Below are 56,475 nucleotides of genomic sequence, written 5' to 3' on the forward strand. Positions count from 1 at the left end.
TCGGACGGTGCCGCCGTGGTGCTCGATGATCTTCTTGACCAGGGCCAGGCCTACTCCGGTGCCGGCGTACACATCCCGGCCGTGCAGCCGCTGGAAGATCACGAAGACCTTGTCGGAGAATTCCTCCGGGATGCCGATGCCGTTGTCGGCCACACTCAGCAGCCATTCGCGGTCGTGGATGCCGGTCCCGGGCGCGCATTCGATGACGACGCGGGGCGCACGGTCCTTGTGCCGGAACTTGATTGCGTTGCCGATCAAGTTCTGCCACAGCATCGTCAGCAGCATGGGATCGCCGAGGATCTGTGGCAGCGGCTGCGCCGGGCGCACGATTTGGGCGTCCGTTTCCTCAACTGCGACAGCCAGATTGGCCAGGCCGGCATCGAGCGTCGCGTCGAGCTGCACCTCGGTTTCGGTGGTGCCCAGCCGGCCGACCCGCGAGAAGGTGAGCAGGTCGTTGATCAGCGCCTGCATGCGTTTGGCGCCGTCGACCGCGAACCCGATGTACTCGATGCCACGCTCGTCGAGCTTGTCGCCGTAGCGCTTTTCGAGCAGCTGGCAAAAGGACGCCACCTTGCGCAGCGGCTCCTGCAGGTCATGGGAGGCCACATAGGCGAACTGCTCGAGCTCGGTGTTGGATCGCCGTAGTTCGGCGGCCTGTTCGTCCAGCTGCGCCTGCGCACTCTGCGACACCGCGAGTTCGGAGACGATGCGCTTGCGCATGTCCTCCACGTCGATCGCCATCTTCCGAATGTCCCTGGGCCGGCGCGGGGGTGAAATCGTCTCGTCGAAATTGCCCTCGGTGATCCGCCGGCAGGCCGCGGCCAGCGCCGCGATCGGCCGGGTGACCGCGGCGCGACTGAGCAGCCCCAGCACCAGGGCCGCCCCGATGACGATCAGCACCGTGGTGCCCAGCACCCAATCGCGCCAGCCGTTGATCTCGTTGAGCTCGTTGGTGGCCGCCGCGGAGGCCGCCGCCAGATGGGTGTTCTGCGTATCGAAAAGCTCACGTAGACGGTCGAATTTGACCTTGCCCATGTCGGCCGTGCGGGGGCTGAGGTAGGTGGGCGTCTTGGGAGCCACGTTGGCGATCAGTGGTTCGGCATAGTTTGTCCGCCAGTCGGCGGCGGCGGATTCCACCGCGTCCAGATCGGCTATCAGCTCCGGGCGGCCGCCGACCAGACGCCGAATCTCGTCGGCCGCAGCCTGTTCGGCGCGCTGCCCGTCGTAATACGGCGCGAGGAACTGCCGGTCGGCGGCCATCAGGTAGCCGCGCATGCCGGTCTCCTGGTCACGCAGAGCCGCCTGCAGGCGTGCCGCCGCGACGCGCGCCGGCTGAATGTTCTGCGCCATCTGGCGCGACACCTCGTCGGTGCGATGCAGCAACACGGCGCCGACCAACGCCCCGACGAGCACCGTCACGCCCATGACCCACAGCACCAACGCCAGCCATCCCCGCACGGTGAGCTCCGTGAACCGAAGCGGACGCGACGCGATCACGTGGTAGTCCTTTCGATGCGCAGTACGGCGATGTCATCGGTCAGGCCGCCGCGTGGCTGGGCGAGCGTCTGGGCACCGTTGATGAGCGCGTCGACGAACGCGGGGCCGGGCTGATCCGCGTGCGCGCGGGCCAGGGCGAGCAGGCCGTCCTCGCCGAGGCGTTCCGTGCCCTGTCCCGAATATCCCTCGAAGAGCCCGTCGGTCAGCAAGAGCAGGGCGTGCCCGGTCGGTAAGTCCAGCTCCTCGGACGGCCAATCGCCGGCATGCAGGCCCAGTGCCGGGCCACCCGCCGGCTCATGCCATCGGACGGTTCCCCCGGCCTGTACCAGGATCGGCGGATGCCCGGCACGGATGACGCTGACCCGCGGGGTGTCGGGCGAGATCTCGAGGCTGAGCACCGTCGCGAAGATTCCCGTTTGGGTTCGTTCCGAATACAAGACCCGTTCGAGCTGGCGCATCCGTTCGACGCCGTGCACACCGGCGAAGGTGAGCGCCCGAAACGCGATCCGCAACGCCGCGCCCAGCGCCGCCTCGTGCGGACCGTGCCCGGCGACGTCGCCGATCAGGACGTGCACGACCCGGTCGGCCGTTTGGACGACGTCGTAGAAGTCTCCGCACAGCAATGCGTCTTCGCGGCTCGGCCGGTAGCGGGCGACGATGTCGACGCCCGGGTTGTCCAGCAGCAGCGGTGAGGGCAGCAGGCCCCGTTCCAGCAGCGCGTTCTCCCGGGCCCGCAGCTGCGTCGCGTGCAGATCCGCCGCGATGAGTTCGGCGCGCTTGCGCTCGATGGCGTACAGCAGCGCCCGGCGCAACATCTCCGGCTCGACCCGGCCCTTGACCAAGTAGTCCTGGGCGCCGGCTGCCACCGCCGAAGCCCCGAAGTACTCGTCGTTCAGCCCGGTCAGCACCACGATCGGCACCGTGGCGTCGAGGTTGGCGATGCGGTTGAGCGCGTCGATCCCGCTGGCGTCGGGTAGGTGCAGATCCAGCAGCACGCAGTCGGGCCGGGCGGATTCCAGCTCGCGTTCCGCGTGCGCCATCGACTTCGCCCACACCACCCGGGTGTCGGTGACCGCGTCGGTGATCAGGTCTTCCACCAGGACCGCGTCGGCGCGGTCGTCCTCGACCAGCAGCAACGACAGTGACTGCCAACTAGCCGTCGGGGTCACCGGAGCGCGCACAGGCATCAAATCCCAGCCATCTGTGGACCGGCATCGAAAGGCACGTTCTGCACTGCAGACCCCTTTGCCGCGATAGCCCTTTGCTCTGTGATGACAGTGGTCGGACGTAAGTCGGTGACTGTTTACCGATCGTCGGTGTGGACTTCACGCACCGAGTGCAGATCCTAAGCGGTGCGGCTCGACTCTTCGCAACAGCATCGCCGAAAAGCCGTCAGCGCAGCAGCGCTCGCGACATCACCACGCGCTGAATCTGATTGGTGCCCTCGTAAATCTGCGTGATCTTGGCGTCACGCATCATCCGCTCGACAGGGAAGTCGGTGGTGTAGCCGGCGCCGCCGAACAGTTGCACGGCTGCCTCCGTCACGTCCATGGCGGTGTCGGAGGCGAAGCACTTTGCGGCCGCGGAGATGAATCCGAGGTTCGGCTCGCCGCGTTCGGCGCGAGCCGCGGCGGTGTAGACCATCAGCCGGGCCGCTTCGACCTTCATCGCCATGTCGGCCAGCTCGAACTGCACACCCTGAAAGTCCGAGATCGACCTGCCGAACTGCTTGCGCTCCTTGGTGTAGGCGACGGCGGCGTCCACCGCGCCCTGCGCGAGGCCGACGGCCTGCGCGCCGACGGTGGGGCGGGTGTGGTCGAGGGTCTGCAGTGCGGTTTTGAACCCGGTGCCGGGTTCGCCGATGATCCGGTCGCCCGGAATGCGGCAGTTCTCGAAATACAACTCCGTGGTCGGTGAGCCCTTGATGCCCATCTTCTTTTCCTTCGGGCCGAAGGAGAAGCCCTCGTCGTCTTTGTGCACCATGAACGCCGAGATGCCGTTGGCGCCCTTGTCGGGATCGGTCACCGCCATCACGGTGTACCAGGTCGACTTGCCGCCGTTGGTGATCCAGCATTTGGTGCCGTTGAGGATCCAGTCATCCCCGTCGGCCTTGGCCTTGGTCCGCATCGACGCCGCGTCACTACCCGCTTCGCGCTCGCTCAAGGCGTAGGAGGCCATCGCCCCGTCCTTGGCCAGGGCTGGCAGCACCTGCTTTTTCAGCTCCTCCGAGCCCTGCAGGATCAGGCCCATGGTGCCCAGCTTGTTGACGGCCGGAATCAGCGAGGCGGAGCCGTCGACGCGGGCCACCTCTTCGATCACGATGCATGCGGCGACCGAATCCGCGCCCTGACCGCCGTATTCCTCGGGGATGTGGACCGCGTTGAAGCCCGACGCGTTCAGCGCGTCCAGGGCCTCCTGCGGGAAGCGCGAATTCTCGTCTACGTCGGCGGCGTGCGGAGCGATCTCCTTCTCCGCCAGCGCGCGAATCGCCGCCCGCAGCTCAACGTGTTCCTCGGGCAATTGGAACAAATCAAAGTTGGGGTCTCCGGCCCACTGAGCCATGTCGGCCTCCTTGCACTCTGCCAAATCCGCCCGACCTGTCCGCGGGCCGCTAGCCGGCCCACTTCGTCGCCAGGCTACTGGCCAGTAACCCTACCCTGACGCTGCTGCAGCGCCTCATCCTTGGCCCGCACGCTGTCCGCCAGCTGCTCCTGAAAGGCGACGATCCGCGCCCGCAGCGCCGGGTCGGAGGAGCCGAGGATGCGCACGGCGAGCAGGCCCGCGTTGCGGGCGCCCCCGATGGACACCGTGGCCACCGGTACCCCCGCGGGCATCTGCACGATCGACAGCAACGAGTCCAGCCCATCGAGGCGCGCCAGCGGCACCGGCACGCCGATGACCGGCAGCGGCGTCGCGGACGCGACCATTCCGGGCAGGTGCGCGGCTCCCCCGGCCCCCGCGATGATCACCTCGATGCCCCGCCCGGCCGCCTCACGCGCGTAATCGAACATCACCTGCGGGGTGCGGTGCGCGGAGACGACCCGGACCTCGGCCGGCACGTCGAACTCGGCCAGCGCCGCGGCGGCGTCGGCCATCACCGACCAGTCACTGTCGCTGCCCATGATCACCCCGACGCGAGGCGCTCTAGTCATGGTCATCTATGCCGCTTCTCCCGCCTTTTCCGATCGCACTGCCCTGTTGATCGTCGCCGGCATGTGGATCCCATCCGTCCGTCCACCGCCCATGTGACAACCAGTGTGCCGCCAGCTCGGCGCGTTCCCGCAGCTTCCCCACGCTTTCCTGGTCCGCCGGCCCGGAGCCGACGAAGTTGATGTGGCCGACCTTGCGGCCGGGACGTTCTTGTTTGCCGTAGAGGTGGACGCGCGCGTCGGGCATCCGCGCGAACAGGTGATGCAGCCGCTCGTCGACGCTCATCTCCGGGGTTTCGGCCGCGCCCAGCACGTTGGCCATCACGGTCACCGGTGCGATGGCGTCGGTATCGCCGAGCGGGTAGTCCAGCACCGCGCGCAGGTGCTGCTCGAATTGACTGGTGCGCGAGCCGTCCATGGTCCAGTGCCCGGAGTTGTGTGGCCGCATCGCCAGTTCGTTGACCAGCAGTTCGCCGTCGACCGTCTCGAAGAGCTCGACGGCGAGCACCCCCACCACGCCGAGCTCGGCCGCCAGCCGCAACGCCAGCTGCTGCGCGGCGGCGGCCCGTTCGGCGGGCAGCTCGGGCGCGGGCGCGATCACCTGCACGCAGATCCCATCTCGCTGCACGGTCTCGACGACCGGCCACGCCGCGCCCTGGCCGAACGGTGACCGGGCCACCAGGGCCGACAGTTCGCGGCGCAGGTTCACTTGCTCCTCGGCCATCAGCGGCACATCGTCGGCCAGGAAGGCGGCCGCGATCTCCCGGGCGTGCGACGGGTCGCGCGCCATCCGCACCCCGCGCCCGTCGTAGCCGCCGCGGATCGCCTTCACCACCACCGGGCCAGCTATGCGTCGCGCGAAGGCGTCGAGTTCGTCGACGCCCCGGATCTCGGCGTAGCGGGGCACCGGAACGCCGAGGGCCTCGAGCCGGCGGCGCATGACGAGCTTGTCCTGCGCGTGCAGCAGGGCCTGCGGCGGCGGCGCCACGTTGACACCCTCGGCGACCAGTTTCTCCAGCAGGTCGTTCGGCACGTGTTCGTGGTCGAACGTCAGCACGTCGGCGCCCGCGGCCACCCCGCGCAGGTCGTCGAGATCGGTGTGCGAGCCGAGCACGACGTCGGGCGCGACCAGCGCGGCCGGCTCGTCGGCGGCGGTGGCCAGTACCCGCAGCGTCTGCCCCAGCGCGATCGCCGCTTGGTGGGTCATCCGGGCGAGCTGGCCGCCACCGACCATTGCGACCACGGGGACGGCGCGCGGGACGGCGCGGGCAGGTGCGACGGGGGCTGCGCCCGGTACGCGTGGAGTCGACACGGCCATCATGGTGTCACGGCGAAACTCTCCGGCGCCAAAAGCGTGTTGACCGGGGCCGACGCCGAATTGTTATGTAGGATTTTGCGTCGAATTTGTGTCCGTCCGTAGACTGACGTGTTGTGTCCTTCGCCGAAGCCACGATCGCGCGTCTACCTAGGGTTATGCAGCCCTATTTGCAACGCCATCACGAACTGATCAAATTCGCCATCGTCGGCGGAACCACATTCGTCATCGACTCGGCGATTTTCTATACGCTGAAGCTGACAATTCTCGAACCCAAACCGGTGACCGCAAAGGTGATTGCGGGCATTGTCGCGGTCATCGCGTCTTATGTGCTGAACCGGGAGTGGAGCTTCCGCAATCGCGGCGGCCGCGAGCGCCACCACGAGGCGCTGCTGTTCTTCGCGTTCAGCGGCGTCGGGGTGCTGCTCTCCATGGCGCCGCTGTGGTTCTCCAGCTACGTGTTGCAGCTGCGCGAGCCGACGGTGTCGCTGGCGGTGGAAAACGTCGCCGACTTCATCTCGGCGTACATCATCGGGAACCTGCTGCAGATGGCGTTCCGGTTCTGGGCGTTCCGGCGCTGGGTGTTTCCCGACCAGTTCGCGCGCGACCCCGAGAAGGCGCTGGAGTCCGCGCTTACCGCCGGCGGTATCGCCGAGGTCTTCGAGGACGAGATCGAGGGCGGCAACGTCACGCTGCTGCGCTCTTGGCGCAACCGCGCCGGCCGCCTGGGTCAGCTGGGCGATTCCTCGGAACCCAGGGTGTCGAAGACTTCGTGATACAGCAGCGCGTGTACCTCGCGCAGCCGCGGAATGTCGTAGAACTCCAACGGATCCTGTGATGCCGATTCGATGATCAGCGTCCCGGTGCGGAACATCCGCTCGGTGATCCGGTCGCGAAACTCCACGCTGTTGATCCGGGCCAGCGGGATGTCGATGCCGGTGCGCGTCAGCACCCCGTGACGAAACATCACCCGCCGGTTGGTCACCACGAAATGGGTCGTCAGCCAACTCAGGAACGGCCACAGCGTCAGCCAGCCCACGATCACCAGCCAGATCCCCCAGATGACGCCGTAGATGATGTTCTTGGCGAGCTGTTCCCAATGCGTCGAGTTGAGGTATCCGGAGCCGAATGCGGCCAGCCCGGTCACTCCGATGAGAACCAGCACCGGCCAGATCAGCCGCTTCCAGTGCGGGTGGCGGTGCACGATGACATGTTCGCCGGCGGCCAGAACGTTATCCGGGTAGCCCATGCCCGCCGACATTAGCTGTGCAACGCGACATTTTGCGCCCGACGAGCGCAATGGTGGCGACCCGTCCCCCGCAAGCGGGAGGTGCCCCCAGCGCCTCGGCCACGCCGCGCTTGCGATCGCCACTAGCGCAAATGCACCACGTCGCCGGCCGCGACGACGACGGTCTGCCCGCCCCTTTCCAGGCAGAGCCTGCCCTGGTCGTCGATTGCGCTCGCGGTGCCGTCGACCTGCTTGCCGCCGGGCAGGTGCGCGCGGACCCGGTTGCCGATGGTCAGGCTGCGCGCCCGGTAGTCGGCGGCCAGCGCCCAGTCGGCCCCGCGCGCCGCGCGCCAGGCCACGATCCGCCGGCCCAGCTCTCGCAGCAGGGCCGACACCAGCTCGGTGCGGTCCGGCGCGGCGACGCCCAGGTCGAGCAGCGACGTCGCGCCGGGGCCGTCGATCTCGTCGGCGGACTGAGTCACGTTGAGCCCCAAGCCGATAACGACGACGGGCTTCGCGACCTCGGCGAGGATTCCGGCCAGCTTGCCCGGCGCATCCGGCGGGCCGGCCAGCACGTCGTTGGGCCATTTGAGACCCGCCTGCACCCCGGTGCCCGACAGCAACGGGGTCACCGTGTCCACCACCGCCACCCCGGTCGCCAGCGGCAGCCAGCCCCATCCGGTGGTCGGGACGTCGACGACGCTGACCCCTACCGACATCGTGATCTGGGCCCGCGGCGTGGCCGACCAGCCGCGGCCGTGCCGGCCCCGCCCCGCGGTCTGGTGCTCGGCGATCAGCACCGCACCGGCGACGTCGTCGCCCGAGGCCGCGCGCGCCAGCAGGTCGGCGTTGGTGGAGCCGGTCTGCTCGACGACCTCGAGCCTGCGCCAGCCCAGCCCGGTGCCGATCAACTCGGCGCGCAATGCGCTCTCGTCCAACGGTGCTCGAAGCTGATCTCGTTCTGTCACCGCACCCAGCCTAGAACTCAGGGCCGACGGTCGCGCATGTCCAGCACGGCCAAATGACTGAACAGCATGCTGGTTCCGATCGGGTTGCCGCCGCCGGGATACGCGGTGCCGCTGGGCGCGGCCATGGTGTTGCCCGCCGCGTACAGGCCGGGGATCGGATTGCCGGACGTGTCGAGCACCCGCGCCGCGCTGTCGGTGCGCAGGCCGCCCTTGGTACCCAGATCGGAGATGCCGAACGCGGCGGCGTGATACGGCGGCGAGTCGATGGGCACCAGCGGCGACGCTCCCGCACAGAACGCGCGGTCGAAGGCCTCGTCGCCGCGGCCGAAGTCCTCGTCGACGCCTGCGGCGGCAAAGGCGTTGAACCGGGCCACGGTTGCCGCCAGCCGCTCACCCGGAACGCCGATCTTGGCGGCCAGCTCCTCCAGCGTGTCCGCGGTGTGCCACAGGCCGGCGGCGACGTACTTCTCGGTCTCGACGATGGACACGTTGGCCGCCTTCACCGGCGGCACCTCGCCCTCCTTGTCGTCGTAGATCATCCAGTACGGCAACGTGATCGAGCCGTCGCGCAGCTGCGCGATGATCTCGCGGCCCGCGCGGTCATACGCCCGGGATTCGTTGACGAACCGGTCGCCGTCCTGGTTGACGAAGATGCCGCCGGTGAACCACAGCGCGAACGCCGACCGGCCGTCGGGGTGGGTCATGCCGGGCGACCACCAGGCCTGGTCGAGCAGGTCGGTGTCGGCGCCCGCGGCGATGCCGGCCTGCAGCGCCTGCCCGCGACTTCCCGGCCCGCCCATGGTGTCTCGCGACGTTCCCGGCACGTTGTAGCGCCGGCGCAGCTCCTCGTTGGCTTCGAAGCCGCCGGCGGCCAGCAGCACTCCGCGGCCGGCGCGGATGGCGCTACGCTGCCCGGCGGTCTCGACGATCGCGCCGGTGACCCGACCGTCGGACAGCACCAGCTCCACCAGGGCGGTGTCACGGCGCAGCGACGCCGTCGGGTACTGCCCGATGGCCTTGAGGAATCGCGCGATCAGGGCGCGGCCGCCCAGGTAGTAGTCCGACGGGGGCTGGGCGCCGAGCCGGTCGGTGTCCAGCGGACCGCGGATCGCCTCGCGCAGTTCCGGCGCGGCGTCCACCTTCAGCGGCTTGGCCGCGATGTGGCGTTGGCCGTCCAGCCGCGCCTTGGGCGCCTTGCCGAAATAGTCGGGCCACGGCAGTGGCACGAACTTCAGGTTCGGGTCGGCCTCCAGGTACTCGATCAGCGGCGCGCCGCCGCGGACATAGGTTTCCTGCAGCTCGCGCGGGGTCCGGTCGCCGACCACGGCGCGGTAGTAGGTGAGCGCGTCCTCGAGGGTGTCGTCGTCCATGCCGGCGCGGACCAGCACGGGATTGCACGGGAACCAGACGCCGCCCCCGCCGGAGTAGGCGGTGGTGCCACCGAATTTCGACGTCGCCTCGACCAGCAGCACGTCGAGGCCTTCGCGCGCCGCGGTGTACGCACCGGTCACGCCGCCGCCGCCCGAGCCCGCGACCAGCACGTCGCATTCGGCCGCCCAATCGACCATCGCTACTCCTGCGCCGCCGTCAACACGTTCTGGATCGCGGGCGCCAGCCGCGCGACCAGCGTGTCGCTGTCCGCTTCAGCGAGGATCCGAACTCCCACGATTCGTCGTCCGACGACGATACCGACCAACATCGACGAGGCCAGACCGGCGCGCAGCGCCGCTTCGTCGGGGTCGCCCGGTCGCGAGCGAACGCCGTCGAGCAGGCGGGCCTGAATGAACTCGCGCAGCTGCTCGTTAGCCCCGGCTGTTGCCCCACCTTCCGCCAGGGCTCCGCGCAGCATCGCCAGCAGTGGCTCCGAGTCCCTCGGGTCGCCCTCCCACACGTCGAGGAAGGCGCGCACTACTCGCTCCCCGAGGTGTTCGTCGGGACCTTCGAACGCGGATCCCAAGCGCGCCAATGCTTCCGGCGTGATCGACATGACCGCCCCGAACAGCTCGTCCTTCGACTTGAAGAACTGCATCACCAGCGACGCATCGACCCCGGCGTCCGCGGCGACCCGCCTGATCGTGGTGCCGGCATAGCCGTCTGCGGCGAACCTGGCGCGAGCCGCGTCCAGGATGGCCTGGCGGGTCGTGCTCGCCCCCGGCCGGCGGCCGCGGCGCCCGGCGGCAACTGGCTTGGCGGTCATGGCGTCGGGTGAACCGGCAACTGCAGATACGAGGCGCGCGCTCCCCCGGTGTGCACGACGTGCTGCCCGCTGTTGCACGGCTCGTACTCGCGCAGTCCGGGCATCCAGGTGCCGAACAGGTTCCGCGCGCTGATGACCAGCCGCAGCTGCTGGCCGGGGTAGCAGACGAGACCCATTGGCAGCAGCTCGATTTCGACCTCGACCGCCTGGCCCGGCTTCAGCTTCTGCACCCGGTCGAAGCTGTGCACGGGAACTTCATCCGTCGAGTTCGCCTCGTCGCGATGTCGCGTCGACACCCGCAAGCGGCCGTCGGAGCCCTTGTACCGCAGGATCGACGCGCCCCGTTCGGTGAGGTCGTGGACTCGCGCGCTCTGATTGGGAACGGTGAACTGCTGCAGCGGCGTCCCCTGCTCATTCAGCTTCTGAACGAAGACGAAGAGGTCCATATCGTCGGCGCCCTTGGCCTCCACCCATAGCCGCGCCTTCGGATAGCCGACCAGGGTGGTCTTTTCGCCGAAGCGGACGATGAAAGAGACCAGAGCCGGGTTAGTTTCCGTGTCGTACTCCGTCGTCGCCTCCTCCGCGGGTGCCTCCGTGCGCAGGGTGCGCGAGCGGCCGTCGAGGTAGTACTTCGTGGAAATGACGCCCCGCGGCGGGAACTGGTCCGCAGGCAGATTGACTTCGTCGCCACCTTCGAGATCGAGAAGGGCGTACCGGACGCGAGGGGTCTGCTCCCAGCCGTTGTCGGCGCCCTTGAGGAAGTGGTCGAAGAACCGCCGCAGATCCTCCCGGTTCGTCTCGTCGTAGTAGTCGGGCCATTCCTGACTGTTGTGGATACGCAGCCACTTCTGTTGCGACCCGAGGCGACGCCAGGCGCGGAACGTGCCCGCCGTGTGCAGCGAATTGGAGTAGCTGGCCACGACATACGCCGGCGCGGTGATCCGGTCGAAGCGCGGAATCTTATTCCGCCACAGGTCATTCATGAGCGGGTAGCGCTCGGCCTCGGCGAGGATGTCTTCCTTGCGGCTCTTACCCCAGTAACTGTTGTCCCGGAGTTGCCGGGCGAACCCGGTGTCGGGCATGCCGCCGCGCATCACGAGATCGCGGTAGACGTCGCTGACGCCTTCCCACGGATTGATCGCCGCGAGGTGCGGCGGTTGCTCGGCGGCGGCGAACCACTGGGCGACGGCGAGGTAGGAGGTGCCACTCATCGCGACCTTCCCGGTGCACCAGTCCTGGACGGCCAGCCACTCGATCAGGTCGTAACAGTCCCGGCCCTCCTGGCGATCCCACAGGACGCTGTCGCCGTCGCAGTCGGAGACCCCCCGAACATCCGGATTACAGATCGCGTAGCCCTGCGCGCACCAGTAAGCCGGGTCGGGGCCTTCGAACTTGTGCAACCCCGACACGATGTCGTTGGCCAAGCCGACCAGCCCGAAGACCCCCATCGCGGCCGGCGCGCTGCCCTCGCCCTTGCCGTACGGGCTCCACGCCACGATGACCGGCACCTTTTCGTCACCCGTCGGTCGCAGGATGTCGACGTAAGTGGTCACGCCGTCGCGCATGGTGACCGCCACGTCCTTTTGCAGCACGATGTCGACCGGCAACTCCCGGAACTGGGGCGCGAGCCGAAAACCGGCCGGCAACATGCGGGTGCTGGGAGCGAACCCGCTCAGCACGCCGTACCTGTCGCCCGGTTCCAGCGGATGAGACGGCATGAACAGCATCTGGTCCTGGGAGTCGTCGGAAGCCACGCCTGCACCCTATGGTCGCGACGGGCAAAACTCAACAGCTGTTTATATTCGCGAATCGCCGACGACTACTTAAGGGCTGCTTAAGGGAGACCGACAGGGCTGCCGATAACATCGCTCCCATGACGAGCGTTACCGACCACACTGCGGAACCGGCCGCCGAGCACAGCATCGACATCCACACCACCGCGGGCAAGCTGGCCGAGCTGCACAAGCGGCGTGAAGAGTCACTGCACCCGGTTGGCGAAGAGGCCGTCGAGAAGGTGCACGCCAAGGGCAAGCTGACCGCCCGCGAACGCATCCTCGCGCTACTCGACGAGGACTCGTTCGTGGAGCTCGACGCGCTGGCCCGGCACCGCAGCAAGAACTTCGGCCTGGAGCACAACCGCCCGCTCGGCGACGGGGTGATCACCGGCTACGGCACCGTCGACGGCCGCGATGTGTGCATCTTCAGCCAGGACGCCACGGTGTTCGGCGGCAGCCTCGGCGAGGTGTACGGCGAGAAGATCGTCAAGATCCAGGACCTGGCGATCAAGACCGGTCGTCCGCTGATCGGCATCAACGACGGCGCCGGCGCGCGGATCCAGGAGGGCGTCGTGTCGCTCGGCCTGTACAGCCGCATCTTCCGCAACAACATCCTGGCGTCCGGCGTCATCCCGCAGATCTCCCTGATCATGGGGGCGGCCGCCGGTGGGCACGTCTACTCGCCCGCCCTGACCGACTTCGTGGTCATGGTCGACCAGACCAGCCAGATGTTCATCACCGGGCCCGACGTCATCAAGACCGTCACCGGTGAGGACGTCACCATGGAGGAGCTGGGCGGCGCCCACACGCACATGGCCAAGTCGGGCACCCTGCACTACGTCGCCTCCGGCGAGCAGGACGCCTTCGACTGGGTCCGCGACCTGCTGAGCTACCTGCCGCCCAACAACGCCACCGACGCGCCGCGCTACGCCGAGCCGCATCCCCCGGGCGCCATCGAGGACAACCTCACCGAGGAGGACCTCGAGCTCGACACGCTGATCCCGGACTCGCCCAACCAGCCCTACGACATGCACGAGGTGATCACCCGCATCCTCGACGACGACGAGTTCCTCGAGATCCAGGGCGGCTACGCGCAGAACATCGTCGTCGGCTTCGGCCGCATCGAGGGCCGCCCGGTCGGGATCGTGGCCAACCAGCCGACGCAGTTCGCCGGCTGCCTGGACATCAACGCCTCGGAGAAGGCCGCGCGGTTCGTGCGGACCTGCGACTGCTTCAACATCCCGATCATCATGCTGGTGGACGTGCCGGGCTTCCTCCCGGGCACCGGCCAGGAGTACAACGGCATCATCCGGCGCGGCGCCAAGCTGCTGTTCGCCTACGGCGAGGCCACGGTCCCGAAGATCACCGTCATCACCCGCAAGGCCTACGGCGGCGCCTACTGCGTGATGGGGTCCAAGGACATGGGCTGCGACGTCAACCTGGCGTGGCCGTCGGCGCAGATCGCGGTGATGGGCGCCTCCGGTGCGGTCGGGTTCGTCTACCGCAAGCAACTGAGCGAGGCCGCCAAGGAGGGCAAGGACGTCGACGCGCTGCGGCTGCAACTGCAGCAGGAGTACGAGGACACCTTGGTCAACCCGTATGTCGCCGCCGAGCGGGGCTATGTCGACGCGGTGATCCCGCCGTCGCACACCCGCGGTTACATCGGCACGGCGCTGCGCCTGCTGGAACGCAAGATCTCGCACCTGCCCCCCAAGAAGCACGGGAACATCCCCCTATGACCGAGACTCAGACCGAGGCCACGCCCGAGGCGCACGAGCCGCACATCCAGATCCTCAAGGGTGAGCCCACCGCCGAGGAGGTGGCCGCGCTCGTCGCGGTGCTGGGCTGTGCCGGCGGTGCGCCGGATCCCGAGCAGCCCGAGCGGACCCGCTGGGGTCTGCCGGTCGACCGGTTGCGCTTCGCGATGACCAACTTTCAGCGGCTCACGTTCCAGCAAATGACCCACATGAGGCATTGACCCGCCTGGTGCTGGCTTCGGCGTCGGCCGGCCGGCTCAAGGTGCTGCGCCAGGCCGGCGTCGATCCGGTGGTCGTGGTCTCGGGCGTCGACGAGGATGCCGTCGCCGCCGCGCTGGGCCCGGACGCGCCGCCGCGCGACGTGGTGTGCGCGCTTGCCCGGGCCAAGGCCGAACGGGTGGCGGGCGAGCTCGACGCCCGAGTCGCGGCCGATTGCGTTGTCATCGGCTGTGATTCGATGCTGTCCATCGACGGCCGGCTGTGCGGGAAGCCCGGTTCGGCCGAGGCCGCCGCGACCCAGTGGCGCGTGATGAGCGGCCGCTCCGGCGAACTGCACACCGGGCACTGCCTGCTGCGGCTGCGCGACGGCGCCATCACCCACCGCGAAGTCGAATCACGATGCACCACAGTGCATTTCGCCGCCCCAACGGACGCGGACCTGCGCGCGTACGTCGCCCACGGCGAGCCGTGGCACGTGGCCGGCGGCTTCACCCTGGACGGCCTGGGCGGCTGGTTCGTCGACGGCATCGACGGCGACCCGTCCAACGTGATCGGCGTCAGCCTGCCGCTGCTGCGGTCGCTGCTGGGGCGGGCTGGGCTGTCGGTGTCCGCGCTGTGGACGGCACCGCCGAGCCGCTGAATCCGCAGGGCCGCTCGCGCTTTCGCCGCCGAAGTACACGTCGGGCCCGAACCCTAGGGTCAAGCCATGACCACGTGGACCGAGTTCACCGCCCAAGCGCCGCGCATCGCCGGCATCTTCACCCGTCGCCATCGAGCCAGCGGCAACCTGTGCATGCTGGCCACCCTGCGCTCCGACGGCTTCCCGCGGATCAGCCCGATGGAGCCGCGGATCTTCGAGGACGAGTTGTGGCTGCCGGGGATGCCGGCCACCACCAAGTTCCTCGATCTGGCGCGCGACCCGAGGTTTTGTCTGCACACCGCGACGGTCGACACCGAGGTGACCGACGGGGACGCAAAGTTGTGGGGGCTGGCGCGCGTCGTTCCCTACGGCGCGGTGCACCGGCGCTTCGCCGAGGCGCTGTTCTCCGAGACCGGATTGGACCTGCGCGATCAGCGATTCGACCTGCTCGGCGCCGATGTCACCGGGGCATCGGCGGTCGAGGTCCGCGACGGCCACATGGATGTCACCATCTGGAATCCCGGCGTGCCCGAGCGGGTGGTCCGCAAGCACTGACCTGCTGGCCGTTTCGGAAGCTGGCGGTAGGCTCGGCAGCGTGGCATTACCACCCGATCCGAGCCCGACATTGCAGGCCTACGCCCATCCCGAGCGACTCGTCACCGCCGACTGGCTGTCCGCCAACCAAGGCACCCCAGGCCTGGCGATCGTCGAATCCGACGAGGACGTCCTGCTCTACGACGTCGGTCATATCCCCGGGGCCGTGAAGGTCGACTGGCACACCGACCTCAACGACCCCCGGGTCCGCGACTACATCAACGGCGAGCAATTCGCGGAGCTGATGGACCGCAAGGGCATCGCCCGCGACGACACCGTGGTGATCTACGGCGACAAGAGCAACTGGTGGGCGGCCTATGCCCTGTGGGTGTTCACGCTGTTCGGCCACCCCGACGTGCGGCTGCTCAACGGCGGCCGCGACCTCTGGCTGGCCGAACGCCGCGAGACGACGCTGGACGTGCCCACCAAGACCTCCAGCGGCTATCCCGTCGTCACCCGCAACGACGCACCGATCCGCGCCTTCAAGGACGACGTGCTGGGCATCCTCGGCAGCGAGCCGCTGATCGATGTCCGCTCGCCCGACGAGTACACCGGCAAACGGACGCACATGCCCGAGTACCCCGAGGAAGGCGTGCTGCGCGGCGGCCACATCCCCACCGCCCGGTCGATTCCCTGGGCCAAGGCGGCCGACGAGAGCGGGCGGTTCCGCAGCCGCGAGGAGCTCGAGGAGCTGTACGGCTTCATCGAGCCCGACGACAAGACGGTCGTCTACTGCCGCATCGGCGAGCGCTCCAGCCACACCTGGTTCGTGCTGACGCATCTGCTCGGCAAGCCCGGGGTGCGCAACTACGACGGATCGTGGACGGAGTGGGGCAACACCGTCCGCACGCCGATCGTGGCGGGTGAAGAGCCGGGCACCGTCGAAGTCTGATGGCGCCCCGATGAGCATGCCCGCGCCGCTGGCAGAGGTGGTGTCCGACTTCGCCGAAGTCGAGGGCCAGGACAAGCTGGCGCTGCTGCTGGAGTTCGCCAACGAGCTCCCGGCGCTGCCGTCCGATCTCGAAGAGGCGGCCATGGAGCCGGTGCCCGAATGCCAGACCCCGCTGTTTTTGCACGTGGACGCCAGCGACCCCGAGCGGGTGCGGTTGCACTTCAGCGCGCCGGCCGAATCGCCGACCACGCGGGGGTTCGCGTCGATCCTGGCCGCCGGTCTCGACGAACAGCCGGCCGCCGACATTCTGGCGGTGCCCGAGGATTTTTACGCCGACCTCGGGCTGGCGGCGCTGATCAGCCCGCTTCGGCTGCGCGGCTTGTCGGCGATGCTCGCCCGCATCAAGCGCAGGCTGCGCGAGAGTGCTTAGAAACCCCACAAATCCGGACCGCCTCGTCGGGCCGAACGGCGCGGCGCTTAGACTTCCCGTGAACTCGTTGTAAGAAATTCTCTTAGAGAAGTCCGCAGAAATGCGTCTGCGGTGATGCCGAACAGGAGGCGCTGTGGCCACTCACGCCAGCTCGAGGATCTCCAAGGTGCTCGTCGCCAACCGCGGCGAAATCGCAGTCCGGGTGATCCGGGCGGCCCGCGACGCGGGCCTGTCCAGCGTGGCGGTGTACGCCGAGCCCGACGCCGACGCGCCGCACGTGCGTCTGGCCGACGAGGCGTTCGCATTGGGCGGCCAAACGTCCGCGGAGTCCTACCTGGACTTCGGCAAACTCCTTGACGCGGCGGCCAAGTCGGGCGCCAACGCCATCCACCCCGGCTACGGCTTCCTGTCGGAGAACGCCGACTTCGCCCAGGCGGTCCTGGACGCGAACCTGATCTGGATCGGGCCCAGCCCGCAGTCCATCCGCGATCTCGGTGACAAGGTCACCGCCCGCCACATCGCCGCGCGCGCGCAGGCCCCGCTGGTGCCCGGAACCCCCGACCCGGTGAAGGACGCCGACGAGGTGGTGGCTTTCGCCCAGGAATACGGCGTGCCGGTCGCGATCAAGGCGGCGTTCGGCGGCGGCGGCAAGGGCATGAAAGTGGCCCGCACCATCGAGGAGATCCCCGAGCTGTTCGAGTCGGCCACCCGTGAGGCCGTCGCGGCGTTCGGCCGCGGCGAGTGCTTCGTCGAGCGCTACCTGGACAAGCCGCGCCACGTCGAGGCGCAGGTGATCGCCGACCAGCACGGCAACGTGATCGTCGCCGGCACCCGCGACTGCTCGCTGCAGCGCCGCTTCCAGAAGCTGGTGGAGGAGGCCCCCGCTCCGTTCCTGACCGACGCGCAGCGCAAGGAGATCCACGAGTCGGCGAAGCGGATCTGCAAGGAGGCGCACTACTACGGCGCCGGGACCGTCGAATACCTGGTGGGCCAGGACGGCCTGATCTCCTTCCTGGAAGTCAACACCCGTCTGCAGGTCGAGCACCCGGTCACCGAGGAGACCGCCGGCATCGACCTGGTGCTGCAGCAGTTCAAGATCGCCAACGGCGAGAAGCTGGACCTCACCGAGGACCCCACGCCGCGCGGGCACGCCATCGAGTTCCGGATCAACGGCGAGGACGCCGGACGCGGGTTCCTGCCCGCGCCCGGCCCGGTCACGCGCTACGACATCCCGACCGGCCCCGGCGTCCGCCTCGACTCGGGCGTCGAGGCGGGCTCGGTCATCGGCGGTCAATTCGACTCGATGCTGTCCAAGCTGATCGTGTACGGCGCCACCCGCGAGGAGGCGCTCGCGCGCTCGCGCCGGGCGCTGGACGAGTTCCACGTCGAAGGCTTGGCCACGGTCATCCCGTTCCACCGCGCCGTGGTGTCCGACCCGGCTTTCATCGGTGACGGTGACGGCTTCTCGGTGCACACCCGCTGGATCGAGACCGAGTGGAACAACACGATCGAACCGTTCACCGGCGGCGAGCCGCTGGACGACGAGGACGCCCGGCCGCGCCAGAAGGTGGTCGTGGAGGTCGGCGGCCGCCGGCTCGAGGTGTCGCTGCCCGGGGATCTGGCGCTGTCCAGCGGCGGCGCGGCGGACCCGGCCGGCGTCATCCGCAAGAAGCCCAAGGCGCGCAAGCGCGGGGGGCACGCGGGTGCTGCCGCCTCCGGTGACGCGGTGACCGCCCCCATGCAGGGCACCGTGGTCAAGGTCGCGGTCGAGGAAGGCCAGGAGGTTGCCGCGGGCGACCTGGTGGTGGTGCTCGAGGCGATGAAGATGGAGAACCCGGTCACCGCGCACAAGGACGGTGTGATCACCGGACTCGCGGTCGAGGCCGGCGCCGCCATCACGCAGGGCACGGTGCTCGCCGAAATCAAGTAGCGCTGGCTGAGAGTTTTCCCAGACAACGTTGTCGCCCCTCGCTGTCGCGAGTAGGGTTCGGACAAGGTTGAGTTCACAGCCGCCCGGGATACGTCGGTGACGTGGGGGTAGGCCGAATTCCCATCTTCTCCGAACTCTTTGCATGTGGCTGACGTATCGATAGCAGGATCTCCCTGAATGGGATGGAGTCAGCGATGTCTGTGGCGCAATCTTGGCAACAAAGCCGCACAGCACAATTCACCGCCCGCTGGGGCCCGGCGGGAGCCCTGATCACCGTGGACGGCGAGCTCGACGCGGCCAACGCCGATCAGCTCGTCGCGTACGTGCAGCAGGGCACCAGCCGCTGCCGGCGAGTTATCCTGGATCTGCGCGGCCTCAAATTCATTGGTACCGCGGGCTTTTCGGCCCTGCACCGGATCAATGTGGCATGTTCGGGCGCTCAGGTGTCCTGGGCCATGGCGCCCAGCCCGGCGGTAGCCAGGCTGCTGCGGGTGTGCGACCCCGACGCGACGCTGCCGGTGACGACACAGCAGGCCGAGCCGCTGCTGGAACCGCTGTGGGTCGAAGACCAGTCCCCGCCGCTACTGCAACTGGTCACGGAGCCGCGTTAGCGACTTCGCCAGCAGCCGCGACACGTGCATCTGTGAGATGCCGACCCGCTCGGCGATCTGTGTCTGCGTCATCGACTCGAAGAATCGCAGCACCAACACCGTCCGTTCCCGCTCGGGCAGCGCCTCGAGCAGCGGACGCAACGATTCCTGATCCTCGATCCGGTCCAGGCCGGTGTCGACGTCACCGAGGGTGTCCGCGATCGCGCGGGCTTCCTCTTCCTCGCCGCCGCCACCGCTGTCGATGGACAGGGTGTTGTAGGAGCTGCCCGCCACCAGCCCCTCGACCACCTCTTCACGGTCCATGTCCAGCTCCGCGGCGAGTTCGGTCGCGGTGGGCGCCCGGCCCAGCCGCTGCGACAGGTCGGCGGTGGCGGTGCCGAGCCGCAGGTGCAGTTCCTTCAGCCGCCGCGGGACTTTCACCGACCAGCTGTTGTCCCGGAAGTGGCGGCGGACCTCCCCCATGATCGTGGGCACCGCGAAGGAGACGAAGTCCGAGCCGGCGTCGACGTCGAATCGGACCACCGCGTTGACCAGCCCGACGCGCGCCACCTGAACCAGGTCGTCCCGCGGTTCGCCGCGGCCTTCGAAGCGGCGCGCGATGTGGTCGGCGAGCGGCAGGCAGCGCTCGACGATCTTGTCCCGTTGACGCTGAATTTCCATCGAGTCGGGCGCGACAGCGGCCAACTCACGGAACATGTCCGGAACATCGGCGTATTCGTTCGGACGAGAAACCGAACCGCCGGCAGCTCGCGCTGTCACCTGCTGGAGGCCGCCCGTCGCGCCGTCAGTGTGATGCCGAAAACACTGCCGGTTTCATCGGGTTCGCGGCCGTCGTGGAAAGTCTGGACGTCGTCGGCGAGCGACGTCAGCACGTGCCAACTGAAGCTTCCGGGCGCCACCACGTCGTGAGTGTCGCATGCCGCCGAAGCTTCCACTACCAATTGGTCGTCCTGGGGGTCGACCACGACGATCAGGGTCGCGTCGGGAGTGGCCGAACGAATCAACCGGGTGCACACTTCGTCGACCGCGAGCCGAAGGTCCGCCACCGCATCGAAATCCAGGTCCTCGAAGGTGCCGATGGCACCGACCAGGGTGCGCAGCATCGCCAGGTTCTCCAGTCGCGCAGCAACGTGAAGTTCGACGGCGCGATGGCCGCGCGGACGCTTGTTAGCGTGCAATCCAGCATCGTTCATATGGTCTCCCGGCAATGTTCGACTGACACTACTACTGCTCCGCAGTCCGCCATGGACCTCGGGTTCGAGCCGGTTAGTCATGATCGCCGCCGGGTATTCGGCCCGCCGTCGGCGGGCCTCACACGACCGACATCCGGTAGCGCCGGCACCGGCGCTGTTCGGTGATCGCCGGGGCCACGCAGGTCATATCGGTGGTCGTCGCAGTAGGCATACATATCTTCGGTGTGTTCGTGATTCCGAACCCCATGATGGGGTGACCACGCAACCGTTCCGGCACTCATCATGGTGCACACCTGATACCCACAAGTTCACGCCCGTAACCCCGCAATCATCTTTGATGCGGAATATCACACCGGTGGTGTCGAGGCAGGTCACGCGAAGAAAACGCGCGACCGCCGGGACGCGTGTCAATTAGCCGGCGGCCCGCCCTAGCTGGCCGGCCGTTGGCGGTACACGTCCGGATGTTCGGTGTACCAGCGATCGCAGATCCGGCGAATCCTGCGGTGCTCCACCGCCAGCCAGGCCAGCCCCAGCACCGCGGCGATCAACCCGACGATTCCCGCCGTCATGCCCTCGTGGTGATGTCCGCTGGCGAAGGCCGCAAGGCTGCCGCAGGTCCCGATCACGCCCGCGACGACCAAGAGGTATCCGGGCCAGTGCAGGACGTCGATCAGCGACTCGCCGGCGAGCGGCCGCGTTGTCCTCAGATGGTCGACGGGGTCGTGGTAGGTGTCTCCCATAGCTGCTCCTCACCGCACCTTCAACGGTAGAACGCGGGAGGACAAACCTAAAGGGCCAGTACCGGACCGGCGATCGGCGCGACGCCCATCGCGACCATCAGCGCCATTGCCGTGAGCAGGAACCAGCCCGCGCCGTGCCACCCCCACCAGGTCCCCCGGGCCTTCCACACCAGATAGGTGCGCACGAAAGCCCAGATCCCGGCGCCGAGCGCGATCAGCGGGCCCCCGAACGCCAGCAGGGTGCGCTGCGGTGGGCCACACGCCACCATGTCCACGCCCACCCCCGGGCAGGTACTGACCCATACCGCGGCGATCAACAGGAAACCGACGGCGGCCAACGTGGACAGGACGGCGAAACGGATCGCGGCGTTCACCTCGCCGTCCTCCTGGCCCAAGCGGTCACCGCCCGATCGCGCGTCCGCTTTCTGCATCGTTGTTCACCTCCCCTTGGAAACCCCGCGCTGAGTTCATCGCTCGCTACGTCGCATTAGTTACAGGGCGGCAGTGCCTGCGCTGGTAGCTGCGGAATGCGCACGAATTCACATACCCCGTGGCAAACCCCGGTAAACGGCGTCGATGTGAGGCCCAGCGCCAGGTCATCGGCGGGGCACGAAGGTGCGCGGCGCGGGCATCCGCTTTCGTCCGCCGTCTTCTCACCCCCACCCGCGGCGGGCGCGAATCCGGAGTGGACTCGCCGAAGGCCTACCCGCGCCAAAGTGCCGATACCGTCAATTATTCCGGCGATTTATCGCCGGTCCGCGCTGTGGAGTTCGGATGATTCCAATGTGGCTAGGGGCTTATGTCCCATGGGTACTATCTGACACATGCCAACCGCCCGCAGGCGCTTATCCCCCGAGGATCGACGCGCTGAGCTGCTCGCCTTAGGAGCAGAGGTCTTCGGGAAGCGACCCTACGACGAGGTCCGGATCGATGAGATCGCGGAACGTGCCGGAGTGTCTCGGGCCCTGATGTACCACTATTTCCCCGACAAGCGCGCGTTCTTCGCTGCGGTCGTCAAGGACGAGGCCGACCGCCTGTACGAGAACACCAACATGGACGACGCGACCGGTCTGACCATGTACGAGGAGATCCGGGTCGGCGTGCTGGCCTACATGGCTTACCACGAGCAGAACCCGGAGGCCGCGTGGGCCGCGTACGTCGGCCTGGGCCGGTCCGACCCGGTCCTGTTGGGCGTCGAGGACGACGCCAAGAACCGCCAGATGGAACACATCATGTCGCGGATCAACCGGTTGCTCGGTGAGGTCAACGCCGCCAGCATGGCGCCCGACGTCGAGCGGCACCTGCGGGTGATCCTGAACGGCTGGCTTGCCCTGACCTTCGAGATCTGCCGGCAGCGGATCATCGACCCCTCCACCGACGCCGAGAAGCTCGCCGACGCGTGCGCGCACGCGCTCCTGGACGCGATCGCGCGGGTTCCCGAGATCCCGGAGGCACTCGGCGAGGCGATGTCCAACTCGCGGCTGTGAGCGGCGCGGCCATCGTGTCGGTGGCCGTTGGCACGATGGATAGATGAGCACGCGCGCTGATTCCGGGCCGTCCGGGCGCCCCGACCCGTTGGGCCGCTTCAGCGCGATCACCCGCGAGTGGTTCACCAGCACCTTCGACGCACCGACCACCGCGCAGTCCGAGGCTTGGAACGCCATCGCCGACGGCAACAACACCCTGGTGATCGCGCCCACCGGCTCGGGCAAGACGCTGGCGGCGTTCCTCTGGGCGCTGGACAGCCTCGCCGGCGCGGCCGAGCGCCCGCCCGGCACCCGCGTGCTCTATGTGTCACCGCTCAAGGCGCTGGCGGTCGATGTCGAGCGCAACCTGCGCACTCCGCTGGCCGGGCTCACCCGCATCGCCGAACGTCAGGGTCTGCCGCCACCCGAAATCAGCGTCGGCGTCCGTTCCGGGGACACCCCGCCCGCCGCCCGTCGCCAACTGATCAACCAACCCCCCGACGTGCTGATCACCACCCCCGAGTCGCTGTTTCTCATGCTCACCTCGGCCGCCCGGGAAACGCTGGCCGGCGTGCAGACGGTGATCGTCGACGAGATCCACGCCATCGCCGCCGGAAAGCGCGGCGCGCACCTGGCCGTGTCGCTGGAGCGCCTCGACGCGCTGCAGCAGGACAAATCCGCGCAGCGCATCGGATTGTCGGCGACGGTTCGTCCGCCCGAGGAACTCGCCCGGTTCCTGTCCGGGCAGGCGCCGACGACCATCGTGGCCCCGCCGTCGACCAAGACGGTCGAGCTCACCGTGCAGGTTCCGGTGCCCGACATGGCCAACCTGGCCAACAACACGATCTGGCCCGACGTGGAGAACCGCCTGGTCGACCTGATCGAATCGCACAATTCGACGATCGTCTTCGCCAACTCGCGGCGGCTGGCCGAGCGACTCACCGCCCGCCTCAACGAGATTCACGCGGAACGCAGCGGCGTTGGACTGTCTACGGACGCCAATCCGAAGGTGGCCGGCGGCGCTCCCGCGCACATCATGGGCAGCGGACAGACCTACGGCGCCGACCCGATACTGGCCCGCGCCCATCACGGCTCGGTGAGCAAGGAGCAGCGTGCCCTGGTCGAAGAGGACCTCAAGCGCGGGCTGCTCAAGGCGGTGGTGGCCACCTCGAGCCTGGAGTTGGGCATCGACATGGGCGCCGTCGACCTGGTGATCCAGGTGGAGGCGCCACCCTCGGTGGCCAGCGGCCTGCAACGCATCGGCCGCGCCGGCCACCAGGTCGGCGAGGTCTCGCAGGGAGTGCTGTTCCCCAAGCACCGCACCGACCTGATCGGCTGCGCGGTCACGGTGCAGCGCATGCTCACCGGCCAGATCGAAACCATGCGGGTGCCCGCCAATCCGCTCGACATCCTGGCGCAGCAGACGGTGGCGGCGGCCGCACTGGAACCGTTGGACGCCGACCGCTGGTTCGACACGGTCCGGCGGGCCGCGCCGTTCGCGACGCTGCCGCGCAGCGTGTACGAGGCGACCCTGGACCTGCTGAGCGGAAAGTACCCGTCCACCGAATTCGCCGAGCTGCGACCGCGATTGGTGTACGACCGCGACACCGGCACCCTGAGCGCCCGCCCCGGTGCGCAGCGCCTGGCCGTGACGTCCGGCGGCGCCATCCCCGATCGGGGACTGTTCACCGTCTACCTTGCCTCCGAGGCCGAAAAGCCTTCGCGGGTAGGCGAACTCGAAGAGGAAATGGTCTACGAGTCGCGTCCCGGCGATGTCATCTCGTTGGGCGCCACGAGCTGGCGTATCACCGAGATCACCCACGACCGGGTGCTGGTGATCCCCGCACCCGGCCAGCCGGCCCGGTTGCCGTTCTGGCGCGGCGACGGCCTGGGCCGCCCGGCCGAGCTGGGCGCCGCGCTCGGCGCGTTCACCGGCGAGCTGGCCGGCCTGAAGCGAGAGGCATTCGAAACGCGTTGTAAATCACTGGGTTTCGACGCATACGCCATCGACAACCTGTGGGGCCTGCTCGACGAGCAGCGCAGCGCCGCCGGGGTGGTGCCGACCGACACCACCTTGCTGGTCGAGCGGTTCCGCGACGAGCTGGGCGACTGGCGGGTGATCCTGCACTCGCCGTACGGCCTTCCGGTGAACGGACCACTGGCGCTGGCGGTGGCCCGCCGGCTGCGCGAACGCTACGGCATCGACGAGAAACCCACCGCCTCCGACGACGGCGTCGTCGTGCGCCTGCCGGACATGTTGTCCGATGCCGGGGAAACCCCGCCCGGCGCCGACCTTTTCGTGTTCGACGCCGAGGAGATCGACCCGATCGTCACCGCCGAGGTGGGCGGCTCGGCGCTGTTCGCCTCGCGGTTTCGTGAGTGCGCGGCCCGGGCCCTGCTCTTGCCACGCCGGCATCCCGGGCGGCGCTCGCCGCTGTGGCAGCAGCGCCAGCGCGCCGCCCAGTTACTGGAAGTGGCCCGCAAATACCCCGACTTCCCGGTGGTACTGGAGACCATCCGCGAATGCCTGCAGGACGTCTACGACGTTCCGGCCCTGACGCGGCTGATGTCCGGTATCGCGCAGCGGCGGGTGCGGGTGCTCGAGGTCGAGACGCAGCGGCCGTCGCCGTTCGCGGCGTCGCTGCTGTTCGGGTACGTCGGCGCGTTCATGTACGAGGGCGACAGCCCGCTGGCCGAGCGCCGGGCCGCCGCGCTCTCGCTGGACAGCACGCTGCTGGCCGAGCTGCTGGGCCGGGTGGAGCTGCGCGACCTGCTCGATCCCGAGATCATCGCCGCCACCGGCCGCCAGCTTCAGCACCTAGCGCCCGACCGGGCCGCCCGCGACGCCGAGGGCGTCGCGGACCTGCTGCGGCTGCTGGGTCCGCTGACCGAGGACGAGGTGGCCGCCCGCGCCGGCGGCGCCGACGTGGGTGGCTGGCTGGAGGGGCTGCGCGCGGCGCGCCGCGCGCTCACCGTGTCGTTCGCCGGCCGCGGCTGGTGGGTGGCCATCGAGGACATCGGCCGGCTGCGCGACGGCATCGGCATCGCGGTACCCCTCGGCGTGCCGGCCGCTTTCACCGCGGAGGTCGCCGACCCGCTGGGCGAATTGCTCGGCCGCTACGCGCGCACCCACACCCCGTTCACCACGGCGCAGGCCGCCGCCCGGTTCGGGCTGGGGTTGCGAGTGACCGCCGACATCCTCGGCCGGCTGGCCAGTGACGGCCGACTGGTGCGCGGCGACTTCGTCGCCGCGGACGGGGCGCCCGTGGCCGGGGGCGAGCAGTGGTGCGACGCCGACGTGTTGCGCATCCTGCGGCGGCGGTCGCTGGCGGCGCTGCGGGCCCAGGTCGAGCCGGTCAGCACCGCCGCCTACGGCCGGTTCCTGCCGGCCTGGCATCGCGTGGGCTCGGCCGAATCATCGCGCTCCCCAGGCCATTCCGGGCTGGACGGGCTGATGTCGGTGATCGATCAGCTGGCCGGCGTACGGATGCCGGCCTCGGCGATCGAGCCGCTGGTGCTGGCCCCCCGGGTCCGCGACTACTCCCCCGCGCTGCTCGACGAGCTGCTGGCCACGGGCGAAGTCACCTGGTCGGGGGCCGGCTCGATTTCCAGCGGCGACGGCTGGATCGCGTTGCACCCCAGCGAATCCGCGCCGCTGACGCTGCCCGGGCCCGCCGACATCGAATTGGGCGACGCCCACCGCGCCGTCCTGGACACGCTCGCACCGGGTGGTGCCTACTTCTTCCGGCAGCTCACGCACGGCGGATTCGGCGAGTCCGAGCTCAAAGCCGCGCTGTGGGAACTGATCTGGGCCGGCTGGATCACCGGCGACACGTTCGCCCCGGTGCGTGCCCTGCTCGGTGGCGCCGGGACCCGCAAGCGCTCGGCCCCCGCGCATCGCTCGCATCGCCCGCCGCGGCTCAGCCGATACAGCGTCGCGCACCCGCATTCCCGGCCCGCCGACCCGACCGTGGCGGGCCGCTGGTCGATCTTGCCGGCCCCGGAGCCGGACTCCACGCTGCGCGCCCACTATCAAGCCGAACTGCTGCTGGGCCGCCACGGCGTGCTGACCCGGGGCGCGGTGACAACCGAGGGAGTGCCCGGCGGATTCGCCACCCTGTACAAGGTGCTGAGCACGTTCGAGGATGCCGGGCGGTGCCAGCGTGGCTACTTCATCGAGTCGCTGGGTGGGGCGCAGTTCGCGGTCGCGTCGACCGTCGACCGGCTGCGCGCCTATTCCGACGGGGTCGATCCGGAACGGCCCGAGTACCGCGCGGTCGCGCTGGCCGCCGCGGATCCGGCCAACCCCTACGGAGCGGCGCTGCCCTGGCCGGCCGCCCGCGGTGAGGGCACGGAGTCCGGGGGGCCGGGGGCACGCCCGGGCCGCAAGGCCGGTGCGCTGGTGGTGCTGGTCGACGGCGAGCTGGCCTGGTTCCTCGAGCGCGGCGGGCGGTCGCTGCTCACTTTCACCGGCGACCCCGCCGCCCATCTCGCCGCGGCGACGGCGCTGGCCGATTTGGTCTCGTCCCGGCGCGTCGCGTCGATCCTGGTCGAACGCGTCGACGGAGTGACGGCCCTGCAGCCCCGCGCGGACGGGGCCGGCCCAGTCGATGCGCTCTCCGACGCCGGCTTCGCCCGGACTCCGCGCGGGATGCGGCTGCGCTGAGATGCCCGAAGGCGACACCGTCTGGCACACCGCCGCCGTGCTGCGCGAGCGACTGGTCGGCGGCACCCTGACCCGTTGCGACGTCCGGGTGCCGCGGTTCGCCACCGTCGACCTCACCGGACGGGTGGTCGACGAGGTGCTCAGCCGCGGGAAGCACTTGTTCATCCGGGTGGGGGACGCCAGCATTCACTCGCATCTGAAAATGGACGGCAGCTGGCGGGTCGGCAACCGCTCGGTGCGGGTCGACCACCGCGCGCGCATCGTCTTGGAGACCGACAGCGTCCGCGCGGTCGGCGTCGACTTGGGCGTGCTGGAGATCCTGGAGCGCGAGCGGGACGGCGACGCGGTCGCGCATCTGGGACCGGATCTGCTGGGCGAGGATTGGGATGCCGCGCTCGCCGCCGCCAACCTGACCGCCGACCCGGACCGGCCGATCGCCGAGGCCCTGCTGGACCAGCGCCTGCTGGCCGGGGTCGGCAACGTCTACTGCAACGAATTGTGTTTCCTTGTCGGGCATCTGCCCACCGCGGCCGTGCGCGACCTCGCCGACCCGCATCGGCTGGTCTCGCGAGCACGAGACATGTTGTGGCTCAACCGCTTTCGTTGGAACCGGTGCACCACCGGCGACACCCGGGCCGGACGTCAGTTGTGGGTATACGGGCGATCCGGGCAGCCGTGCCGTCGCTGCGGCACCCCGATCAGATTCGACGACTCCGGGGATCGGGTGACGTACTGGTGCCCGTCCTGCCAGCGCTGACGCTGCTTTTGGGCCTAGTCGCGGGCGTGGGCGAGGAAGAACTGGGCGATGGCCTCGGACCCGTCGAGCGCGCGGGTGGTGGGACCGATGACGGCCGCGGGCAGATATTGCTTGCCGCCCGGCCAGGTGTGCCCGCCGCTGTCGATCTTGTAGAACACCACCTCGGTGTTGTCCGCGCATCGCATCGACCGGTAGCGGTGCACCACCGTGCCGTCGCGGACGTCGGGCAGCGCCTCCATCGCCGGCTGCGACTGGCAGCCATCGATCGAGCGCCACTTGTCCACCATGGCGTCCGCCGAGACGGAGTGACTGACGCCGCCGCGGCCGCGCACCGTCCCACCCTTGAAGGGCACCAACGGGTCAGCGGTCCCGTGGGCTTCCCAGACCGACACGGGTCGCGACGGGTTGCAGGCCACCCCCACGCCCAGCGTCCCGGCCACCGGCGCGACCGCGGCGAAGACGTCGGCGCGGTCGCACGCCAGCCGGTTGCTCATGAAGCCGCCGTTGGACATCCCGGTGACGAAAACGTGCCCGGGAGCAACGCCGTAGTCGCTCTGCAGCTTGCTCACCAGCCCGACCAGAAAGGTCACGTCATTGATGTGGCGGCGATCGGCGGGCGAGGCGCCACGCCCGTCGGCCCAGCTCTTGTCGTAACCGTCGGGGTAGACAACCAACAAGTTGTGAGCGTCGGCAACGGTGTTGAAGCCCGTCAGGCCCCGCTGCGAGAACCCGGTACCGCCGCCCCCGTGCAAACTCAGCACCAGCCCGACGGGTTCGCCCGCCGGCACGTGCAACATGTAGGTTCGGTCCATGCCGCCGGATCGAAAGGTGCCGGAGATGTCTCGAGCGCTAGCGGCCGACACATCCCGCACACCGCAGCCGACCACGCATATCGCCACCACCCCGAGCCACAACCACCGCACGTACGCCATGTCGTCAGATCACCGGCGACGCGTCGCCGAAGGCTCGCCGGTAACGCGCGTGCGACCGCGGAGCAAACACTTGTGTGGCACACACCGCATTATCGGCGATACAGCACCGGGTGGCGCCGCGAGATGCAAGCATGCGCACTAGCCCCACCTTCAGCAAGCACCGGCAGTTCTGTTCCACGGGAGTATCAGAAATGACGACTACCCAGATGCGCAAGCCCGTCCGACCGCTGTCGCTACTGGCGATCGGCGTGCTGCCGGTGGCCGGGCTGCTCGGCGCGCTGGTGGCATCCGTTGCCGCGCACGCCACATCCGCCGATGACGCGTTCCTGGCCGCGCTGAAAGCCAAGGGCATCAACTACGAGTCACCCGACGCCGCGGTCAACTCCGGGCACACCGTCTGCCACGAACTCGACATGGGCCAGTCGCCGGAGCAGGTCGCCAACAGCGTGCTCTCCAGCAGCAGCCTGGACAGCTATCACGCCGGCTATTTCGTCGGGGTCAGCATCAAGGCGTACTGCCCGAAGTACGCGGAAGCTGCGACATCGTCGGGATCCTGAAACGCGGCCCAAAGCGGTTGCGGAAACTCGTTGTTCACGATCGGTAAACCCGACAGCCACTCGCTAGCGCCGCGGTCGCCGACTACCCGTGCTGGTCTTGACGTATCCGGGCCGTCGGGCCCGGAGTTCTGCGAGCAGGTGGGTGTCATGGAGCAATCAAACCGGTTGCGGCTCAAGTCATATCGAGCCGTTTCCGAGCACGTCGACGGCGCCTGGTGGCCGCGCTCGACGAACCTGTCCGGCGAGCTGCCGAGCCTGGTGGCGTCATTGCGCGGCCGGCTCGGACAGATCGTCATGGGGGGCTACCGCCGCAACGGCTGGCAAAACACACCCGCGGTGGCTGAAATCGACGGGCACACAATCGAATTGCTGGGCTTCGTCAGCGACGAGGAGGCCAGCGTCATCGTGCTGGGCGGCAACGGCCGCCACCTCACCCTGCATGTCATCCGGCCGGACACCGATGAGGACGCCGCACGCCGGGCACTCGATGCGGTGCGAGCACCCACCGCTGCCGGCGCCGAACTCCCCCCGGCCGCCCGGGCCACGGTTGGGCGATCGGTGGCGGACGTCGCCGACAAGCTAGCCCGTCGCGAAGGGCTCGGTGACGAAAGGCGGAACGCTCAGATCAGGCGCTGGTGCGAAGAGACGGCGCAACGATTCGTCGACGCACCGGTGCAGACCTTCGTCCCCATCCTGGTCGAACACATCGTCCGCAACCGCATGACGCAGTCGCGCAAGCAGCGCTATCCAGCCGACGGCGGTCGGTGCATCACGGTGCCCGGCAGCTCCGCGCCGTATTCAATATCGTCGTAGTCGCGTCCCTTGCGCCGCCGACCGTTCGCCGAGCCACGCGTCGGGCGCATCGGGACCATCGGGAGCATGGGTGTCTGGCCGGCCGCGGGCGGCAGCGCCGAGACCGCCGACGCCAGCTGCACCGGCGCCGAAGACCCCAGCATGCCCACCGTCGCGGGCGGAAAAGTCAGGTTGCCGAGCGAGATACCGACACCCAGCGTCGCCTGGGGCGCCAACGACGATCCCACCGCGCCGACCAGGCTCGCGTCCGCCGCCGACAGGTCGGCCGCGGCTTCGGACAGGCCGCCGAAGATGTCGGTGGCCACGCCGCCCTGCAGGGCCTGGGCGCCGCTGACCTGGGCGAAATAGCTGAGCATGTTGACCGGGAATCCGCTGGCGATGAACTGCCATCCCCAGATGCTGAAGTATCTGAACCAGCCCGAGTCGGGGTCCAGTCCGACGGCGCTGGAAGCGGCGAGGTTCTGGCTTGTCCCCGAGAGCGCGGCCGCGGTCTGTGTCCCCACATCGGCGGTGTTCGTGGCGGGCACCATGGCGGCTTGCGTCGTCACGCCCGACGGATTGGCAACCGGGGGAGGCGGCTCGAAGGCGGGCGGTCGGACGGCGCTCGCCGAAGTCGCGTCGTAGCGGACCAATGCCGCCGAGTTGTTCACCCACATGGCGTGGTACTCGGCCTCGGTCTCCGCGATGGCCGGGTAGTTGATCCCGAAGAAGTTGGTGGCCAACAACATCGCCAACCGCGCGCGGTTGGCGGCGACCAGCGAGGGATGCACCACGGTCCAGTGCGTCAGCTCGAACGCCGCCGTCATGACTTCCGCCGACGTGGCGATCTCCTGACACTGCTGGGCGGTGGCGCGCAACCAGGCGAGGTAGGGCTCGAAGGCTTGGGCCATCGCCCGCGACGACGGGCCATGGTACGTCGTAGACAGCCACGCCAGCTCCGCGCTGTAGCCGGCGGCCGATTGCTCGAGCTCCGCGCTGAGCTCCTGCCAGGCGCCGGCGGCCGCGATCCATGACCAAGCGCCGGGCCCAGAGTGGATCAGCGCCGAAGTGACCTCCGGCGGCAGTATCCCGAAATCCATGAATTTTTACCTTGGGGAAGAACGTGGGTGGGGCGAACGCGGCGCGTCGGCTCCCCTGCTGCCGGTCGCCGTTGCACGCGGTGTTCGGCACCCGCAGTCGTGGGGCAGCATCGTCGCCGTCATCCCGCGGATGGATTTCGAGGCATCACTTTGCCTGTGACCTCCCGGCCGACGGCGACGTCCTCGTACTTCTGCTGTTTGCGCTTGCGCCAGCCGGTGCCCGCCGAGGCCGTCGTCGGCGGCACCATCATCGGCATCAGCGGCAATCCCGATTCCGCCGCCGGCAGCGGCGAGGCGGCGGACGCGAGCTGCACCCCGGTCTGCGTGCCCGGCAACAGCCCCACCACGGCGGGCGGCGCGGTCAGTTTGCCCAGCGATACCCCCACGCCCATCGCACCCGTCGGCGCCATTCCTTCGCCGATGCCGCTGACCGCGCTGGACAGGCTCGCCGTGGCCGCTCCCAGGCCCTCCGACAGGCCGCTGCCGATGTCGCCGCCGACGCTCTGCAGCGCGCTGGCCGACGAGTTCTGCGCCAGGTAGCTGAGCATGTTGATGGGAAAACCGGACGAGATGAACTGGTTGCCCCAGGTGCTGAAGTAGCCGAACCACCCTTGGTTCGGATCGCCGTCGGCGCCGAAGATGCCGGCGGACGAGAGGTCCGAAACCAGTGAGTTCCCCACGTTGCCGGCGTCCAGCGCCTGGGCCTGGTTCACCGCCAGTTCTTGGCGGGTCGTTCCGCCCGGATCGGTGGCCGACAGCGGCGAATTGAAATTCGACAGCTGCGTGGTCGCCTGCGACGACGACGCCTGGTATCGGGTCATCGCCGCCGAGTTGTTCGCCCACATGGTCTGGTATTCGTTCTCGGTCTCGGCGATGGCCGCCGTGTTGGTGCCGAACCGGTTGGTGGCCAGCAGCTGCGCCAGTCGCGTCCGGTTGGCGGTCACCACCGAGGGATGAACCACCGTGGACCGGACGGTGGTGAAGGCCGTCGCGGCGCCTTCGGCGGAGGTGGCCAGCTGCGCGGATTGCTGAGCGGTCTCGCGCAGCCAGAGCAGGTAGGGCTGGACGGACTGCAGCATCGCCATCGCCGACGGGCCGTCCCAGGAGTCGATGAGCGACGACAACGTCGAGGCATAGGTGGAGACCGAATTCTCCAACTCGACGGCCAGGCGCTGCCAGGCGCCGGCGGCCTCGATCAGCGAACCCGCTCCCGGTCCGGTGTGGATGAGAGTCGAGGTGACCTCTGGGGGTGCAAAAAGATCCATCACGTCTCACAATGCCCACGCTGAGAACAGCCTCAGCAAATTTGCGTTGACCAGGCCACGAAGAACCTTGAAACTCTGCACGTCGAAGCCCTTAACCTGCGGCCGGGACCTCCCAATTCGACCGCCAGGTGTTAGGCCACCCTATCTCATAGCTGAGAGCGATTTGACATTTGCTGGCCAGGGCAACCTGCGCGACACCGGCCGTCTTTCAAACGGTCACCGAGGCGCCGCGATTCACCGTGACGATCCGGTCCCCGAGGCCTCGGCGCTGCATCTCCCGGGTGAAGTCGGCCAGTGGCGACGCGAAGACCGCGTAGTCGTCGAAGTGCACCGGGATCGCCTTCGGCAGGGCGAGCATCGCGACGAGTTCGGCGCCCTGACGGCCATCCATGGTGACGGTCAGTCCGAACGGCAACCGCCCGCCTGCGGGCAGCCGGGTGCCGCCGAGGTGCAGCATGCCCACGTCGATCGGGTCGAACCTGGTGGGGATCTCGTTGAGCTCCTCGATCAGCAGGGTGTCGCCGGAGATGTAGAGCCGGCGCGGGGGTGAGCCATCGTCGGCGGCGACCTCCACCATGGTGCCCATCACCGGCGGGAGCAGCCGCTGGCTCCATCCGGGTGCGTGACGCCCCGGCAACGACGTGAGGGTGAGCGTGGTGCCGCCCTTTGTGATCGTGTGCTGCTGCCAGGTTCTCAGGCCGCGTGCCTGCGCAAAGCCGCGCTGGTGCAGCCGTTTGGCGGCGTGCGGGGTGGTGACGACGGGCAGTTCGTGGTCGAGTCCCTTCTGCGACACGCGGTCCCAGTGATCGCCGTGCATGTGCGACAGCACGATCGCGTCGACCGGAGGAAGCTCGCTCAGTTGCAGCGCAGGCTCCTTGAGCCGTTTGGACACCAGCCCATGGCCGAGGTAGGCGCGTTGCCCCTTGTGCAAGAAATTGGGGTCGGTCAACAGCGTCAGCCCGCCCGCGGAAATGAGCGTGGTGGCGTTGCCCACGAACGTGACGGTGATGTCCATAGCCCCGGGCTACCCGGTCCCGCGCCTTCCATGCCGGAAGACCTCCATGCCGCTAGAAGGGCGGCGGGTCGTCGGCGCCGGGCGGGGCGGGCCCGTTGCAGCTTGCGGGCCCGCTGGCCAGCCGGGTGGCGCGGTTGTGCCGGCGTTCGGCCGCGACGCGCGCGGCCCGGTTCTGGGCGCGGGTGCGACGCCGGGTGGGCATCATCGCCGTGCGAGCCCCGCAGTAGTCGGGCGCCACGTCGGCTTCGGCGGCGGGGATCGCGCCGACACCCTGGCACAAATTCGGAAACAGCAGCGCGCTGCCCGGCGTGGTGACATAGGTCTGCCCCGACGGCGAAGTCAGCACGAGGGTGCCGTCGGGAAGTTGATTCTCCCGCCAGCCCCAGAAAGTTTTCACCAAATGGTGTGTGCGGCAATAACATTTGAGATTCGAGGCGTGCGTGGGGCCGCCGTCGGCGTAGGGAATCGTATGGTCGAGATCGCATTCCGTAGCCGGGCGGTCGCAACCCGGCCAGCGACACGTCAGATCCCGGCAGCGCACGAAATCGGCCAGCGCCTTGGACGGCACATAACCGGGTTCCGGGGGCGCGTCGCCGGGTGAATCAGCGGCGCCGGCGTGGCCGAGGCGGCCAACTCGGCGAGCAACTCCGGCGGGATCAAACCCTGCGCACCTATCTGAGCGGCGACCGCCGAACCGCGGCCGTCCAGACCGGCCTGTTCGGCGATCACGTGAATCAGCACCGGGCTCGACGCGGCCCGTTTACCGGCCGCACAATCCGATCGCCCGCACCCGCACGCCAACCGGTTCGCCCCGGCAGCCAACGCCCCCAACGCATCGGCGCGGCGCTGCTCGCGGGTGCGCGGATCGTGCTCACACACCGTGGCCGCCAACGCAGTCAACCGCTGGTCCAACGCCTGCGCGTCCGGGGCCAGCAGGGTGCCCTCCAGATGCGCCAACCCCTCCCCCATGTCGGCCACCCACACCTCACGCCCGGCCGCACGCTCCTTGCGGCGTCGCACCGCGTCCGCGTCGGCACGCGCGACGAGCTTGTCCACCTGCGCGGCCAGCCGGCCTCGAGTCATCGACGGCCAGCGCGCCACATTGGCCGCCAGCCGCGCGTCCACCACCGCCAGCACCTGCGGATCGGTGATCAGATCCGTTCGGTACACCATTGTGGCGAACATCCGGAAGTCGATATCACCGGCCTTGAACACCTCACCCACCTGCGGAAGCCGCTCGCGCATCGCGCGGGCGTAGCGCACCTTGCTGCCGGCCAGACCCTGACTGATCCGCAACTCGGCGGCGACTTCAGCACCGACGGCCGCCTCGGTGTCCACGGCCCACTCCTCGGTCTCCGAACACCGTGACAACCGATATCCGAACAACTCACCGATGGCCACCAACTGCGCGGCCGCCGCCCGGTTCTCCGCGCGCGCCGCCGCTCCGATCCGGTCCAGCAGCCCCTTGGACACCGGCGTCGTCGACGGGTATTGGCGCTCGGCCAGCTCGTCGAAGTAGGCGATCACCTCCGGCGGAGACGCGATACGCCGGCCATGTTCGAACATGTGTTCGACACTACCAGCTTCCGACGACACGCGCCGTCGCCTGCCAAACCGCCTAGGGCTCGGTACGACGGCTGACGAACTCCCGCCGCGCGCCGGTCAGCGGATCGGTGAACTCGATGCGCTGCGCCAATAGGCGCAGCGGCGTGCTGAAGTCGTCGGCCGCCACGTCGATGACGTTGGGATACAACGGGTCTCCCTCGATCGGTATCCCCAGCGACGCCATGTGCAGGCGCAGCTGATGCGTTCGCCCGGTTCGGGGGGTGAGCCGGTACAGACCGTCCGGCGATACCAGCTCCACGCGGGTCTCGGCATTGGGCGCGCCCGGCTCGCACACCGCCTGTAGGTGGCTGCGCCGCTTGATGATTCGGCTCTCCACCACTCGTGGGAGCTGCAGCTGCGGGTCGACGGCCGCCCGGGCCAGATATGTCTTACGGACCGATCCGCGGGAGAACAGCGTCTGGTAGGCACCGCGCACCTCGCGCCGCGCGGTGAACAGCAGCACCCCGGCGGTCAGCCGGTCCAGGCGGTGCGCCGGGCTCAGCTCGGGCAGGTCCAGTTCACGCCGCAGCCGCACCAGCGCGGTTTGGGCGACGTGGCGTCCGCGCGGCATGGTGGCCAGGAAATGCGGCTTGTCGACGACGACGATGTCGGCGTCGCGATGCAGCACCGGGACGTCGAACGGGACGGGCACCTCGTCCGGCAGCTCGCGATACAGGTACACACTCGCGCCGGCGGGAAGCACTGTGGCGGAATCGATTACCGCTCCGTCGGCGCCGACGACCTCTCCGGCCAGCACCCTGGCGCGGGCCCGCGCGCCGAACCGGGCGGTGAGCTCGGCCAGCACCGGGCCGCCGCGCAGCCGCACCCGCGCCGGACCGAGTCCGTCCCGCACGGGCAGTGGCGCCGGCTTCACCATAAGCTCAACTGAGCGGGACCGGCTCGAGGATCTCGGCGCGCGCCTCGGGCGCGCTGGCCCGCAGCTCGTCGGCGGACACGTCGTCGGGCTGGGCCTGCGACAGGATCTCGGCCTCCACCCGGGCGGTGTAATTCGCGACCTCGCGCCCGATCTCGTCTGCGGACCAGCCCAGCACCGGCGCCACGACTTCGGCGACCTCGCGCGCGCAGTCGACACCGCGGTGCGGGTATTCGATGGAAACGCGCATCCGGCGGGCCAGGATGTCCTCCAAATGCAAAGCGCCCTCGGCGGTTACGGCGTACAACGCCTCCACCCGCAGATAGCCCGGCGCCTCCTTGATCGGTTCGAGCAGCTCGGGGCTGTCAGCCGCCAGCGCCAGCACGTCGCCGATCAGCGAGCCATAGCGGTCCAGCAGATGACGCACCCGGTAGGGGTGCAGACCCTGCAGCTGGGCGACGTGTTCGGCCTGGTTGATCAGCGCGAAGTAACCGTCGGCCCCCAGCAGGCTGACCTTCTCGGTGATCGACGGCGCCACCCGGGCCGGAACGAATTGGGCCGCAGCATCAATCGCGTCGGCGGCCATCACCCGGTAGGTGGTGTACTTGCCGCCGGCGATGGCCACCAGGCCCGGCGCGGGCACCGCCACGGCGTGTTCCCGGGACAGCTTGGAGGTCTCCTCGCTCTCCCCGGCCAGCAGCGGCCGCAGCCCCGCGTACACCCCGTCGATGTCGGCATGCGTCAGCGGGATGGCGAGCACGGTGTTGACGGTCTCCAGGATGTAGTCGATGTCGGCCTTGGTGGCCGCCGGGTGAGCCAGGTCGAGATTCCAGTCGGTGTCGGTGGTTCCGATGATCCAGTGGCTGCCCCACGGGATGACGAACATCACCGATTTCTCGGTGCGCAGGATGATCGCGACGTCGCTGACGATGCGGTCGCGGGGCACCACCACATGCACGCCCTTGGACGCTCGCACCTGAAAACGCCCGCGCTGCTTGGACAATGCCTGGATCTCGTCGGTCCACACCCCGGTCGCGTTGACCACCACATGCCCGCGGACCTCGGTGATCGCGCCGTCCTCGGAGTCGCGGACGCGCACACCGGTCACCCGATCGCCTTCGCGCAGCATGGCGACCACCTGGGTGGAGGTCCGCACCACCGCGCCGTAGTGCGCGGCGGTGCGCGCCACGGTCATGGTGTGCCGCGCATCGTCGACAACCGTGTCGTAATAACGGATTCCACCGATCAGCGAGCCGCGCTTGAGGCCCGGGCTCAACCGCAACGCACCGGCACGCGTCAAATGCTTCTGCGCGGGAACGGATTTCGCCCCGCCGAGCCGGTCGTACAGAAATATGCCGGCGGCGATGTACGGGCGTTCCCACATGCGATTGGTCAACGGGAACAGGAACGGCATCGGCTTGACCAGATGCGGCGCCAGCGTGGTCAGCGACAGCTCACGTTCGTAGAGCGCCTCGCGCACCAGGCCGAACTCCAGCTGTTCGAGGTAGCGCAGGCCGCCGTGAAACATCTTCGACGAGCGACTCGAGGTGCCCGACGCGAAATCACGCGCTTCGACCAGCGCCACCTTGAGACCGCGGGTCGCGGCGTCCAGCGCGCAGCCCGAGCCCACCACGCCGCCGCCGATGACCACCACGTCGAACTGTTCGGTGCCCAGCCGTTCCCAGGCGGCCTCGCGCTGCCGCGGCCCCAGCACGGAAACCGGTGAGCTGCGCTGGGTGGGCGCGTGAACGGGTTCAGTCACGGCCAGGACTCCTCACTGGGGAAACTCCTCGGTTACTCGTCAGTAGGACGTGCTGCACCAAGGCTAACCGCTAGTCCAGGTCGTCGTGCGCCATCAGCCGCCGCGCGGCCTCGGTGATCGAGCCGGACAACGACGGGTAAACCGCCAGCGTCTGCGCCAGCTCGTTGACGGTGATCCGGTTCGTCACGGCCACGGCGATCGGCAGGATCAGCTCGGACGCGATCGGAGCAACCACCACACCGCCGATGACCACGCCGGTGGCCTGGCGACAGAACAGCTTCACGAAGCCCCGCCGCAGGCCCGACATCTTGGCCCGCGCGTTGGTGCGCAGCGGCAGCATGACCGTGCGGGCCGGCACCGAGCCGTCGTCGATCATCGACTGGGGGACCCCGACGGCGGCGATCTCCGGCCTGGTGAACACCGTCGCCGCCACCGTGCGCAGCCGGATCGGGCTGACGCCCTCGCCCAGCGCGTGATACATCGCGATCCGGCCCTGCATGGCGGCGACCGAGGCCAGCGGCAGCAGCCCGGTGCAGTCACCGGCGGCGTAGATGCCGGCCACCGAGGTCCGCGACACCCGGTCCACGGTCAGGTAGCCGCCGCGGCCCAGCTCGATGCCGACCCGGTCCAGGCCCAGGCCGCTCGTGTTGGGCACCGACCCGATGGTCATCAGGGCGTGGCTGCCCTCGACCGTGCGCCCGTCGGCCAGCGTGACCAGCACGCCGTCCTCCGTGCGGGTCACCGATTGCGCGCGGGCATTTTTCACCAGCTGGACGCCGCGGTCGGAGAACTCCCCTTCCAGCACCAGGGCGGCGTCGGCGTCCTCGTAGGGCAGCACCCGGTCGCGGCTGGCGACCACGGTCACCGGCACGCCCAATTCGGTGTAGGCGTGCACGAATTCGGCGCCGGTGACCCCGGACCCGACCACGATGAGGTGCTCGGGCAGGGCCTCCAGGTTGTAGAGCTGGCGCCAGGTCAGGATCCGCTCGCCGTCGGGCGGCGCCGACGGCAGCACCCGCGGGCTGGCGCCGGTGGCGATCAGCACGACGTCGGCCTCGTACTCGCTGGTGACGCCGTCGGCGGTGGTCGCCTTGACGCGGTGGCAGGCCAGGCCGGGCGTGGGATCGATCAGCTCGCCGTGGCCGGCGACCACGTCCACGCCGACGCCGAGCAGCTGGTCGGTGATGTCGGCGGACTGTTCGGTGGCGAGTTGCTTGACCCGGGCATGGATCTGCGGCAGCGAGATCTTGGCGTCGTCGATGTCGATCTCGAATCCCAGCCGCGGCGCCCGGCGCAGTTCGGTGCGCAGCCAGGTCGAGGCGATGAAGGTCTTGGACGGCACACAGTCATCCAGGACGGCGGCCCCGCCGATGCCCTCGGAGTCGATCACCGTGACGCGGGTGGTGTCGGGATGCGAGGTCGCGGCGACCAGGGCGGCTTCGTAACCGGCCGGGCCTCCACCGAGGATCACGATGCGGGTCACCACAGCCACCAACCTAACGAAGCGCCCGTCCGAATGCTCAGGGAAGACCGGCCAGCATCGGACGTCTAAGCTTTCCCCGTGCCGCTCTACGCCGCTTACGGGTCGAACATGGATCCCGAGCAGATGCAGAAACGCGCGCCACACTCGCCGATGGCCGGAACCGGCTGGCTGCACGGATGGCGATTGACCTTCGGTGGCGAGGACATCGGCTGGGAGGGCGCGCTGGCCACCGTCGTCGAGGATCCGGATTCGAAGGTGTTCGTCGTCCTCTACGACATGACACCGGCGGACGAGAAAAACCTGGACCGCTGGGAGGGCTCGGAGTTCGGCGTCCACAAGAAGATCCGGTGCCGCGTGGAGCGCATCGCGTCGGACACCGATACCGACCCGGTTCTGGCGTGGTTGTACGTTCTGGACGCCTGGGAAGGCGGGGTGCCGTCGGCCCGGTACCTGGGGGTGATGGCGGACGCCGCCGAAATCGCCGGTGCGCCAAGCGATTACGTCCACAGTCTGCGGACCCGCCCGGCCCGTAACATCGGCCCGGGCACCAGCGCCTGATCCGGAAGGAAACTCGGCTGTCAGTTCTGTCCCTACCGCTGGTCGCGGACGCGCTCGCGCGCACATTCGCCGCCACGGTCAACCCCACGCCCAAGGCCGCCGTGCGATTCCCGGAGATCGGGGGCCGAACCACCGAGGTCGCCGTCGATACCCGCCACGGCCCGGTCTCGGCAACGATCTATCACCCGCCGGCGGCGACGAACCCGCCCGTCTACGTCAACGTGCACGGCGGCGGGTTCGTCGTCGGCCACCGCGAGCAGGACGATCCGTGGTGCCGATACCTGGCCGCCCACGCGGGTGTGCTGGTGATCAACCCCGACTATGTCCTGGCACCACGGCGCCGCTTTCCCGCCGCGGTGCACCAGATCTATGACGTCGTGTGCTGGGCGGCGGGCCCCGACCGCGAGTGGGACGGCACCCGGCTGTGCGTCGGCGGCCAGAGCGCGGGCGGCAACCTGTCCGCCGCGGCGGCGCGACTCGCGCTGGAGAACGGTGGCCCCGACATCGCGCTGCAGGTGCTGCACTACGCGCCGCTCGACCTCGTCACGCCCAGCCGCGACAAGGCATCGACGCTCGGGCGCCGGGCGATCATGAAGCCGTGGATGAGCGAGGTCTTCGACACCGCCTACATCCCCGAGCCGGCCCAGCGGCGCGACCGCCTGGCCTCGCCCGCCTGGGGCGACAACGCCGATGACATCGCCGGCATCGCGCCCGCGCTGGTCGTGACGGCCGAGCACGATCGGCTGCGCGACGAAGCCCGCAGGTACGCGAGCAAACTCGCCGACGTCGGCGCGTTAGCGGAGTACCAAGAGGTGGCCGGCGTCGACCATGGCTACAACATCATGAGCGAGGCCGGCGACGTCACGCGGCGCACGTACGCCCACATCGCCGAACACGTCGTCCGCGCCACCGGCGCTTAGGACCGCTCGAACGCGGCCGCCTGCTCGACGATGTTCGTCATCACGCGCACGCCGATCGGCAGGGCGCGCTCGTCGAGATTGAACGTCGGCTGGTGCAAGTCCAGCTGAGGTCCCACTCCCGGCCACACCCCCAGCCGGGCCATCGCACCGGGAACCTCCTCGAGGTACCAGGAGAAGTCCTCGCCGCCACCGGACTGACGGGTGTCGGCGAGCGCGTCGGGGCCGATCTGTTCGATCGCGTGGGTGAGGATGCGCGTCGAGACGTCCTCGTTGACCACCGGCGGCACCCCGCGCCGGTATTGCAGCGTGTGCTCGATGGCCAGCGGCGCCAGCAGCCCGGACACCGTCTCGCGGATGACCTCCTCCATGCCCACCCAGGTCTGCCGGCTCGCGGTGCGCACGGTGCCCGCCAGCACGCCGGTCTGCGGGATGGCGTTGGCGGCCACGCCGGCGTTGACCGCGCCCCAGACCAGCACGGTCCCGTTGCGCGGGTCGAGGCGCCGCGACAACACCCCGGGCAGCCCGGTGATCAGCGTGCCCAGCCCGTACACCAGGTCGGCGGTCAGATGTGGGCGCGACGTGTGCCCGCCGGGTGAGTACAGCGTGATCTCGATCTGGTCGGCCGCAGAGGTGATGGGGCCGTGCCGGACCGCGACCTTGCCCACCTCCAGCCGGGGGTCGCAGTGCAGGGCGAAGATCCGCGACACCCCGATGACGGCGCCGGCCGCGATGGCGTCGATCGCCCCGCCGGGCATCAGCTCCTCGGCGGCCTGGAAGATCAGCCGCACCCCGACCGGCAGCGCGGGCACCGACGCCAGCACCAGGGCGGCGCCCAGCAGGATCGCGGTGTGCGCGTCATGCCCGCAGGCATGCGCCACGCCCGCCAGGGTGGAGGCGTACGGAACGCCGGTGAGCTCGGCCATCGGCAGGGCGTCCATGTCGGCCCGCAGCGCGATCCTGGGCTCGTGTTCGGGGCCGATGTCGCAGACGAGTCCGGTTCCGCCCGGCAGCACCTTCGGGTTGAGCCCCGCTTCGGCCAGCCGCTCGCCGACGAACTGGGTGGTGGCGTGCTCCTGGCGGCCCAACTCCGGGTAGCGGTGAATGTGGCGGCGCCATTCGACCAGGTCTTGGTGATGGGTGGCCAACCAGGAATCGGCGGCGCCGGCCAGGCTCATCGATGCCCCCCGCCACGCCTGCGCTCCTGCGCATCCAGCACCCGGTTGCGCTGGGCGGGCGTCTGGGCCAGCTGAACCACCGTGCGCGCCAGCATGATCGCGCCCTCGACGACCGCGCGGTCGGCGCTGGGGCCCGCGGCGGCGTCGGCGAAGGCGCGCTGGTGCACCATGGCGCCCCCGGCATCGACGCCGACGATCGGGTGGATCCCCGGCAGCACGTGCGTGACGTTGCCCATGTCGGTGCTGCCCATGGGCAGCGCCGCCTCGTACTCGCGGGCCACCGGCTCGCGGCCCAGGCGGCACATCTCGTCACGGAAGGTGTCGGCCAGCCATTGGTCGGGCTTCAGTTCGTCATACGGGGGCGCGGGAACGTCGATCTCGTATTCGCAGCCGGTGCCCAGCGCGCCGGCGGCGAAGCAGGCGTACATCCTGCCCTCCAGCTCGCGCAGCGAATCCGCTTCGACCGCTCGCATCGCGTACTGAAGCGCCGCACGCCCGGGGATGACGTTGACCGCCTGTCCGCCGTTGGTGACGATCCCGTGCACCAGCTGCCCCGGCGCCAATTGCTGCCGCAGCAGCCCGATGGCCACCTGCGCGACGGTGACCGCGTCGACGGCGTTGATACCCAGGTGCGGCGCGACGGCCGCGTGGGATTCCTTGCCGCGGTAGTTCACCGTCGCCTCGGACAGGGCCAGCGAGCGGGCCCCGGCGATGTCGGCCGGGCCGGGGTGGAGCATGACCGCCGCGGCGATGTCGTCGAAGACCCCGGCCTTCAGTAGCAACGCCTTGCCGCCGCCGGCCTCCTCGGCCGGCGTCCCCAGCAGCGACACCCGCAGGCCGAGGTCGTCGGCCACCTCGGCCAGCGCCAGGGCGGTGCCCACCGCCGATGCCGCGATGATGTTGTGGCCGCAGGCGTGCCCGATCTCGGGCAGCGCGTCGTATTCGGCGCAGATCCCGATGGTCAGTGGCCCGCTGCCGAAGTCGGCCCGAAAGGCCGTGTCCAGCCCGCCGGCGGCCGCGGTGATCTCGAAGCCGCGCTCGGCGACCAGCGCCTGCGCCTTGGCGCAGCTGCGGTGCTCGGCGAAGGCCAGCTCGGGCTCGGCATGGATGTCGTGGGACAACTCGACAAGCTCGGCACCACGCCGCCGCACGACATCTTCAACGCTGTCTAACGGGGTGATGGGCACTCTCGCAGTATGTCGCAGTGTGTGATCGAGGCCCAACCCCGCCGGGGCTACACCAGCCCGGCGATGAACCCCGCCGCCTGGCCGGGGTACGGCGGTACGGAGTAGTCGTGGTGCGCATCGCGGTCACGGCCACCGACGACGCAGACCGGATCGCCCTCGCTGCACAGGTCGATGGCGCGGCCGGCGAACGCACCCGTCGACGACAGCGGCGTATTGAAGCGGTTGCCGGGGTTACCGAACACCGCGACCGCCCTGATCTTGCCGGCGAGCCCGGGATCCAGCGCCGGAGCCGAGCCGAAGTTGCCGATGCGCTGGCCCACCGGCGGCACCCCTGCGAGCATCGACACCGCGGCGGCGCCCTGCGAGAAGCCGCCCAGCACCAGCCGCGTGGACGGGCACTGGTCGACCATCTGTGCGATGTGGTCGCGCGCGTCGTTCGCGCCGTCGGCGGTGGTCAGGAAGTTGTAGCTGGCGGGGTAGTTCACCGCGTACGAGTCGACGCTGCGCGATCCCAGCGCGGGCTGCAGCGCGCCGAACAGCGCGTCGCCCACGACGCCCAGGCCGGGCGGCTCGGCGGTACCGCGGATGAAGATGAGTTGCACGTCGGGGCAGTCCGCTTTGGCCGACGGCGCCGGGCCGAACGTGATCGAAACCACCGACAGCGCAATAGCGACGGCTACCCCCATGGCCGGGCCAACCACCGGCCACCTACGAAGATTCATACGGCAGATCCTGACACATACCGGCGACACCTCCCCACCGCTAGGCTCCCGCTGTGACCGAAACCCCGTCGGACCCAGGCGACCTCGCCCGCCGGGCGGCCGAGGTCATCGCCGAACGCACCGGGATCGCCGAGCATGACGTCGCCATCGTGCTCGGATCCGGCTGGCCGCCGGCAGTCGCGGCGCTGGGCACGCCCACCGCCGTGCTGGCCCAGGCGGAGGTGCCCGGCTTCGCCCCGCCCACCGCGGTGGGGCACACCGGCGAGCTGTTGTCGATGCGCATCGGTGCGCACCGCGTGCTGGTGCTGGTCGGGCGCATCCACGCCTACGAGGGCCACGACCTGTCTCATGTCGTGCACTCGGTGCGGGCGGCCTGCGCGGCCGGCGTGCGCGCCGTCGTGCTCACCAACGCGGCGGGCGGCCTGCGCCCGGAGATGACCGTCGGCGAACCCGTCCTGATCAGCGACCACCTGAACCTGACCGCCCGGTCGCCGTTGGTGGGCCCGCAGTTCGTGGACCTGACGGACGCCTACTCGCCGCGGCTGCGCGCGCTCGCCCGGCAGGCCGACCCCACGCTGACCGAGGGCGTCTACGCCGGGCTGCCCGGCCCGCACTACGAGACGCCCGCCGAGATCCGGATGCTGCGCACGCTGGGCGCCGACCTGGTCGGCATGTCGACGGTGCACGAGACCATCGCGGCCCGCGCGGCCGGCGCCGAGGTGCTGGGGGTCTCGCTGGTGACCAACCTGGCCGCCGGCATCGGCGGCGAACCGCTGAGCCACACCGAGGTGCTCGCCGCCGGCGCCGCGGCGGCGACCCGGATGGGGGCGCTGCTGGCGTTGATCCTTAACCAGCTCCCCCGCTTCTAGGGCCATGACGCCCGAGGAGTGGATCGCCCACGATCCCGACCCGGCGACGGCGGCCGAGCTCGCCGCGTGCGACGCGGGAGAACTCGCCCGGCGGTTCGCCCGCCCGCTGATGTTCGGCACGGCGGGCCTGCGCGGGCCGGTGCGCGGCGGGCCGGACGCCATGAACGTCGCGGTGGTCTCGCGGGCGACCTGGGCCGTCGCACAAGTGCTGATCGCGCGCGGCCTACCCGGCTCGCCGGTGATCATGGGACGCGACGCCCGGCACGGCTCGGCGGTATTCGCCACGGTTGCCGCCGAAGTGCTTGCCGCCCAAGGGTTTTCCGTGCTGCTGCTGCCCGGCCCGGTCCCCACCCCCGTGGTCGCCTTCGCGGTGCGGCACACCGGCGCGGCGGCCGGGATCCAGATCACCGCATCGCATAATCCGGCCGCCGACAACGGCTACAAGGTGTACCTCGACGGCGGCATCCAGATCGTCTCCCCCACCGACCGCGAGATCGAAGCCGCGATGGCCGCCGCCCCGCCGGCCGACCAGATCGGCAGGACCCCCGTCGAACCCGCGCGCACCGATCTGGTCGAGCGCTACATCGAGCGGGCCGCCGGGTTGCGGCACGGCAAGGGGTCGGTGCGGGTGGCGATGACCGCGCTGCACGGCGTGGGCGGTGTGGTGGCCGTCGAGGCGTTGCACCGCGCGGGGTTCGTCGAAGTGCATTCCGTCGGAACGCAATTCGCACCCGACCCGGATTTCCCCACCGTCGCGTTCCCCAACCCCGAGGAGCCCGGCGCCACCGACGCGTTGCTGGCTCTGGCCGCGGACGTCGGCGCCGACGTGGCGATCGCGCTCGATCCCGACGCCGATCGGTGCGCCGTCGGCATCAAGGACGGGCCGCGGTGGCGGATGCTGTCCGGCGACGAAACCGGTTGGCTGCTGGGCGATTACCTGTTGTCGATGACTCAGGTGGACAAACCGGTGGTGGCCAGCACGGTGGTGTCGTCGCGGATGCTGTCGGCCATCGCCGCGCGCTACGGCGCCGTCCACGTCGAAACCCTCACCGGCTTCAAATGGCTGGCCCGCGCCGACGCGAAAGTGCCCGGCGGCACGCTCATCTACGCCTACGAGGAAGCGATCGGGCACGGTGTCGACCCCACCGCCGTGCGCGACAAGGACGGCATCAGCGCCGCGGTGCTGGTGTGCGACCTGGTGGCCGCGTTGCAGGCGCGTAACCGCACCGTGCCCGACGCCCTCGACGAACTGGCCCGCCGGTACGGCGTGCACGACGTCGCCGCGGTGTCGCGCCGGATCGCCGACGCCACGGAGGCGGCCGCACTGATGCGGCACTGGCGGGCGGACCCGCCGACAACGCTGGCCGGTTACGCCGCGACCCTCACCGATATCACCGACGCGCTGATCTTCACCGCCGGCGACGGCGACACGTCGATCAGGCTGGTGGTGCGGCCTTCCGGGACCGAGCCGAAGTTGAAGTACTACCTGGAGATTCGCTGTGCGGTTGACGGCGACCTGGACTCTTCGCGGCGCCGCGCCGCCGCCCTGCGCGAGGCGCTGATCGCTGCTGTGCGGAGCTGGTGAACAGGTTGGGCCCGAATTGGCGGTCGCCGGCATCGCCGAGACCCGGCACGATATAGGCCGACTTGTTCAGCCCCTTGTCGACCGCGGCGCAGAACACTCGCGCGTCCGGCGCCGATTTCTCCACCGCCGCAAGGCCTTCCGGAGCCGCCACTACGCAGAGCACGGTGATATCGGTGGCGCCGCGACCCTGCAGCAGGCCGATGGTGTGCACCATCGACCCGCCGGTGGCCAGCATGGGATCGAGGATGATCACCGGCCTGCCCGCAAGCTTGTCGGGCAGCGCCTCCAGATACGGCACCGGCGCGTGGGTTTCCTCGTCGCGGGCGACACCGACGAATCCCGCCTCCGCCTCCGGTATCGCGGCGTGCGCGGCGTCGAGCATGCCCAGTCCGGCCCGCAGCACCGGCACCAGCAGCGGCGGCTTGACCAAGCGGGTCCCGGCGGCCGAGGAGACCGGGGTGCGAACCCGCACCGACTTTCGCGGCGCGTCCCGGCCGGCTTCGTAGACCAGCATCAGCGTCAGCTCGCGCAGCGCGGCGCGAAAACCGGCGTTATCGGTGCGTTGGTCGCGCAGCACCGTCAGCCGGACGGCGGCCAGCGGGTGCTCGACGACGCGAATCTCCATGGGGTCGAGGGTATATAACGATCGGGCTAAGCCCTTCTGACACGCTCGCGCCCGTCCCCGGAACCGTCGGCACCGGTTCATATACTCCGGGCGTGTTGCGCGAAATCCGTGGGCCGCTCGGCGGCGCGTACCGGGCCCTGCGGCTGCTGGGTGCGTGCGCGTTGGTGGCGCTGGCGGCCAGCCCGCTGACGCCGCGCATAGGCCTTGCCGCAGCGGTCATTCCGCAACCCGCGCACATCGTGATCGTGGTCGAGGAGAACCGCTCCGAGACCGGCATCATCGGGAACAAATCGGCGCCCTTCATCACCACGCTGGCCTCGGGCGGCGCCAACATGACCCAGTCGTTCGCCGAAACCCATCCCAGCGAACCGAATTACCTGGCGCTCTTCGCCGGCAATACGTTCGGGGTGACCAAGGACGTGTGCCCGGTCAATGGCGGCGCCGCGCCGAACCTGGGCTCCGAATTGCTCGCCGCCGGTTACACATTCGTCGGTTTCGCGGAGGGCCTGCCGGCGGTCGGCTCACCGGTCTGCAGCGCGGGCAAGTACGCGCGCAAGCATGTGCCGTGGGCCAACTTCACCAACGTGCCGGCGGCCAACTCGCTGCCGTTCTCCGCGTTCCCGATGGGCAACTACTCCAGCCTGCCGACCGTCGCCTTCGTCATCCCCAACAACGACGACAACATGCACGACGGTTCGATCGCGCAGGCCGACTCCTGGCTCAACCGCGAACTGTCCGGGTACGCGAACTGGGCGGTGGCCAACAACAGCCTGTTGATCGTGACGTTCGACGAGGACGATAACGGCGGCCGCAACCAGATCCCCACGGTGTTCTACGGCGCGCACGTCCGTCCCGGCAGCTACACCGAACAGATCAACCACTACAACGTGCTGTCCACGGTGGAACAGATGTACGGATTGCCGAAGACGGGCTACGCCGCCGGCGCCGCGCCCATCACCGATATCTGGGGCTAGCCCCGACATGGGGCACATTCGGCCGCCGTCGCTATTCTGTGCCGCATGGTTGCTGACCTCGTGCCGATTCGCCTGAGCCTGTCCGATGGTGACCGCTACACCGTGTGGGCACCGCGCTGGCGTGACTCCGGTGACGAGTGGGAGGCGTTCTTGGGCAAAGACGAGGACCTGTTCGCGTTCGCTAGCGTCGCCGACCTGGTCGCGTTCGTGCGCGCCGACGACGACAACGACCTCACCGACCACCCGGCGTGGAAGGAGCTGCGGGCCGCACACGCGCATGCGTTCGAACCGGCCGAGGACAAGCAGTTCGACCTGGTCGCCGTCGAGGAGCTGGTCGCCGAGAAGCCGACCGAGGAGTCGGTGTCCGCGCTGGCCGGCGCGCTGGCCATCGTGTCATCCATCGGATCGGTGTGCGAGCTGGCGGCGGTGTCGAAGTTCTTCAACGGCAACCCCAGCCTGGGCACCGTGTCCGGCGGCATCGAGAACTTCGCCGGCAAGGCCGGCGCCAAACGCTGGCATGCGATCGCCGAGGTGATCGGGCGCAGCTGGGACGACGTGCTCGCGGCGATCGACGACATCGTCACCACCCCCGAGGTCGACTCCAAGCTGTCGGACAAGGCCGCCGACGAACTGGCCGAAGAGCGCGAACCCGACGAGCCGGACGAGGACGCCGGCGCCGAGGACGCCGCCGGCGACGAGACCGCCGAGGAGTCCTCGGAGGACGAACCCGAGGCCGAAGGCGAGGAGGCCGACGACGAGGCCGACCGGGCGACCGGCGACACCGTGGTGCTGGGCAGCGACAAGGACTTCTGGCAGCAGGTGGGCATCGATCCGATCCGGATCATGACGAGTTCGGGCACCTTCTACACGCTGCGCTGCTACCTGGACGACCAGCCGATCTTCCTGGGCCGCAACGGACGCATCAGCGTCTTCACGTCCGAGCGCGCGCTGGCCCGCTACCTGGCCGACGAGCACGACCACGACCTGGCGGACCTGAGCACCTACGACGACATCCGCACCGCCGCCACCGACGGCTCGCTGGCGGTCGAGATCACCGAGGACAACATCTACGTGCTCAGCGGGCTGGCCGACGACCTGGCCGACGGACCGAACGCCGTGGATCGCGAGCAGCTGGAACTGGCCGTCGAGGTGCTCCGCGACATCGGCGACTACTCCGAGGAGGGCACCGTCGACAAGGCGCTCGAGACCAGCCGGCCGCTGGGCAAGTTGGTGGCCGCCGTGCTCGAGCCCGACTCGGTCGCCAAGCCGTCGCCGCCGTACGCCGCGGCGGTCCGCGAGTGGGAGAAACTGGAGCAATTCGTCGACGGGCGGCTGCGCCGCGAGTAGCGCCACCGTTTGACGGGCCGGGCTTAGACGGGAAGGTTGGGTGACGTGTCGCTTCCCGGTATCGGGCCGTTACCGCTCTACGGATTCCAGCGTCCCGCCCTGTTGTTGTTCGGGCTGGTGCCCCTGGCGCTGCTGGCCGTCTACATCTGGGTCCAGGCGCGGCGACGCCAACGGCTGCACCGCTACACCGATGCGCCCGTGGCGCAGTCGCCGTGGCGGCATCTCCCGATCGCCGTGTCGCTGCTGTGCCTGGCGCTGTTGACCATCGCGCTGGGCACGCCCACCCACGACATGCGCATCCCGCGCAACCGCGCCGTCATCATGCTGGTGATCGACATGTCGCAGTCCATGCGCGCGACCGACGTCGAACCCAACCGGCTCAAGGCCGCCGAACAGGCCGCGACCCAGTTCGCCGGTCAGCTCACGCCGGGCATCAACCTCGGGCTGGTCGGATTCGCCGGCACGCCGTATCTGCTGGTGCCGCCCACCCCGCAGCACCAGGCCACCATCGACGCCCTGAAGAAGCTGGATTTCGCCGACAGCACCGCGACCGGCGAAGCGATCTTCACCGCCCTGCACGCGATCAGCGCCACCGCGGTCGCCGGCGGCGACACACCGCCACCGGCACGGATCGTGCTGCTCTCCGACGGCGGCGAGAACAAACCCTCCAATCCCAGCGATCCGCACGACGGCGTCTACACCGCGGCGCGGCTGGCCAAGGACGAGGGCGTGCCCATCTCGACGATCTCGTTCGGGACCAAGGGCGGCGAGATCGAGATGGACGGGCAGCGCCACGCCGTCCCGGTCTCGACCGACCAGATGAAGACCGTCGCCAAGTTGTCCGGCGGCCAGGCCTACACCGCCACCAACCTCGGCGAGCTGCAGAAGAGCTACAACGCCATCGAGAACGAGATCGGCTACCGCTCCGTGCCGGGGCCCGGCAGCGCCGGCTGGCTGCGCCTCGGCGTGCTGGCCGCCCTGATCGCGACGGCGCTGGCGCTGCTGATCAACCGGCGCCTGCCCAGCTGAGAGCTCAGGCGGGCAGCCTGCGGTTCAGCAGCAGACCGGCCAGGACGGCGCCGGCCATGACGAAGGCGCCGAGCAGCATCCAGGCCAGGCTCGCGTCGCCCTTCACGGTTTCGTAGCCGATCTGGCGCTGCAGCGTCGAGTACACGTTCTTCAGCGAATCCAGGCTGTCGGCGTGGAACGACTGGCCGTCGGTGATCTCGCAGATCTTCTGCAGGGTCTGGTCATCCACCGGAACCGGGATGGTGGCGCCCTCGTAGTCGACGGTGCCGTACGGGGTGCCGAACGAGATCGTCGAGATCTGCACGCCCTCGGCCTTGGCGGCCCGCGCCGCGGTGAACGCCCCCTGCGGGGCATTGGGGTCCAGCGGCACATTCTCGGCGCCGTCGGACTCCAGCACGATCCGCGCCGGCGGTGGCCCGTCGCCGCCGCCCATCACCGACCCCACCGTCGCGATCGCCTGCAGGGCGGTGAAGATGCCCTCTCCCGTCGCGGTTTTGGGCATCGGCTTGAGGCTGTCGATGCCGGCCTTCACCGCGCCGCGGTTGGTCGTCGGGGGCACCAGCAGGGTGGCGTTGGCGGCGAACTCCACCAGTCCCAGGTTGATCGCCGGGGTCAGCTGGTCGGAGAACTGCTTGCCGGCCTCCTTGGCCGCGTCCAGGCGGTTGGGCGGCACATCGGTGGAGGCCATCGACTCCGAGACGTCGATCACCAGCATCACGACCGCGCGGTTGAGCGGGATCCGGACGTCCGAGGTCGGCCCCGCCATCGCGGTGGTCAGCAACACCAGCGACACGGCCAACAGGATGGTCGGCACGTGCCGCCACTTGCCGGGCGCCGCCGGGGCCACCCGCTCCAGCACCTCCATGTTCGCGAAGCGCAGCACCCGGCGACGGCGGGCGAATTGCTGCACGACGTAGAGGCCGATCACCAGCAGCACGATCAGCAGGACCAGGAAGAACCAGGCGTTCTGGAAGCCGGTGAGCGACACCGGTCCCAGCAGGGGCACCTTCATGTCCAGCCACACTATGCGCCGAACTCCGGCGGTGCATGGGCCGCCGCCGGGACTATCCGGCGCCGAGATCGCGACGCTGGGTGAACTTGATATCCAGGCTGCGCAGGTAAGTCTGCAATCCGGCGTCCTGGATCGGGATCAGGTGGGCGGGCTCGTCGGTCTCGTTGTAGTGGGCGTGCCACATCCCCGGCGGGGTGGTGAAGGCGCAACCGGCCCGCCAGTCCACCCGAATGGGGTCGACGATGTCGCCGCGGGAGTCGAGGCGGGTGCCCAGCAGCGTGTAGCAGCCGAACTCCGGCGCATCCAGGATGAGGTCCAGCGCGACCGACTGGTGCCGGTGCGGGCGCTGCACCTGGTTGGGTGGCAGCACGCCGAACATGGCCCACAGCACGTGAGTGATGGTCAGCGTCTGCGCCTGATCGGCGTTGGCCAGCAGCACGCTGACCCGGCTCTTGTCGTTGGCGCCGGGACGCGACGCGATCCTTTCCAGCCTGGCCACGGCGTCGGCGCGGCGAAACTTCGTTGCCTCAAACCGCGGCTGGGTGGCTTCGGCGCCCAGGTAGCGCATCAGCGGCTCGTCGTGCACCCAGTACATGGCCGTGTCGGTGGCGGCGTAGAACACCGAGTGGCTGCCCGCGGGCAGCGTCACGAAATCGCCCTTCTCCCAGTCGATCAGCCGCCCGTTGACCGCCGCGAAGCCCCGCCCGTAGAGCACGTAGTACAGCTGCGAGGTGGCGTTGGGGCTGGTATCGACCTGCTCGCCGGAGCGGATGCTGATGAAGTTGGCCAACAGCGCGGGGCTGGTCGCGGCGCCGGAGTCGATGCGCAGTTCCTCGGACAGATCCAGCGGGATCACACCGGTCGGCGCGTCGAGATAGACCTCGGGATCGAAGCGCCGCATCGGCATCGGTGGTATGTGCCCGGCTCCGATCGGGTTGGCCGCCTTGGAGTACTCGAAGTATTCGGCCTGCTGCGCCCATTCCTCGAAACGGCCCTCGAACCCGTACTCGGCCACGTTGATCATCGGCGCGGGGATCGTCGGATCCAGGTTCGGCGTGACCAGCTTGTGCGCGGTCGGCATCTCCGCCTCCATTTCCTAGCTCTGTTTCGTATCTGAATAGTATTTATCTTGTATCTTAGCGTCAATCCGCGCAGGTGGGGTGCCCGGTGTTAGGGTCATGACCACGCTTGAGATACGACTTGGCCACCGGAAGGGGGTGTGCGTGCCGGCAAAGGTCCGTCGACCGGGCACCGCCAAGGACCGCGCGCTGGACTACGTCAAGACGCAGGTACTCACCGGCGCGTTCCCGGGCGGTGAGCTGATCAGCGAAGGCGACGTCGCCAGCGCGCTGGGGATGTCGCGCACCCCGGTGCGCGAGGCGTTCCTGCGGCTGGAGGCCGAGGGGTTGTTGCGGTTGTATCCGCAGCGCGGCGCCCTGGTGGTGCCGGTCTCGCCCGACGAGGTGCGGGCGGTGATGGAGTCTCGGCTGGTGCTCGAGCAGTTCGCGGCCGGCAAGGTGATCGGACGCGGCCCAGCCGTCTGCGCCGCGGTCTTCGAACGGCAATCGGGCGAACTGCGGCGGCAGCGCGACGCCGCGTCCGCTGCCGACTGGCGGGCGTTCGTGGAGTCCGACCGCGCCTTCCACGCCATCACCCTGGAAGGGTCGGGCAACACCATCCTGGCGAATTTCTATTCGACGTTGCGCGACCGGCAGATGCGGATGATCGGGGAATCGTCGCTGCGCGAGCCCGACCGGGTGGCCACGATCGTGGCCGAGCATCAAGGCATCGCGGAAGCGTTGCGCGACGGCGACTTACCGCGCGCGCTGCAGGCGGTGCAGACCCACCTGGCCAGCACGGTGCGGGCCATGGGGTTGTCCGTCCTCTAGGGCTCGGGTTGCAGATGATCGACGGGCGTGCGCATCCGCCCCCGCACGATCGGCATGCAATCATCGGGGAGCTCCGTGGTGACCTCCAAACCGGCGCGCGTGAGTTCATCGAGAAATCGCGGTAGCTGCTCCATCGCGCCGGTTGGCAGGTCATGCAGTACGACCACGGTGTGCTGAGACTTGTCGGCATCGGCGAGCGCCCGGCTGACCCATCCGACGGGGTCGGCCCAGTCGCGCGGCACGCTGTTCCACAGGACGCAGGTGTACTTCTGCGCGACGAGGTAGTCGACGGCCGCTTGGTTCAGGCAGCGACGTTCGAGTGCGCCCTCGGTTCCCCACGGCCGGAAGTACCGATCGGCATCGGCGACATCGTCCAAAAGCGTTTGCGTGCCGCTGATTTCGTCGATGGCTTGCGCCGGGGAAAGCTCTCCGAGAGGCAATCCATGGGTGTAGGAGTGATTGCCGATCAGGTGCCCCTCACGCGCGGCGCGCTCCATCAGCCGGCGTCCCGCCGGCGCGCGAACGTTGCGCCCTACGACAAAGAACATGGCGGACATCTGACGCTGAGCGAGCGCATCGAGAACCTGATCCGTGACCCCGGGAGTCGGTCCGTTGTCAAAGGTCAAGGTGATTTTCGAAGGCATGGCGGGTGCTCATCCATCACGTCATAGTTGCCTGACTGATTGATCAGACAGTACGTTATCGGGTAGCCGGTGACCAAGAGAAGAGTCGATGTTGACCGCAACCGTTCCGACAGCCCCGAACGCTGATTCCGCGGGGACGGCCGGCGACGCCCGGCAGCGGATCCTGCAGACGACGATGCGGTGCTTCGGCGCGTACGGCTATGAGAAGTCGTCGATGAAGCTGATCTCGGCGAAAGCCGGCGTCTCGCAGACCCTGCTGCACTATCACTTCGAGACCAAGGAAAAGCTGTTCCAGGCCGCGATCGACGACATGGCCAAGGCGATGTTCTCCACCGCGTCGGCCCGGCTTGCTGACCGGATGTCGGTGACGGACGGTCTCAACGAGGCGGCCGATCTGGTGTACACCCTGTTCATCGACAACCTCGAAGCGGTCACGTTCATGGTCGAGTTCACCGCGGCGGCCAACCACAACGAGTTCTTGCGGAGCGCGTACGTCGACTATCGCGATACTCAGCGCCGGCGGATCGCTGAACTGCTACGCGCGATCGTCGGTGACGACGCGCCGCCAGGTTTGATCGACGAGACGGTGCATCTCGTGGAAATCGTCTTGCTGGGCATGTCGATGCAGCGCCCGTTCGTTGGCGACACTGCGCGCTTCCGCGGCGATTTCGACGCTTTCGCGCGCATGATCGCCACCCACATCACCGAACGATTGAATTCGAGGCGCCGATGACCGCGAACACCACCACGCAGGCAGTCCCGCCGATGGCAGAGGACGCGGTGACCGGATCCGGTGGACGACGAATCTTCGTGCGCCGCTACGACAACGACAACGCCGACTATGTCTTGGTGCTGGTGCATGGCACCGCCGGGAACAGCGAAGGCTACGACACCTTCGCCGAGCACATGCGCCGCCGTCATCGGGCGGCGGTGTATTCGTTCGACCTCACCGGGCACGGCCGCACCGAAGGCAGGGCGGGCGTGTTCAGTTTCGAGGCCTTCCTCGAAGACACCCGGGCGGTGACCGATTACGCCGCGCGACGCACTTGCCTGCCCGTCATCGTGCACGGCGCGAGCCAGGGGGGCGAAGTCGCATTCCACGCGCTCGACGCGTGCCCCGCCGTGGTGGCCGGTGTGTGCATGAACATCTTGTTGAACCACGAGGCGCCGATGAGCCCGGCGATCCGGCTGTTTCAGTCGCGCCCGGCCCGATTCGCGGCAGCGAAGATAGGCGATCGGCTTCGGATCCCGCTACGGCGGGTCATCGACTTCAAGGCCGCCTACCAAGAAGACCCCGGCTTACTGGCAACGAAGAAGAAGGACCCGCTGTACGTCTGGTCGTATGGGTTGCGAAGCTACCACTCGGTGTTCAACTATGTCCCGCCACGGCCCGCAGCGGCCAACACGAAACCAGTCCTGATCACGTGTGGCGAGCACGATGAAATAGTCGGCGCCGAACACTGCCGGGCGTGTTTCGAGCGGATCGGCGGGACCAAAGACTTCTTCATGATGCCCGGCGGCGGCCATCAGCTGATGTTGTTCGACAGAGACGTCTACGGCCGGGTCATCGACTCGTGGATCCGGGAGCGTGCGCTCGGTAACGCCCAATCATGGCAAGCGCCAATCGAACCCGAGGAGCGAAGGTACTTCGAGTTCCTCGACCACGAACGGGCCAACGACGCAGTCGGTGAGCCCGAGTACCGCTATTCGATGATCGATCGCGCGCTGATGCGACTCAGCAACGGCACGATCGAGCGCGGGGTCCGCTACTTCTCCAACGCCGACGTCAGCGCGCAGTGGCGTTTCACGGCAGACCTGGTCAGCGAAATCGACTACACCGCATGGGATTTCCTGCGCGACTATCTGCCGTCCACAGATAGCGACCACCCGGCGATGGCGGTGGTCGGCTGCGGCGGCGGAGGGGCGATCGCGGGATTGCTGGAACGCTATCCGCAGCTGTGCGAGTGGGACATCGTCGGCGTCGACGTCGACTACAAATCGATCGACGCGGCCCGCAAGCGCTTCGCCGGCCGGCCCGGGGTGAACTTCGTCGTCGGGGACGCGCGAAACGCGGATGTGCTGGCGGCCAATCGGTTCGACCTGATCTACCTGCACGGAGTCTTCGACCATTGCACGGAGCACCGCCGTTTGCTCGACAGCGTGTTCACCGCGCTGAAGCCAGGCGGCCGAATGTTCTATGTCACACCGGATCGCAACGTGTTCACCTGGCTTTACTTCATCACGGTCGGGCCGCTGTTCGTGTTCGGCCTGCACAAGCCCAACCACGACTTTCGGCGATTCCCCCGCCCGGCCGAGTTGAATACCATGCTCCGGCACGCCGGTTTCGAGCTGCTGCCCAGGCGAGACCGGCCGACGGCACCGGCCATGGTCGGCCTTGAGTACAAATCCGGGATGAATCCGTTCCCGGTCAAGAGGTCGGTGCGCACTCGTGCCCTCGGCGACGAGATCTTCAAGCACACCAGCCCCAGGTGGTGGTTGGGCAACGGCTTCCTCGGTGAATATGTGGGAG

At 69.0% G+C, this 56,475-nt stretch carries 51 protein-coding genes and 2 pseudogenes (2 of these 53 only partly in view); 24 read left to right on the plus strand and 29 right to left on the minus strand.

What is annotated here, in order from left to right; translation table 11 throughout:
• The 5 genes from AC5Y30_RS19595 to AC5Y30_RS19615 form a co-directional block, all read right to left on the minus strand.
• Positions 1-1,497: the 5' portion of a sensor histidine kinase gene (locus AC5Y30_RS19595; protein WP_499920369.1), read on the minus strand. It extends 105 nt beyond the left edge of the window; 1,497 of the gene's 1,602 nt are visible here — the first part of the coding sequence; the start codon lies at positions 1,495-1,497; its stop codon lies beyond the left edge, outside the window.
• A complete protein-coding gene (locus tag AC5Y30_RS19600; RefSeq protein WP_499920371.1) occupies positions 1,494-2,684 on the minus strand; it encodes a PP2C family protein-serine/threonine phosphatase in 1,191 nt (396 codons plus the stop codon). Before AC5Y30_RS19600 ends, AC5Y30_RS19595 begins: the two co-directional genes overlap by 4 nt.
• 205 nt (positions 2,685-2,889) lie before the next feature.
• Complete coding sequence (locus AC5Y30_RS19605) at positions 2,890-4,059, minus strand: acyl-CoA dehydrogenase (protein ID WP_499920372.1); 1,170 nt, start codon at positions 4,057-4,059, stop codon at positions 2,890-2,892.
• 74 nt (positions 4,060-4,133) lie between these two features.
• Positions 4,134-4,655, minus strand: a complete 522-nt coding sequence (purE, locus tag AC5Y30_RS19610; protein ID WP_499920374.1) for a 5-(carboxyamino)imidazole ribonucleotide mutase — start codon at positions 4,653-4,655, stop codon at positions 4,134-4,136.
• Positions 4,642-5,967, minus strand: a complete 1,326-nt coding sequence (locus AC5Y30_RS19615; RefSeq protein ID WP_499920376.1) for a 5-(carboxyamino)imidazole ribonucleotide synthase — start codon at positions 5,965-5,967, stop codon at positions 4,642-4,644. The genes purE and AC5Y30_RS19615 overlap by 14 nt, the downstream gene beginning before the upstream one ends.
• Before the next feature lie 110 nt (positions 5,968-6,077).
• On the opposite strand from AC5Y30_RS19615, the gene AC5Y30_RS19620 reads away from it, so the two are divergent.
• A complete protein-coding gene (locus AC5Y30_RS19620) occupies positions 6,078-6,737 on the plus strand; it encodes a GtrA family protein (RefSeq protein ID WP_499920378.1) in 660 nt (219 codons plus the stop codon).
• On the opposite strand, the gene AC5Y30_RS19625 is transcribed toward AC5Y30_RS19620, so the two are convergent.
• From AC5Y30_RS19625 to AC5Y30_RS19645, 5 genes are all read right to left on the minus strand, one after another.
• Positions 6,692-7,210 carry a PH domain-containing protein gene (locus AC5Y30_RS19625; protein WP_067128527.1) on the minus strand — a complete coding sequence of 173 codons (519 nt, stop codon included), beginning with the start codon at positions 7,208-7,210 and terminating at the stop codon, positions 6,692-6,694. The genes AC5Y30_RS19620 and AC5Y30_RS19625 overlap by 46 nt on opposite strands.
• A 122-nt stretch (positions 7,211-7,332) precedes the next feature.
• A complete protein-coding gene (locus tag AC5Y30_RS19630; protein WP_499920381.1) occupies positions 7,333-8,157 on the minus strand; it encodes a biotin--[acetyl-CoA-carboxylase] ligase in 825 nt (274 codons plus the stop codon).
• Positions 8,158-8,174: 17 nt separating this feature from the next.
• Positions 8,175-9,725 carry an FAD-binding protein gene (locus AC5Y30_RS19635; protein ID WP_499920383.1) on the minus strand — a complete coding sequence of 517 codons (1,551 nt, stop codon included), beginning with the start codon at positions 9,723-9,725 and terminating at the stop codon, positions 8,175-8,177.
• A 2-nt stretch (positions 9,726-9,727) separates the two neighbouring features.
• Positions 9,728-10,354, minus strand: coding sequence for a TetR/AcrR family transcriptional regulator (locus tag AC5Y30_RS19640; protein ID WP_499920384.1), 627 nt, complete (start codon positions 10,352-10,354; stop codon positions 9,728-9,730).
• Entirely contained in the window at positions 10,351-12,108 is a 1,758-nt protein-coding gene (locus AC5Y30_RS19645; protein WP_499920385.1) for a CocE/NonD family hydrolase, read from the minus strand. Before AC5Y30_RS19645 ends, AC5Y30_RS19640 begins: the two co-directional genes overlap by 4 nt.
• 119 nt (positions 12,109-12,227) lie before the next feature.
• Between AC5Y30_RS19645 and AC5Y30_RS19650 the strand changes: the two genes are divergently transcribed.
• The 8 genes from AC5Y30_RS19650 (at position 12,228) to AC5Y30_RS19685 (ending at position 19,202) form a co-directional block, all read left to right on the plus strand.
• The gene (locus AC5Y30_RS19650; RefSeq protein ID WP_499920387.1) at positions 12,228-13,868 is read left to right on the plus strand and encodes an acyl-CoA carboxylase subunit beta; all 1,641 of its coding nucleotides are present in this window, start codon (positions 12,228-12,230) and stop codon (positions 13,866-13,868) included.
• Positions 13,865-14,107: an acyl-CoA carboxylase subunit epsilon gene (locus tag AC5Y30_RS19655; RefSeq protein WP_499920388.1), complete on the plus strand. Its 243-nt coding sequence runs from the start codon at positions 13,865-13,867 to the stop codon at positions 14,105-14,107. Before AC5Y30_RS19650 ends, AC5Y30_RS19655 begins: the two co-directional genes overlap by 4 nt.
• Positions 14,104-14,745 carry a Maf family protein gene (locus AC5Y30_RS19660; protein ID WP_499920389.1) on the plus strand — a complete coding sequence of 214 codons (642 nt, stop codon included), beginning with the start codon at positions 14,104-14,106 and terminating at the stop codon, positions 14,743-14,745. Before AC5Y30_RS19655 ends, AC5Y30_RS19660 begins: the two co-directional genes overlap by 4 nt.
• A 66-nt stretch (positions 14,746-14,811) precedes the next feature.
• Positions 14,812-15,300 carry a pyridoxamine 5'-phosphate oxidase family protein gene (locus tag AC5Y30_RS19665; RefSeq protein ID WP_065053361.1) on the plus strand — a complete coding sequence of 163 codons (489 nt, stop codon included), beginning with the start codon at positions 14,812-14,814 and terminating at the stop codon, positions 15,298-15,300.
• 40 nt (positions 15,301-15,340) lie between these two features.
• On the plus strand, positions 15,341-16,231 hold the full coding sequence (locus AC5Y30_RS19670) for a sulfurtransferase (RefSeq protein WP_499920390.1): 891 nt from the start codon (positions 15,341-15,343) through the stop codon (positions 16,229-16,231).
• Positions 16,232-16,241: 10 nt separating this feature from the next.
• On the plus strand, positions 16,242-16,661 hold the full coding sequence (locus AC5Y30_RS19675; RefSeq protein ID WP_067938364.1) for a SufE family protein: 420 nt from the start codon (positions 16,242-16,244) through the stop codon (positions 16,659-16,661).
• A gap of 133 nt (positions 16,662-16,794) precedes the next feature.
• Positions 16,795-18,591, plus strand: coding sequence for an acetyl/propionyl/methylcrotonyl-CoA carboxylase subunit alpha (locus tag AC5Y30_RS19680; protein WP_499920392.1), 1,797 nt, complete (start codon positions 16,795-16,797; stop codon positions 18,589-18,591).
• Between the two features lie 182 nt (positions 18,592-18,773).
• Positions 18,774-19,202 (plus strand): STAS domain-containing protein, encoded by a 429-nt coding sequence (locus AC5Y30_RS19685; RefSeq protein WP_499920393.1) that lies wholly within the window; start codon positions 18,774-18,776, stop codon positions 19,200-19,202.
• Here AC5Y30_RS19685 and AC5Y30_RS19690 read toward each other — a convergent pair.
• The 4 genes from AC5Y30_RS19690 to AC5Y30_RS19705 all read right to left on the minus strand — a co-directional run bounded on the left by AC5Y30_RS19690 (position 19,173) and on the right by AC5Y30_RS19705 (position 21,566).
• Positions 19,173-19,961 carry an RNA polymerase sigma factor SigF gene (locus AC5Y30_RS19690; RefSeq protein WP_499920394.1) on the minus strand — a complete coding sequence of 263 codons (789 nt, stop codon included), beginning with the start codon at positions 19,959-19,961 and terminating at the stop codon, positions 19,173-19,175. The genes AC5Y30_RS19685 and AC5Y30_RS19690 overlap by 30 nt on opposite strands.
• Complete coding sequence (locus AC5Y30_RS19695) at positions 19,958-20,395, minus strand: ATP-binding protein (protein ID WP_499920396.1); 438 nt, start codon at positions 20,393-20,395, stop codon at positions 19,958-19,960. Before AC5Y30_RS19695 ends, AC5Y30_RS19690 begins: the two co-directional genes overlap by 4 nt.
• Before the next feature lie 428 nt (positions 20,396-20,823).
• Positions 20,824-21,135: a protein UsfY gene (gene usfY, locus AC5Y30_RS19700; RefSeq protein ID WP_499920399.1), complete on the minus strand. Its 312-nt coding sequence runs from the start codon at positions 21,133-21,135 to the stop codon at positions 20,824-20,826.
• Between the two features lie 47 nt (positions 21,136-21,182).
• Complete coding sequence (locus AC5Y30_RS19705; protein WP_499920401.1) at positions 21,183-21,566, minus strand: hypothetical protein; 384 nt, start codon at positions 21,564-21,566, stop codon at positions 21,183-21,185.
• A gap of 393 nt (positions 21,567-21,959) precedes the next feature.
• On the opposite strand from AC5Y30_RS19705, the gene AC5Y30_RS19710 reads away from it, so the two are divergent.
• The 3 genes from AC5Y30_RS19710 to nei2 are packed head-to-tail and all read left to right on the plus strand — an operon-like array spanning position 21,960 to position 28,024.
• Positions 21,960-22,622 (plus strand): TetR/AcrR family transcriptional regulator, encoded by a 663-nt coding sequence (locus AC5Y30_RS19710; protein ID WP_499920402.1) that lies wholly within the window; start codon positions 21,960-21,962, stop codon positions 22,620-22,622.
• Positions 22,623-22,665: 43 nt separating this feature from the next.
• Entirely contained in the window at positions 22,666-27,267 is a 4,602-nt protein-coding gene (locus AC5Y30_RS19715; protein ID WP_499920404.1) for an ATP-dependent helicase, read from the plus strand.
• A gap of 1 nt (position 27,268) precedes the next feature.
• Entirely contained in the window at positions 27,269-28,024 is a 756-nt protein-coding gene (gene nei2 / locus AC5Y30_RS19720; RefSeq protein WP_499920406.1) for an endonuclease VIII Nei2, read from the plus strand.
• A gap of 14 nt (positions 28,025-28,038) precedes the next feature.
• On the opposite strand, the gene AC5Y30_RS19725 is transcribed toward nei2, so the two are convergent.
• Positions 28,039-28,956 carry an extracellular catalytic domain type 1 short-chain-length polyhydroxyalkanoate depolymerase gene (locus tag AC5Y30_RS19725; RefSeq protein WP_499920408.1) on the minus strand — a complete coding sequence of 306 codons (918 nt, stop codon included), beginning with the start codon at positions 28,954-28,956 and terminating at the stop codon, positions 28,039-28,041.
• 191 nt (positions 28,957-29,147) lie between these two features.
• On the opposite strand from AC5Y30_RS19725, the gene AC5Y30_RS19730 reads away from it, so the two are divergent.
• A complete protein-coding gene (locus AC5Y30_RS19730) occupies positions 29,148-29,513 on the plus strand; it encodes a DUF732 domain-containing protein (protein WP_499920410.1) in 366 nt (121 codons plus the stop codon).
• 147 nt (positions 29,514-29,660) lie between these two features.
• Positions 29,661-30,326, plus strand: a complete 666-nt coding sequence (locus AC5Y30_RS19735; protein WP_499920412.1) for a DUF5994 family protein — start codon at positions 29,661-29,663, stop codon at positions 30,324-30,326.
• Here the strand turns inward: AC5Y30_RS19735 and AC5Y30_RS19740 are convergent.
• The 7 genes and pseudogenes from AC5Y30_RS19740 to AC5Y30_RS19770 form a co-directional block, all read right to left on the minus strand.
• On the minus strand, positions 30,257-31,405 hold the full coding sequence (locus AC5Y30_RS19740; RefSeq protein WP_499920415.1) for a PPE family protein: 1,149 nt from the start codon (positions 31,403-31,405) through the stop codon (positions 30,257-30,259). The two genes, AC5Y30_RS19735 and AC5Y30_RS19740, sit on opposite strands and share 70 nt — an antisense overlap.
• 119 nt (positions 31,406-31,524) lie before the next feature.
• A complete protein-coding gene (locus tag AC5Y30_RS19745) occupies positions 31,525-32,670 on the minus strand; it encodes a PPE family protein (protein WP_499920417.1) in 1,146 nt (381 codons plus the stop codon).
• Positions 32,671-32,878: 208 nt separating this feature from the next.
• On the minus strand, positions 32,879-33,685 hold the full coding sequence (locus tag AC5Y30_RS19750) for an MBL fold metallo-hydrolase (protein WP_499920418.1): 807 nt from the start codon (positions 33,683-33,685) through the stop codon (positions 32,879-32,881).
• 52 nt (positions 33,686-33,737) lie between these two features.
• Positions 33,738-35,251, minus strand: a pseudogene (locus AC5Y30_RS19755) (HNH endonuclease signature motif containing protein).
• A gap of 52 nt (positions 35,252-35,303) precedes the next feature.
• On the minus strand, positions 35,304-36,167 hold the full coding sequence (locus AC5Y30_RS19760) for a pseudouridine synthase (protein WP_499920420.1): 864 nt from the start codon (positions 36,165-36,167) through the stop codon (positions 35,304-35,306).
• Positions 36,168-36,171: 4 nt separating this feature from the next.
• Positions 36,172-37,926 (minus strand): glycerol-3-phosphate dehydrogenase/oxidase, encoded by a 1,755-nt coding sequence (locus AC5Y30_RS19765; RefSeq protein ID WP_499920422.1) that lies wholly within the window; start codon positions 37,924-37,926, stop codon positions 36,172-36,174.
• Between the two features lie 70 nt (positions 37,927-37,996).
• Positions 37,997-39,412 (minus strand): NAD(P)H-quinone dehydrogenase, encoded by a 1,416-nt coding sequence (locus tag AC5Y30_RS19770; protein ID WP_499920424.1) that lies wholly within the window; start codon positions 39,410-39,412, stop codon positions 37,997-37,999.
• A 75-nt stretch (positions 39,413-39,487) separates the two neighbouring features.
• Here AC5Y30_RS19770 and AC5Y30_RS19775 point away from each other — a divergent pair, with 75 nt between their 5' ends.
• Positions 39,488-39,967 (plus strand): gamma-glutamylcyclotransferase family protein, encoded by a 480-nt coding sequence (locus tag AC5Y30_RS19775; protein WP_499920426.1) that lies wholly within the window; start codon positions 39,488-39,490, stop codon positions 39,965-39,967.
• A 101-nt stretch (positions 39,968-40,068) separates the two neighbouring features.
• Positions 40,069-40,887, plus strand: coding sequence for an alpha/beta hydrolase (locus AC5Y30_RS19780; RefSeq protein ID WP_499920428.1), 819 nt, complete (start codon positions 40,069-40,071; stop codon positions 40,885-40,887).
• Here AC5Y30_RS19780 and AC5Y30_RS19785 read toward each other — a convergent pair.
• The 3 genes from AC5Y30_RS19785 to AC5Y30_RS19795 are packed head-to-tail and all read right to left on the minus strand — an operon-like array spanning position 40,884 to position 43,911.
• Positions 40,884-42,062, minus strand: coding sequence for an amidohydrolase (locus AC5Y30_RS19785; protein WP_499920430.1), 1,179 nt, complete (start codon positions 42,060-42,062; stop codon positions 40,884-40,886). The genes AC5Y30_RS19780 and AC5Y30_RS19785 overlap by 4 nt on opposite strands.
• A complete protein-coding gene (locus AC5Y30_RS19790; protein WP_499920432.1) occupies positions 42,059-43,249 on the minus strand; it encodes a M20 family metallopeptidase in 1,191 nt (396 codons plus the stop codon). Before AC5Y30_RS19790 ends, AC5Y30_RS19785 begins: the two co-directional genes overlap by 4 nt.
• Positions 43,250-43,296: 47 nt before the next feature.
• Positions 43,297-43,911, minus strand: a complete 615-nt coding sequence (locus tag AC5Y30_RS19795) for a cutinase family protein (protein ID WP_499920750.1) — start codon at positions 43,909-43,911, stop codon at positions 43,297-43,299.
• Positions 43,912-44,024: 113 nt separating this feature from the next.
• Here AC5Y30_RS19795 and AC5Y30_RS19800 point away from each other — a divergent pair, with 113 nt between their 5' ends.
• The gene (locus AC5Y30_RS19800) at positions 44,025-44,840 is read left to right on the plus strand and encodes a purine-nucleoside phosphorylase (RefSeq protein ID WP_499920434.1); all 816 of its coding nucleotides are present in this window, start codon (positions 44,025-44,027) and stop codon (positions 44,838-44,840) included.
• 4 nt (positions 44,841-44,844) lie between these two features.
• Complete coding sequence (locus AC5Y30_RS19805) at positions 44,845-46,425, plus strand: phospho-sugar mutase (RefSeq protein ID WP_499920436.1); 1,581 nt, start codon at positions 44,845-44,847, stop codon at positions 46,423-46,425.
• 7 nt (positions 46,426-46,432) lie between these two features.
• On the opposite strand, the pseudogene upp reads toward AC5Y30_RS19805, so the two are convergent.
• Positions 46,433-47,050: pseudogene (upp, locus tag AC5Y30_RS19810) on the minus strand (uracil phosphoribosyltransferase); the annotation flags it as partial.
• Between the two features lie 92 nt (positions 47,051-47,142).
• Here upp and AC5Y30_RS19815 point away from each other — a divergent pair.
• From AC5Y30_RS19815 to AC5Y30_RS19825, 3 genes are read left to right on the plus strand one after another with little or no spacing between them, the layout of a single operon-like run.
• The gene (locus AC5Y30_RS19815) at positions 47,143-48,024 is read left to right on the plus strand and encodes an alkaline phosphatase family protein (protein ID WP_499920438.1); all 882 of its coding nucleotides are present in this window, start codon (positions 47,143-47,145) and stop codon (positions 48,022-48,024) included.
• A gap of 45 nt (positions 48,025-48,069) precedes the next feature.
• Positions 48,070-49,371, plus strand: coding sequence for a protein export chaperone SatS (gene satS / locus AC5Y30_RS19820; RefSeq protein WP_499920440.1), 1,302 nt, complete (start codon positions 48,070-48,072; stop codon positions 49,369-49,371).
• A gap of 45 nt (positions 49,372-49,416) precedes the next feature.
• Complete coding sequence (locus tag AC5Y30_RS19825) at positions 49,417-50,400, plus strand: VWA domain-containing protein (protein WP_499920442.1); 984 nt, start codon at positions 49,417-49,419, stop codon at positions 50,398-50,400.
• Positions 50,401-50,404: 4 nt separating this feature from the next.
• Here AC5Y30_RS19825 and AC5Y30_RS19830 read toward each other — a convergent pair whose 3' ends face one another.
• Both AC5Y30_RS19830 and AC5Y30_RS19835 read right to left on the minus strand, forming a co-directional pair.
• Complete coding sequence (locus tag AC5Y30_RS19830; RefSeq protein WP_499920444.1) at positions 50,405-51,412, minus strand: VWA domain-containing protein; 1,008 nt, start codon at positions 51,410-51,412, stop codon at positions 50,405-50,407.
• A 52-nt stretch (positions 51,413-51,464) separates the two neighbouring features.
• A complete protein-coding gene (locus tag AC5Y30_RS19835; protein WP_499920446.1) occupies positions 51,465-52,493 on the minus strand; it encodes a cupin in 1,029 nt (342 codons plus the stop codon).
• A gap of 142 nt (positions 52,494-52,635) precedes the next feature.
• Here AC5Y30_RS19835 and AC5Y30_RS19840 point away from each other — a divergent pair, with 142 nt between their 5' ends.
• Positions 52,636-53,301, plus strand: a complete 666-nt coding sequence (locus tag AC5Y30_RS19840) for a GntR family transcriptional regulator (RefSeq protein ID WP_499920448.1) — start codon at positions 52,636-52,638, stop codon at positions 53,299-53,301.
• On the opposite strand, the gene AC5Y30_RS19845 is transcribed toward AC5Y30_RS19840, so the two are convergent.
• The gene (locus AC5Y30_RS19845) at positions 53,298-53,945 is read right to left on the minus strand and encodes a polysaccharide deacetylase family protein (protein WP_499920450.1); all 648 of its coding nucleotides are present in this window, start codon (positions 53,943-53,945) and stop codon (positions 53,298-53,300) included. The genes AC5Y30_RS19840 and AC5Y30_RS19845 overlap by 4 nt on opposite strands.
• A gap of 88 nt (positions 53,946-54,033) precedes the next feature.
• Here AC5Y30_RS19845 and AC5Y30_RS19850 point away from each other — a divergent pair, with 88 nt between their 5' ends.
• Both AC5Y30_RS19850 and AC5Y30_RS19855 read left to right on the plus strand, forming a co-directional pair.
• Positions 54,034-54,678 (plus strand): TetR/AcrR family transcriptional regulator, encoded by a 645-nt coding sequence (locus AC5Y30_RS19850; protein WP_499920452.1) that lies wholly within the window; start codon positions 54,034-54,036, stop codon positions 54,676-54,678.
• Positions 54,675-56,475, plus strand: partial view of an alpha/beta fold hydrolase gene (locus AC5Y30_RS19855; protein ID WP_499920454.1) — the 5' portion only. It continues 23 nt past the right edge of the window; only the first 1,801 of its 1,824 coding nucleotides appear in the window; the start codon lies at positions 54,675-54,677; the stop codon falls past the right edge of the window. The genes AC5Y30_RS19850 and AC5Y30_RS19855 overlap by 4 nt, the downstream gene beginning before the upstream one ends.

Source organism: Mycobacterium sp. NGS27 (assembly GCF_059813005.1).

What these genes read in the sequence shown, in the direction of transcription:
- AC5Y30_RS19600 (WP_499920371.1), bottom strand. Translation starts at nt 2,684, where the DNA reads ATGCCTGTGCGCGCTCCGGTGACCCCGACGGCTAGTTGGCAGTCACTG.
- AC5Y30_RS19605 (WP_499920372.1), bottom strand. Translation starts at nt 4,059, where the DNA reads ATGGCTCAGTGGGCCGGAGACCCCAACTTTGATTTGTTCCAATTGCCC.
- purE (WP_499920374.1), bottom strand. Translation starts at nt 4,655, where the DNA reads ATGACCATGACTAGAGCGCCTCGCGTCGGGGTGATCATGGGCAGCGAC.
- AC5Y30_RS19615 (WP_499920376.1), bottom strand. Translation starts at nt 5,967, where the DNA reads ATGATGGCCGTGTCGACTCCACGCGTACCGGGCGCAGCCCCCGTCGCA.
- AC5Y30_RS19625 (WP_067128527.1), bottom strand. Translation starts at nt 7,210, where the DNA reads ATGGGCTACCCGGATAACGTTCTGGCCGCCGGCGAACATGTCATCGTG.
- AC5Y30_RS19635 (WP_499920383.1), bottom strand. Translation starts at nt 9,725, where the DNA reads ATGGTCGATTGGGCGGCCGAATGCGACGTGCTGGTCGCGGGCTCGGGC.
- AC5Y30_RS19640 (WP_499920384.1), bottom strand. Translation starts at nt 10,354, where the DNA reads ATGACCGCCAAGCCAGTTGCCGCCGGGCGCCGCGGCCGCCGGCCGGGG.
- AC5Y30_RS19650 (WP_499920387.1), top strand. Translation starts at nt 12,228, where the DNA reads ATGACGAGCGTTACCGACCACACTGCGGAACCGGCCGCCGAGCACAGC.
- AC5Y30_RS19655 (WP_499920388.1), top strand. Translation starts at nt 13,865, where the DNA reads ATGACCGAGACTCAGACCGAGGCCACGCCCGAGGCGCACGAGCCGCAC.
- AC5Y30_RS19665 (WP_065053361.1), top strand. Translation starts at nt 14,812, where the DNA reads ATGACCACGTGGACCGAGTTCACCGCCCAAGCGCCGCGCATCGCCGGC.
- AC5Y30_RS19675 (WP_067938364.1), top strand. Translation starts at nt 16,242, where the DNA reads ATGAGCATGCCCGCGCCGCTGGCAGAGGTGGTGTCCGACTTCGCCGAA.
- AC5Y30_RS19685 (WP_499920393.1), top strand. Translation starts at nt 18,774, where the DNA reads ATGGAGTCAGCGATGTCTGTGGCGCAATCTTGGCAACAAAGCCGCACA.
- AC5Y30_RS19695 (WP_499920396.1), bottom strand. Translation starts at nt 20,395, where the DNA reads ATGAACGATGCTGGATTGCACGCTAACAAGCGTCCGCGCGGCCATCGC.
- usfY (WP_499920399.1), bottom strand. Translation starts at nt 21,135, where the DNA reads ATGGGAGACACCTACCACGACCCCGTCGACCATCTGAGGACAACGCGG.
- AC5Y30_RS19705 (WP_499920401.1), bottom strand. Translation starts at nt 21,566, where the DNA reads ATGCAGAAAGCGGACGCGCGATCGGGCGGTGACCGCTTGGGCCAGGAG.
- AC5Y30_RS19710 (WP_499920402.1), top strand. Translation starts at nt 21,960, where the DNA reads ATGCCAACCGCCCGCAGGCGCTTATCCCCCGAGGATCGACGCGCTGAG.
- AC5Y30_RS19715 (WP_499920404.1), top strand. Translation starts at nt 22,666, where the DNA reads ATGAGCACGCGCGCTGATTCCGGGCCGTCCGGGCGCCCCGACCCGTTG.
- nei2 (WP_499920406.1), top strand. Translation starts at nt 27,269, where the DNA reads ATGCCCGAAGGCGACACCGTCTGGCACACCGCCGCCGTGCTGCGCGAG.
- AC5Y30_RS19725 (WP_499920408.1), bottom strand. Translation starts at nt 28,956, where the DNA reads ATGGCGTACGTGCGGTGGTTGTGGCTCGGGGTGGTGGCGATATGCGTG.
- AC5Y30_RS19730 (WP_499920410.1), top strand. Translation starts at nt 29,148, where the DNA reads ATGACGACTACCCAGATGCGCAAGCCCGTCCGACCGCTGTCGCTACTG.
- AC5Y30_RS19735 (WP_499920412.1), top strand. Translation starts at nt 29,661, where the DNA reads ATGGAGCAATCAAACCGGTTGCGGCTCAAGTCATATCGAGCCGTTTCC.
- AC5Y30_RS19740 (WP_499920415.1), bottom strand. Translation starts at nt 31,405, where the DNA reads ATGGATTTCGGGATACTGCCGCCGGAGGTCACTTCGGCGCTGATCCAC.
- AC5Y30_RS19745 (WP_499920417.1), bottom strand. Translation starts at nt 32,670, where the DNA reads ATGGATCTTTTTGCACCCCCAGAGGTCACCTCGACTCTCATCCACACC.
- AC5Y30_RS19750 (WP_499920418.1), bottom strand. Translation starts at nt 33,685, where the DNA reads ATGGACATCACCGTCACGTTCGTGGGCAACGCCACCACGCTCATTTCC.
- AC5Y30_RS19760 (WP_499920420.1), bottom strand. Translation starts at nt 36,167, where the DNA reads ATGGTGAAGCCGGCGCCACTGCCCGTGCGGGACGGACTCGGTCCGGCG.
- AC5Y30_RS19785 (WP_499920430.1), bottom strand. Translation starts at nt 42,062, where the DNA reads ATGAGCCTGGCCGGCGCCGCCGATTCCTGGTTGGCCACCCATCACCAA.
- AC5Y30_RS19805 (WP_499920436.1), top strand. Translation starts at nt 44,845, where the DNA reads ATGACGCCCGAGGAGTGGATCGCCCACGATCCCGACCCGGCGACGGCG.
- satS (WP_499920440.1), top strand. Translation starts at nt 48,070, where the DNA reads ATGGTTGCTGACCTCGTGCCGATTCGCCTGAGCCTGTCCGATGGTGAC.
- AC5Y30_RS19830 (WP_499920444.1), bottom strand. Translation starts at nt 51,412, where the DNA reads ATGAAGGTGCCCCTGCTGGGACCGGTGTCGCTCACCGGCTTCCAGAAC.
- AC5Y30_RS19835 (WP_499920446.1), bottom strand. Translation starts at nt 52,493, where the DNA reads ATGCCGACCGCGCACAAGCTGGTCACGCCGAACCTGGATCCGACGATC.
- AC5Y30_RS19845 (WP_499920450.1), bottom strand. Translation starts at nt 53,945, where the DNA reads ATGCCTTCGAAAATCACCTTGACCTTTGACAACGGACCGACTCCCGGG.
- AC5Y30_RS19850 (WP_499920452.1), top strand. Translation starts at nt 54,034, where the DNA reads ATGTTGACCGCAACCGTTCCGACAGCCCCGAACGCTGATTCCGCGGGG.